The organism is Pseudomonas sp. P7779, from assembly GCF_013386315.1.
In the GTDB taxonomy this organism is placed as follows: Bacteria; Pseudomonadota; Gammaproteobacteria; order Pseudomonadales; family Pseudomonadaceae; genus Aquipseudomonas.
In genome coordinates this window covers 1-43,723 of record NZ_JACARZ010000059.1, presented here as the reverse complement: position 1 = coordinate 43,723, position 43,723 = coordinate 1, and the positions used below count along the sequence as shown (strand labels likewise).

At 62.1% G+C, this 43,723-nt stretch carries 46 protein-coding genes; 28 read left to right on the top strand and 18 right to left on the bottom strand.

Going from position 1 to position 43,723, the window contains the following annotated elements; all coding sequences use genetic code 11:
• Nucleotides 1-185: 185 nt before the first annotated feature.
• Nucleotides 186-1,277, top strand: coding sequence for a thiamine pyrophosphate-dependent enzyme (locus HX869_RS17765; protein ID WP_178903424.1), 1,092 nt, complete (start codon nt 186-188; stop codon nt 1,275-1,277).
• Here the strand turns inward: HX869_RS17765 and HX869_RS17760 are convergent.
• On the bottom strand, nt 1,268-2,134 hold the full coding sequence (locus HX869_RS17760; RefSeq protein WP_032899479.1) for a helix-turn-helix transcriptional regulator: 867 nt from the start codon (nt 2,132-2,134) through the stop codon (nt 1,268-1,270). The genes HX869_RS17765 and HX869_RS17760 overlap by 10 nt on opposite strands.
• A gap of 439 nt (nt 2,135-2,573) precedes the next feature.
• Here HX869_RS17760 and HX869_RS17755 point away from each other — a divergent pair, with 439 nt between their 5' ends.
• From HX869_RS17755 to HX869_RS17735, 5 genes are all read left to right on the top strand, one after another.
• The gene (locus tag HX869_RS17755; RefSeq protein WP_178903423.1) at nt 2,574-3,740 is read left to right on the top strand and encodes a Gfo/Idh/MocA family protein; all 1,167 of its coding nucleotides are present in this window, start codon (nt 2,574-2,576) and stop codon (nt 3,738-3,740) included.
• 64 nt (nt 3,741-3,804) lie between these two features.
• Complete coding sequence (locus HX869_RS17750) at nt 3,805-4,836, top strand: glycoside hydrolase family 3 N-terminal domain-containing protein (protein ID WP_178903422.1); 1,032 nt, start codon at nt 3,805-3,807, stop codon at nt 4,834-4,836.
• The gene (locus tag HX869_RS17745; protein WP_178903421.1) at nt 4,823-5,863 is read left to right on the top strand and encodes a glycoside hydrolase family 3 N-terminal domain-containing protein; all 1,041 of its coding nucleotides are present in this window, start codon (nt 4,823-4,825) and stop codon (nt 5,861-5,863) included. The genes HX869_RS17750 and HX869_RS17745 overlap by 14 nt, the downstream gene beginning before the upstream one ends.
• The gene (locus HX869_RS17740; protein ID WP_178903420.1) at nt 5,847-6,728 is read left to right on the top strand and encodes a sugar phosphate isomerase/epimerase; all 882 of its coding nucleotides are present in this window, start codon (nt 5,847-5,849) and stop codon (nt 6,726-6,728) included. The genes HX869_RS17745 and HX869_RS17740 overlap by 17 nt, the downstream gene beginning before the upstream one ends.
• A gap of 49 nt (nt 6,729-6,777) precedes the next feature.
• Nucleotides 6,778-8,364 carry a GMC family oxidoreductase gene (locus HX869_RS17735; protein WP_008436028.1) on the top strand — a complete coding sequence of 529 codons (1,587 nt, stop codon included), beginning with the start codon at nt 6,778-6,780 and terminating at the stop codon, nt 8,362-8,364.
• Nucleotides 8,365-8,676: 312 nt separating this feature from the next.
• Here the strand turns inward: HX869_RS17735 and HX869_RS17730 are convergent, their stop codons facing one another.
• The 4 genes from HX869_RS17730 to xylA form a co-directional block, all read right to left on the bottom strand.
• Nucleotides 8,677-9,813: a sugar ABC transporter permease gene (locus tag HX869_RS17730; protein WP_003219656.1), complete on the bottom strand. Its 1,137-nt coding sequence runs from the start codon at nt 9,811-9,813 to the stop codon at nt 8,677-8,679.
• Nucleotides 9,814-11,373 (bottom strand): D-xylose ABC transporter ATP-binding protein, encoded by a 1,560-nt coding sequence (gene xylG / locus HX869_RS17725; RefSeq protein ID WP_178903419.1) that lies wholly within the window; start codon nt 11,371-11,373, stop codon nt 9,814-9,816. It lies immediately after the preceding gene.
• A gap of 68 nt (nt 11,374-11,441) precedes the next feature.
• Nucleotides 11,442-12,443 carry a D-xylose ABC transporter substrate-binding protein gene (xylF, locus tag HX869_RS17720; protein ID WP_003219660.1) on the bottom strand — a complete coding sequence of 334 codons (1,002 nt, stop codon included), beginning with the start codon at nt 12,441-12,443 and terminating at the stop codon, nt 11,442-11,444.
• 57 nt (nt 12,444-12,500) lie between these two features.
• Nucleotides 12,501-13,817: a xylose isomerase gene (gene xylA / locus HX869_RS17715; RefSeq protein WP_178903418.1), complete on the bottom strand. Its 1,317-nt coding sequence runs from the start codon at nt 13,815-13,817 to the stop codon at nt 12,501-12,503.
• A 153-nt stretch (nt 13,818-13,970) separates the two neighbouring features.
• Here xylA and HX869_RS17710 point away from each other — a divergent pair, with 153 nt between their 5' ends.
• The 3 genes from HX869_RS17710 to HX869_RS17700 all read left to right on the top strand — a co-directional run bounded on the left by HX869_RS17710 (nt 13,971) and on the right by HX869_RS17700 (nt 17,802).
• Entirely contained in the window at nt 13,971-15,182 is a 1,212-nt protein-coding gene (locus HX869_RS17710; RefSeq protein ID WP_003219663.1) for a DNA-binding transcriptional regulator, read from the top strand.
• A gap of 54 nt (nt 15,183-15,236) precedes the next feature.
• Nucleotides 15,237-17,387, top strand: coding sequence for a phosphocholine-specific phospholipase C (locus HX869_RS17705; RefSeq protein WP_178903417.1), 2,151 nt, complete (start codon nt 15,237-15,239; stop codon nt 17,385-17,387).
• 139 nt (nt 17,388-17,526) lie between these two features.
• A complete protein-coding gene (locus tag HX869_RS17700) occupies nt 17,527-17,802 on the top strand; it encodes a hypothetical protein (RefSeq protein ID WP_003219667.1) in 276 nt (91 codons plus the stop codon).
• Here HX869_RS17700 and HX869_RS17695 read toward each other — a convergent pair.
• The gene (locus HX869_RS17695) at nt 17,793-19,508 is read right to left on the bottom strand and encodes an amidase (protein ID WP_008436013.1); all 1,716 of its coding nucleotides are present in this window, start codon (nt 19,506-19,508) and stop codon (nt 17,793-17,795) included. The genes HX869_RS17700 and HX869_RS17695 overlap by 10 nt on opposite strands.
• 152 nt (nt 19,509-19,660) lie before the next feature.
• Here HX869_RS17695 and HX869_RS17690 point away from each other — a divergent pair, with 152 nt between their 5' ends.
• Nucleotides 19,661-19,966 carry a putative quinol monooxygenase gene (locus HX869_RS17690; protein ID WP_003219672.1) on the top strand — a complete coding sequence of 102 codons (306 nt, stop codon included), beginning with the start codon at nt 19,661-19,663 and terminating at the stop codon, nt 19,964-19,966.
• A gap of 86 nt (nt 19,967-20,052) precedes the next feature.
• Nucleotides 20,053-20,307, top strand: a complete 255-nt coding sequence (locus HX869_RS17685; protein ID WP_003219674.1) for a hypothetical protein — start codon at nt 20,053-20,055, stop codon at nt 20,305-20,307.
• Nucleotides 20,308-20,321: 14 nt separating this feature from the next.
• Here HX869_RS17685 and HX869_RS17680 read toward each other — a convergent pair whose 3' ends face one another.
• A complete protein-coding gene (locus HX869_RS17680; protein ID WP_102369415.1) occupies nt 20,322-21,122 on the bottom strand; it encodes an SDR family oxidoreductase in 801 nt (266 codons plus the stop codon).
• Nucleotides 21,123-21,242: 120 nt separating this feature from the next.
• On the opposite strand from HX869_RS17680, the gene HX869_RS17675 reads away from it, so the two are divergent.
• Both HX869_RS17675 and HX869_RS17670 read left to right on the top strand, forming a co-directional pair.
• Nucleotides 21,243-21,767, top strand: a complete 525-nt coding sequence (locus HX869_RS17675) for a MarR family winged helix-turn-helix transcriptional regulator (protein ID WP_003219677.1) — start codon at nt 21,243-21,245, stop codon at nt 21,765-21,767.
• A 74-nt stretch (nt 21,768-21,841) separates the two neighbouring features.
• Nucleotides 21,842-23,170 carry an LLM class flavin-dependent oxidoreductase gene (locus tag HX869_RS17670; protein WP_003219678.1) on the top strand — a complete coding sequence of 443 codons (1,329 nt, stop codon included), beginning with the start codon at nt 21,842-21,844 and terminating at the stop codon, nt 23,168-23,170.
• Nucleotides 23,171-23,432: 262 nt separating this feature from the next.
• Here HX869_RS17670 and HX869_RS31705 read toward each other — a convergent pair whose 3' ends face one another.
• Genes HX869_RS31705 through HX869_RS17655 form a run of 3 tightly spaced genes read right to left on the bottom strand, consistent with a single transcriptional unit; the run spans nt 23,433 to nt 24,816 of the window.
• Nucleotides 23,433-23,954 carry a hypothetical protein gene (locus tag HX869_RS31705; RefSeq protein WP_043225000.1) on the bottom strand — a complete coding sequence of 174 codons (522 nt, stop codon included), beginning with the start codon at nt 23,952-23,954 and terminating at the stop codon, nt 23,433-23,435.
• A 60-nt stretch (nt 23,955-24,014) separates the two neighbouring features.
• Nucleotides 24,015-24,653: a helix-turn-helix domain-containing protein gene (locus HX869_RS17660; RefSeq protein WP_008436005.1), complete on the bottom strand. Its 639-nt coding sequence runs from the start codon at nt 24,651-24,653 to the stop codon at nt 24,015-24,017.
• Between the two features lie 4 nt (nt 24,654-24,657).
• On the bottom strand, nt 24,658-24,816 hold the full coding sequence (locus HX869_RS17655) for a hypothetical protein (protein WP_003219684.1): 159 nt from the start codon (nt 24,814-24,816) through the stop codon (nt 24,658-24,660).
• Nucleotides 24,817-25,032: 216 nt separating this feature from the next.
• Here HX869_RS17655 and HX869_RS17650 point away from each other — a divergent pair, with 216 nt between their 5' ends.
• On the top strand, nt 25,033-27,180 hold the full coding sequence (locus HX869_RS17650) for a TonB-dependent receptor domain-containing protein (protein WP_178903416.1): 2,148 nt from the start codon (nt 25,033-25,035) through the stop codon (nt 27,178-27,180).
• Between the two features lie 51 nt (nt 27,181-27,231).
• Here HX869_RS17650 and HX869_RS17645 read toward each other — a convergent pair whose 3' ends face one another.
• Nucleotides 27,232-27,543, bottom strand: a complete 312-nt coding sequence (locus HX869_RS17645) for a hypothetical protein (protein WP_178903415.1) — start codon at nt 27,541-27,543, stop codon at nt 27,232-27,234.
• Between the two features lie 174 nt (nt 27,544-27,717).
• Here HX869_RS17645 and HX869_RS17640 point away from each other — a divergent pair, with 174 nt between their 5' ends.
• The 3 genes from HX869_RS17640 (at nt 27,718) to HX869_RS17630 (ending at nt 31,783) form a co-directional block, all read left to right on the top strand.
• Nucleotides 27,718-28,263 (top strand): sigma-70 family RNA polymerase sigma factor, encoded by a 546-nt coding sequence (locus tag HX869_RS17640; protein WP_003219688.1) that lies wholly within the window; start codon nt 27,718-27,720, stop codon nt 28,261-28,263.
• A complete protein-coding gene (locus tag HX869_RS17635; protein WP_178903414.1) occupies nt 28,260-29,204 on the top strand; it encodes a FecR family protein in 945 nt (314 codons plus the stop codon). The genes HX869_RS17640 and HX869_RS17635 overlap by 4 nt, the downstream gene beginning before the upstream one ends.
• 89 nt (nt 29,205-29,293) lie before the next feature.
• The gene (locus HX869_RS17630) at nt 29,294-31,783 is read left to right on the top strand and encodes a TonB-dependent siderophore receptor (RefSeq protein ID WP_178903413.1); all 2,490 of its coding nucleotides are present in this window, start codon (nt 29,294-29,296) and stop codon (nt 31,781-31,783) included.
• A 55-nt stretch (nt 31,784-31,838) separates the two neighbouring features.
• Here HX869_RS17630 and HX869_RS17625 read toward each other — a convergent pair whose 3' ends face one another.
• The 3 genes from HX869_RS17625 to HX869_RS17615 all read right to left on the bottom strand — a co-directional run bounded on the left by HX869_RS17625 (nt 31,839) and on the right by HX869_RS17615 (nt 34,548).
• A complete protein-coding gene (locus HX869_RS17625) occupies nt 31,839-32,438 on the bottom strand; it encodes a TIGR00730 family Rossman fold protein (RefSeq protein ID WP_178903412.1) in 600 nt (199 codons plus the stop codon).
• Between the two features lie 77 nt (nt 32,439-32,515).
• A complete protein-coding gene (locus HX869_RS17620) occupies nt 32,516-33,928 on the bottom strand; it encodes a PLP-dependent aminotransferase family protein (RefSeq protein ID WP_178903411.1) in 1,413 nt (470 codons plus the stop codon).
• Between the two features lie 17 nt (nt 33,929-33,945).
• Entirely contained in the window at nt 33,946-34,548 is a 603-nt protein-coding gene (locus HX869_RS17615; RefSeq protein WP_102369408.1) for an FMN-dependent NADH-azoreductase, read from the bottom strand.
• A 195-nt stretch (nt 34,549-34,743) separates the two neighbouring features.
• On the opposite strand from HX869_RS17615, the gene HX869_RS17610 reads away from it, so the two are divergent.
• The 3 genes from HX869_RS17610 (at nt 34,744) to HX869_RS17600 (ending at nt 36,334) form a co-directional block, all read left to right on the top strand.
• On the top strand, nt 34,744-35,190 hold the full coding sequence (locus tag HX869_RS17610) for a carboxymuconolactone decarboxylase family protein (RefSeq protein WP_029615984.1): 447 nt from the start codon (nt 34,744-34,746) through the stop codon (nt 35,188-35,190).
• A 67-nt stretch (nt 35,191-35,257) separates the two neighbouring features.
• The gene (locus HX869_RS17605; protein ID WP_087693029.1) at nt 35,258-35,578 is read left to right on the top strand and encodes a multidrug efflux SMR transporter; all 321 of its coding nucleotides are present in this window, start codon (nt 35,258-35,260) and stop codon (nt 35,576-35,578) included.
• 117 nt (nt 35,579-35,695) lie between these two features.
• On the top strand, nt 35,696-36,334 hold the full coding sequence (locus HX869_RS17600) for a hypothetical protein (RefSeq protein ID WP_178903410.1): 639 nt from the start codon (nt 35,696-35,698) through the stop codon (nt 36,332-36,334).
• 62 nt (nt 36,335-36,396) lie between these two features.
• On the opposite strand, the gene HX869_RS17595 is transcribed toward HX869_RS17600, so the two are convergent.
• Nucleotides 36,397-36,942, bottom strand: a complete 546-nt coding sequence (locus tag HX869_RS17595) for a hypothetical protein (protein WP_003219695.1) — start codon at nt 36,940-36,942, stop codon at nt 36,397-36,399.
• A 213-nt stretch (nt 36,943-37,155) separates the two neighbouring features.
• On the opposite strand from HX869_RS17595, the gene HX869_RS17590 reads away from it, so the two are divergent.
• Nucleotides 37,156-37,485, top strand: coding sequence for a hypothetical protein (locus tag HX869_RS17590; protein WP_023658946.1), 330 nt, complete (start codon nt 37,156-37,158; stop codon nt 37,483-37,485).
• Nucleotides 37,486-37,488: 3 nt separating this feature from the next.
• Here the strand turns inward: HX869_RS17590 and HX869_RS17585 are convergent, their stop codons facing one another.
• Complete coding sequence (locus HX869_RS17585) at nt 37,489-38,040, bottom strand: DUF4262 domain-containing protein (RefSeq protein WP_003219697.1); 552 nt, start codon at nt 38,038-38,040, stop codon at nt 37,489-37,491.
• A gap of 172 nt (nt 38,041-38,212) precedes the next feature.
• On the opposite strand from HX869_RS17585, the gene HX869_RS17580 reads away from it, so the two are divergent.
• The 4 genes from HX869_RS17580 to HX869_RS17565 all read left to right on the top strand — a co-directional run bounded on the left by HX869_RS17580 (nt 38,213) and on the right by HX869_RS17565 (nt 40,647).
• Nucleotides 38,213-38,908, top strand: a complete 696-nt coding sequence (locus tag HX869_RS17580; protein ID WP_178903409.1) for a fumarylacetoacetate hydrolase family protein — start codon at nt 38,213-38,215, stop codon at nt 38,906-38,908.
• Nucleotides 38,909-38,944: 36 nt separating this feature from the next.
• Nucleotides 38,945-39,844: an AraC family transcriptional regulator gene (locus HX869_RS17575; RefSeq protein ID WP_087693025.1), complete on the top strand. Its 900-nt coding sequence runs from the start codon at nt 38,945-38,947 to the stop codon at nt 39,842-39,844.
• 91 nt (nt 39,845-39,935) lie between these two features.
• Nucleotides 39,936-40,382: a GNAT family N-acetyltransferase gene (locus tag HX869_RS17570; RefSeq protein WP_003219700.1), complete on the top strand. Its 447-nt coding sequence runs from the start codon at nt 39,936-39,938 to the stop codon at nt 40,380-40,382.
• 4 nt (nt 40,383-40,386) lie between these two features.
• Nucleotides 40,387-40,647, top strand: coding sequence for a hypothetical protein (locus HX869_RS17565; protein WP_003219703.1), 261 nt, complete (start codon nt 40,387-40,389; stop codon nt 40,645-40,647).
• Nucleotides 40,648-40,934: 287 nt separating this feature from the next.
• Here HX869_RS17565 and HX869_RS17560 read toward each other — a convergent pair whose 3' ends face one another.
• Nucleotides 40,935-41,879 (bottom strand): diguanylate cyclase, encoded by a 945-nt coding sequence (locus tag HX869_RS17560; protein ID WP_178903408.1) that lies wholly within the window; start codon nt 41,877-41,879, stop codon nt 40,935-40,937.
• Between the two features lie 244 nt (nt 41,880-42,123).
• Between HX869_RS17560 and HX869_RS17555 the strand changes: the two genes are divergently transcribed.
• Nucleotides 42,124-42,372, top strand: coding sequence for a DUF1652 domain-containing protein (locus HX869_RS17555; RefSeq protein WP_008435982.1), 249 nt, complete (start codon nt 42,124-42,126; stop codon nt 42,370-42,372).
• 4 nt (nt 42,373-42,376) lie between these two features.
• Here HX869_RS17555 and HX869_RS17550 read toward each other — a convergent pair whose 3' ends face one another.
• Entirely contained in the window at nt 42,377-42,520 is a 144-nt protein-coding gene (locus HX869_RS17550; RefSeq protein ID WP_166742173.1) for a hypothetical protein, read from the bottom strand.
• A gap of 270 nt (nt 42,521-42,790) precedes the next feature.
• Between HX869_RS17550 and HX869_RS17545 the strand changes: the two genes are divergently transcribed.
• Both HX869_RS17545 and HX869_RS17540 read left to right on the top strand, forming a co-directional pair.
• Nucleotides 42,791-43,111 carry a YXWGXW repeat-containing protein gene (locus HX869_RS17545; protein WP_003219711.1) on the top strand — a complete coding sequence of 107 codons (321 nt, stop codon included), beginning with the start codon at nt 42,791-42,793 and terminating at the stop codon, nt 43,109-43,111.
• 47 nt (nt 43,112-43,158) lie between these two features.
• Nucleotides 43,159-43,723: RNA polymerase sigma factor (locus HX869_RS17540; RefSeq protein ID WP_178903407.1), on the top strand; the 565-nt coding region annotated here is incomplete at its 3' end.

The window sequence follows — 43,723 nt, the reverse complement described above, 5'->3', positions numbered from 1 at the left end:
TTTAGCTTTTGATTTGGCTTCTAACACTCAAGCCGGCCTGCAGGCCGCTGTGCTGTAGTGAGCCCCAATATCTGCGTCAATCTGCGTCTCTTTTACCCAAGGTGCGAAATTGAGCCCACCCCGCACCAGGCGAATACTCCAAGCCTGATCCCGGCCCAGACGCCGCGCATTCGCTGGAGTATCGAGTGAAATTCACAGGTGGCCAAATCATCGCCAAGGCACTCAAGGCCAACAGTGTCGACTACGTAGCCGGGCCCCCGGGCGACGGCGCCCGGGCCCTGGTGGAAGCGCTGCTGACCCCGGGCACCGACATCCCCTTTATCCACGTCATCCAGGCCCACAGCGCCGTGCACCTCGCCGACGGCTACTACCGTGCGTGCGGTCGCCCCATGGCCGTCGTACTCACGGGCCCCCTGGGCATCGCCTCAGCCCTGGGAGCCCTCGCCACCGCGCACCAGGACGCCTGCGCGCTGCTGGTCATCAGTAACGCCCAGCCCGAAACGATAGCCGCCAACGTCATGAAAGATCACGCGACGGTTTCGACACTACAACAGCTACCCCAAGCCCTGCGCCAAGCCTTCGACACCATGCTGAGCGCCCATCCCGGCCCCGTCAGCCTGTCCATTGACGACGCCCTCCAAGGCGCCTCCACCAACGCCAGCCTGCCACCCGCCACCCTGCGTGCAGAACCCCAACCCACCCCGCGTAAAATCAGCGTACTGCGCGAAGGCCGCGCCTCATCCTCCGTGCTGGAAAACGACGCCATCCTCGTCTTCGGTAGCGGCCCCACCCAGCCCATGGCCCGCAAGATGTTCCCGGTGCATTACCCTGGCAGGCACTTGTGCGCCGGCAACCCCGCCACCCTCGGCTGGGCCATCCCGGCAGCGATCGGCGCCAAGCTCGCCATGCCCGCCCGCCAGGTGGTCTGTGCCGTGGGCAGCCGGGATTTCCTGCAGTCGATGCAAGAGATGGCTGTGTGCGTGATGCACAGCATTCCGGTGGTATTCCTGGTCTTCAACAGCAACGGTGACGAAGCCCTGGACGACGTACAGACGTCGCCCATCGAGCAACACCGGGCCGGTGAATTCAACCTGCCGGATGGCAAACCCTATGCCCCGGACTTCGCCGGCATCGCCCGAAACTTCGGCCTTGAAGCCTGGCGCGTGGAACACGCGTCACAACTCAACGCGACCCTCGTCAAAGCCCTCAACAGCAAGGGCCCGTCGCTGGTTGAAATGATGACGGCACGCCAGCCCCTGCAGGTCCCTCAGTCCTGACCGCCCCAGACGATGGTGGCGTTGTCGCCGGTCATGTATTCACGTACGTCCAGCGGGATCGACTGGTCGCTGGGCAACAGCACCGTAGCATTGCGCAAGTGATGCTTGCGGATCTTGCCCTTGTCCACCAGTCCCAGCGCCATGCGCGTGGAGAAGGGTTGGCGGAACGAGGACGACGCCACACCCGTCACCAACCCATAGAGAAAACGGATCGGCCGACGATGCTGCGGCGTCAGGATCGAGAACGTCATTTCGTTACGTTGCTTGCCTTCGAAATCCACCATGAACAGGCGATCGCCCAGCAGCAGGCAGAACCCGTGGTAGGTGAATGAATAACCGATCTTGCCGCTGCCATCGCGCAGCGGAAAGCGCTCGACGGTGACGTACTGCACCATCGAGTCGGCGCGGTACAGGCAGGTGACCGAACGCAGGATCCGGCCCTTGTAGATCGATGAATTGTGGTAGCGGTAATACACCCCCAGATAGTCTTCGAGCACGTCAGCCGACTGCTTGGCCAGCGGCAGGAAATGATTGAACTGCTCCGAAGCCCGCAAGCCGGTCGGCAGTTCGTTTTCATAGCCTTCATAGAACTTCTTGAACTCGGCGGGCGGGCGGAAGAGGTCTTCGGCTTCCATCATGAAATAGCGGCCGATCTTTTGCAGAATCTTCTGCGACGGCACGTGCTGGCCCACCAGGTACTTGTTGAACTGCTGGCGGTTCACATCAACTTTGCGGCACATGTCGGCCACCGACCGGCAGGACTCCACCAGCGTGCTCAGGTTCTTTTGCACATTGGCCTGCAAGTCGCTGCGCGCCTGCTGTCGCTCGGGGTGGGAGGTGGCGGCGGCTAATGACAGGGGCGATGAGTCCGGGCGGCTGGGCATTATTATCTCGATGTACTTGGCTGGGTTAAGGCGCCAGTTATTAAAGTTATAGCGCGGTTATCGAATAACCTTGGGCATAACCGTAATAACCGTTTAAGCGTTTGAAACTTCCGATCATTACCAAAGCATCTTTCATGCCGTTTGTTTAAGTTCAAACATGAAGTTTGAGCATAACTGAATGCGTCAGATTGTAAGCGCTTTTACTGAAGGTTCGGCGCCAGTGCGTTGTGGTTTTCACGGGTCAATCGTGACGGTGGCGGTCCGCCCAGTAACACATTCGATAGCGACGGGTAACACCCCGTGCTGCGCAGGAGTGCTTCAGTCCGCGTCAGGTATCGCCAAGGGTGCGAAATGGTGGAAACACCGGTCACCCCTGATACTCGGGCCAATGCTTTTTGCGGAGGATTGGGCGATGGCAAGGTTGACCGGCGACATTCCCGGAAAGAGGCGACTCAAGGTCGGCATGGTCGGCGGCGGGCAGGGCGCTTACTTCGCCAGTTACCACCGCGCAGCGATGCGCCTGTGTAATCGCTTCGATATCGTCGCCGGCGCATTCTCTGCCGGCGCGGATAAATGCCGCGAGGCGGGCGCAGCGCTCACTATTGAACCCGAACGTATCTACTTGTCGTTCGAGGACATGGCGGCCGCCGAGTCTCGCCGCCCCGACCCGATCGAGGCGGTGGTTATCGTGACGCCCAACCACTTGCACTTCGAACCGTGCCGGTTGTTCCTGGAGGCGGGCATCCCGGTGATCTGCGACAAGCCCCTGGTCAACCACCCTGACGAAGCCCATGAGTTGGCGAGCCTTGCCGAGCGCCACGGGACATTTTTTGCGCTGACCTACACCTACCAGGGCTACCCGATGGTCAGGGACGCCCGCAGTCGCATCCAGGCCGGCGAGCTGGGTGAGCTGCGCTTCCTGTACGTCGAATACCTGCTGGAGTGGCTGGCCCCCGGCGTGTCCGGCTTGAGCAATAGCCTGGCGTGGCGCGGTGACCCGCAAAAGGCCGGCCCCACCGGCGCGCTGGGAGACGTCGGCACCCATGCCTTCAACCTGTTGGAGTTTCTGTCCGGGCAGCGCTGCACCCAGCTCAACGCCAAGTTGACCAGCGTGGTGCCGGGTTGGGGCCTGGACGATACCTGCGTGGTGCAACTGGAATTCGACGGCGGCGTGGATGGATTGTTGTGGGCCAGTTTCGCCGCGCCCGGGCATCGCAACGGCTTGCGCTTCAAGGTCGTCGGCAGCCTGGCTTCGCTCGAATGGTGCCAGGAGTCACCGGAAACCCTGTTGTTCACGCCCACTGACGGTGCAGACCGCATCTATCGGCGAGGCCAGTCCGACAACAGGCCGCAGACGCTGACGTTCACCAGCTTGCCGGCGGGCAATACCGAAGGTTATCTGGAAGCGCTGGCCGTGCTGTACGCCGACTTCGCCGAGGCCCTGGACGCCGGGGCGCAATGGCGCACAGCGACCAGCGTCCCGTTGCCGGATATTCACGCAGGCGTGCGCGGGGTGTTGTTGTCCCAGGCCAGCCTCGAATCCCACCAGCAGCGGGCCTGGGTGCCTTTCCCGCGGTAATTGATTTCATGCGTGGCACCGCTGCGCATCCAACGACTCACCCAAACGCTGTTGAGGAAAAACAATGTCAAGCGAACTGCATCGCGCCGCGTATTCGGTACTGCTTCCCGCATTCGGGGATTTGCACCTGGACGACAATGTGCGCCGTTACCTGAGCCGTGGTGGTGTGTCCCTGTTGCTTGGGGAAACCCGGGATGAATACGTGGGCCGAGGCATGAGCCCGGCGCGCAAGGCGGCCGAGTCCAAAGCCGATTTCATCAGTATCGTCAAGGAAGCCACGGCGCTGGCGGGCTCTGCGGTGCTGATCGCGGTAGACCAGGAACTCGGCGGAATCGAACGCCTGCACCAACTGGTCCCGGCGGTCGCCACCCGGGCGCAGCTCCAGGACCTCGGCGCCGAGGACCTCGAGCAACGTTGCTTCGAGATGGCCGCCGCGGCCCGAGGGCTGGGTGTGAATCTGTTCCTGGCGCCCATCGTGGACGTGGTCACCGGCGTCAATCCATGGCTGCACAACCGGCATCTGGGCGCGGATCCAGTGGAAGTCAGCCGAGTGTCCTGCGCGTTTATCCGCGGGGTGCAGCGCGCGGGTGTGATCGCCACTGCCAAGCACTTTCCCGGGCACTACGTCACCGAGCACGATCCGGCCATTGCCGAAGCCACCGTGCCGGGGCCGCTGGAATTGCTGCATGACAATCTTGAAGTATTCAAGCAGGTCATCGCCACCGGCGTAAAAGCCGTCATGCCTGGCCCGGCGGTATTTCCTGCGATTGATGCGCAGCAGTCGGCGTCCACCTCGTCGAAGGTCATCGGCGTACTGCGTGACACCCTCGGCTTCGAAGGCCTGATCATTTCCGATGACCTGGACGCGGTGTCGATCCTGCGCGGCAACACCATCCCCGACACCGCCGTAGCCTCCCTGGTGGCCGGTGCGCACCTGTTGCTGGTGTCCAGCGAGTCAGGCCTGGACAGCATCGCCGAGGCGATTGTCGCCGCCGTCCACGAAGGCACCCTGGACCGCCAGGTTCTGTTGGACGCCGCTGCCAAGGTTCGTCGACTGGCAATCGCCACCCAGGAAACCAGCCATGAGCGCGAATGACCGCAAGGCCTACGGCGTACTGTTCCCGGTATTGCTGGACGTGCAGATGACGGATGACGTGCGTCGGTTCCTCGGCAATGGCGGGCGCAGCCTGTTGTTTGGCGAGACGGGAGAGGAATACGTCAGCGGAAAAATGAGCGCCAGGCGCCTGCAAACCGAAACCCTGGACATCTGGCAGCGTTTTACCGGCACGGCCACCGAACTGGGTGGGCCGCTGCTGCTGGCAGCCGATGCCGACATCTCCGCCGTGCACCGCTTGCAAGGGGTGACCCCGGCGCTGCCGGAGCCTGATGTGGCCCGGGCGATGGATTGTGCAGCGCTGGAACAGGCGTGCTTCAAGGTCGCCACCGCCGCGCGGGCGACCGGGGTCAACCTGCTGCTGTCGCCGACGGCGGATGTGGTCGGCGGCCGTAATGTGTGGCTGGCGGGGCGCACGCTGTCGGGCGATGTCCACCAGACGGCGGCGATGGTCGGGGCGTATGTGCGCGGCGTGCGGCGGGCCGGGATGGCCAGCACCCTGAAGCACTTCCCCGGGCACCCGGTGCTGTTTCAGCAGCCGTCGACTGAAACGGCGGTGGTCAGCGAGTCCATGCAGCAACTGCGGGCCTTCTGGCCCGGGTTTCAGGCCGGGATCGACGCTGGCGCCGATGCGGTGATGATGGGCCCGGCGATATTCGCCGCATGCACACCGCCCACGGCAGCCTCGGTGTCGCCTGAATTGATCGGCGTGTTGCGCCAGGAGTTGGGCTTCAAGGGGCTGGTGATGACCATCGACCTCGATCACCGCTCAACCATCGGCCAGATGTCCCTCGGCGAGGTCGCAGTGGCCGCGCTGAATGCCGGGGCCGACTTATTACTGATTTCCGCAAAGGCTATGCCCCACGTGCCGCAGATCGTTCGGGCGATTGTCGCCGCCGTCGCCGAGGGCCTCTTGCCCCAAGCGCGGCTGGACGCCGCGGCGTTGGCCGTTGGTGCCTTGGCTGATCGCTGTTCAACCGTAGGAGCGCCATATGGCAACCCAAAATAACGTCCTCGCCCTGCATTCCACCGTTGCGAAACACTCGACCCTGGCGATGGATATCGACATAGCCCGGACGCTGGGTTTTGACGCGCTGGAGATCAACAGCGGCAAGCTGGAGGCGTATCTGCAGGCCGGCTATACCGAGTCAGAGCTTCAAGCACTGCTCAACGACGTGCCTGTCACCGGCATCGGCTACCTGCGGGATATCGAACGCCAGGGCGCCGAGCGCGAGGACCTTTTCAAGGAAGCCCGGCGGCTCTTTGAGCTGGCCAATCTGGTGGGCGCCAAAGGCGTGCAGGTCCTCACCGGTCCGATCAATGTACAGGCGGTGATTGATTTTCAGGCGACCGGCAAGAGCCTGCATTACTCAGGCTTGCTGGGCCTGGATCAGGCCGAACAGTACGCCCGCACGGCAAGCAACCTGGCGGAGTTGGCCGATGTGGCCCGGCAATACGGTCTGCTGCTCTACCTCGAAGCCTTGTCCTGGACGCCACTCAACACCCTGGATCACCAACTGCAGCTGATTGAACGCACCGGGCGCAGCAACGTGAAGATGGTGATCGACTATTGGCATTGCTTTACCAGCGGCGTGACCCCTGCGGACGTCGCCCGGCTCGACAAGGACGTGATCTACGGCGTGCATGTCTGCGACTCACTGGCCTTCGAAGGCGGTATCCCGAATGAGGAAGTGCTGCGCGATGTGCCCACCGGCAGCGGCGTGCTCGACCTGGTCGAGTGGACCGCCGCGGTAAAGGCCACCGGTTACGCCGGGTGGTGGAGTTGTGAGTTGTTCTGCAAAAAACAGCAGCAGCAAAACAGCTACGCCGTCGCCCAACAATTGAAGACGCTGTTAACCGGCCTGGTCGGTTGATAACGCGCGTTTCGACACTGGCTGAATACTAAAAAGATCTGAGGTTGTCATGGTGGATTTCATCGTAATCGGGGGCGGCTCCACGGGCTGCACAGTCGCATCGCGCCTGAGTGAGGATGCGGGAGCGTCGGTGGTGCTGTTCGAGGAAGGCCCGCGGGATCGCAGCCCTTACATCCATATTCCCGGCGCCTACTACAAGACCGCCCAGGGCCCGCTGCTCAAGCGTTATGCGTGGGAGCCGACCGAGGACCAGCACCGCAGCGAAACGCCGACCATGGTCCAGGCCAGCGTGCTCGGGGGCGGCAGCTCGGTGAATGCGATGATTTATATCCGTGGCGTGCCTGCCGACTACGACGGTTGGGCCGAACAGGGCGCCGCCGGGTGGTCGTATAAAGACGTGTTGCCGTACTTCAAAAAGGCCGAGGACAACGAGCGGTTCTGCAATGAGGTGCACGGTGTCGGCGGGCCGCTGGGGGTTTCGGACCCGATCAATATCCACCCCTTGACCAAAGTCTGGCTGCGGGCCTGCCAGCAGTTTGGATTGCCCTATAACGAAGACTTCAACTCAGGCCAGCCCGAGGGCTGCGGGCTGTACCAGATCACCGCCAAAAACGGCTTTCGCAGCAGTGCCGCCGTGGCCTACCTGGCGCCGGCCAAGTCGCGCAAGAACCTGACGGTGAAGACCGGCTGCCGGGTGCTGCGTATCCTGATGCAGGGCAACAAGGCCGTCGGCATCGAATACCTGGAGAAGGGCGTGCGCCAGGTGATGCACGCCGACAAGGAAATAATCCTGTCCTGCGGCGCCATCAACTCACCCCGGTTGCTGATGTTGTCGGGGATCGGGCCCGCTGAACAGCTGGAAAAACACGGGATCAAAGTGGTTCAGGATTTGCCCGGTGTGGGGCAGAACCTGCAGGACCATATCGAAATTTCACTGGTGTATGAGCTGACCGGCCCCCACAGCTATGACAAGTACAAAAAACCCTGGTGGAAGCTTATGGCGGGGTTGCAGTACGCGTTGTTCCGGCAAGGCCCGGCGGCGTCCAACCTGATTGAAGGCGGGGCGTTCTGGTGGGGCGACAAGACAGCGGTGCACCCGGATATCCAGTATTTCATGGTGGTGGGCGCGGGCATCGAGGAGGGTGTGGATTCGGTGCCCGGCGGCAATGGCTGCACGTTGAACCTGGGGCAGATACGGCCAAGGTCCAGGGGCTATGTGGAGCTTTACTCCGCCGACCCGATGTCCCCGCCGCGCATCGTGCCCAACTACTTTTCCGATCCGTACGACATTGAAAGCCTGGTGGACGGTTGCCTGGTGGGCGAACAGATCATGGCCCAGGCGGCCTTCAAACCCTACGTGGCTCGTCGGCATGTACCGGAACCCACCGTGCGCTCGCGCGAAGCGATGAAGCGGTTTTGCCATCAGGAAGCCCACGCCGCACTGCATCCATCCGGCACCTGTCGCATGGGTGTGGATGAGCGGGCAGTGGTGGGGCCGGACCTCAAGGTGCATGGCATCGAAGGGCTGCGGGTGGCCGATGCGTCGATCATGCCGACCCTGATTTCAGGCAACCCCAACTCGGTGTGCATCATGATCGGCGAAAAAGCTGCCGACATGATCCGGACCGCCCGATAGAGTTGCCCGGGCGGTAACACCAGCCTCTTTTTGGGGCAGGCTCAGGCGCCGATCAACCACAGCGCGAAACAGCTGCCGAGGGCCAGCAGCCCAAGGGCGATGCCAAGCTTTGCCTGCAGTTCAAGGGGCATTGCCCTAGGGTCCGGATGTTTGTCCATGGAATCAACGGACTGTACGCGGCCGTTGATCATCTGAGCGGTTGCAAAGAACAAACTGTGCATGGCATGTGCCTCGTGGGTCGTTTCTGCTCAAGTCGAGGCCGATATCGGCCGCCTGCTGGTCAAGAGCAAGCTCCATGCCATTGCCCCAACCTCAGCGACGCCCCGTCCGTGTACTCACATCCACCCACACCGCCAGCACCAGGATGCTGCCCTTGACGATCATCTGCCAGTAGCTGTCCACGTCGAGCATCGACATGCCGTTGTCCAGGCTGCTGATCACCAGTGCGCCGAGCAGGGCGCCGTACACCGTGCCCGAACCGCCGCGCATCGATGTACCGCCGATAAAGCACGCCGCGATAGCATCCAGTTCGCCCATGTTGCCCGCCGAGGGTGAACCGGCCGCCAGGCGCGCGGTGTTGACCAGCCCGGCGAGGGCGCACATCACGCCCATGATCCCGAAGATCCACAGTTTGACCGCCTGCACGTTGATCCCCGACAGGCGTGTGGCTTCCATGTTGCTGCCCACCGAGTAGATGCGCCGGCCAAAGACGGTCTGGCTGGTGACGTAGCTGAACACCCCCAGCAGCACCAGAAGCAGCAGCACCGGCACGGGAATGCCGTCGTAGCTGTTGAGGGTGTAGACGAAGCCGGCCAGCACGAAACCGATCAACACCACGCGCACGCTGTCGCGCAGCATCGACGGCAGCGCCAAGCCGTGCAGGGCGCGGTTGTGGCGTTGGCGCCAGGTCAGGAATATCGCCAGCCCGAACAGCAGCACGCCGAGAATCACCCCGACCACCGTCGGCAGGTAACCCTGGCCGATGTACACCAGTTGTGGCGAAACCGGTGCAATCGTGGTGCCGCCGGTAATGCCCAGCAGCACCCCGCGAAACGCGAGCATGCCGCCCAGGCCGACGATGAAGGAGGGGATGCGCAGGTACGCGGTCATGTAGCCGTTGCCCAGGCCAATCAGCAAGCCACAGAGGGCGACGATGGCCAGGTTCAGCGGCAGGGGAATGTGATAAACCACATCCAGGATCGCCGCGACGCCGCCGAGCAAACCGAGCATCGAGCCCACCGACAGGTCGATCTCGCCGCTGATGATCACCAGCACCATGCCGCAGGCCAGGATGCCGGTAATGGACATCTGCCGCAGCAGGTTCGACAGGTTGCGCGGGGTCAGGAAACCGCCTTCGGTCTGCCAGCTGAAAAACACCCAGATCAGCACCACGGCGATCAACAGGGCGAGCATTTTGTAGCGGGTGAAGAGCTGTTTGACCTGGTTCATTTACGCGGACTTCCGATCATTATTATTGTCATGCCCGTTCGGTTGGCTGAGGGCGGCGGCGAGCACCTGTTCCTGGGTCAGGCCCTGGTTGATGAAGTCGCCGCGCAACTGGCCCTCGCCGATCACCAGCACCCGGTCGGAGACCCCCAGCACCTCGGCCAGCTCCGAAGACACCATGATGATCGACACGCCTTCGGCCGCCAGCGCGCCCATCAATTTGTAGATTTCATATTTGGCGCCCACGTCCACGCCACGGGTCGGTTCGTCGAGGATCAGCACCCGGGGTTTGGTCAGGAGCATTTTGGCCAATACGGCCTTCTGCTGGTTGCCGCCGGACAGGCTGGTGATCGGCAGGAACGGGTTCGCCGTCTTCAGGTGTATGCGCTTGATTTCCTGTTCGACGCTGCCCAGTTCCGCCTCGGCATCGATGCGCGTCAGGTGCGAGAAACGGTCCAGCACCGCCAGGGTGATGTTTTGCCCAACGCCCAGGTCCGGGACTATGCCCTGGCGCTTGCGGTCTTCCGGGACCATGCACAGCCCGGCGCGAATCGACTTCAGCGGCGTGCGTGTATCAATCGGTTTGCCATCCAGCCATACCTCGCCTTGGTAGCGCCCGGGGTAGCTGCCGAACAGCGCCGACACCAGTTCCGTGCGGCCGGCGCCCACCAGCCCGGCGATGCCGAGGATTTCGCCACGGCGCAGGCTGAACGAGACATTGTCCACCCGCTTGCGGCTCGGGTTGTCGACGTCGTAGCAGGTGATGTTGCGCGCCTCGAACAGCACCTCGCCGACCGCATGGGGTTCGGTGGGGTAGAGGTTGCTCATCTCACGGCCGACCATCTGCGTGATGATGCGCGACACGTCCATCTCGGCCATGGCCGTGGTCGCGATGTGTTTGCCGTCGCGGATCACCGCGATGGTGTCGCAGATGGCCGAGACCTCATCGAGCTTGTGGGAGATGTACACGCAGGCGACGCCCTTGGCCTTGAGCCCACGGATGATGTCCAGCAGCACCTCGATTTCCGAGCGGGTCAGCGCCGAGGAGGGTTCGTCGAGGATCAGCAGGCGCGCCTGCTTGTTCAGGGCCTTGGCGATTTCCACCAGTTGCTGGTAGCCGCCGCCGTATTGCGAAACGGGCAGGGCGACGTTCATGTCCGGCACTTTCAGCTCGCACATCAGGGCTTCGGCACGGTGCATCATGGCGGGGTAGTTCATGCGCCCGCCGGGCAGTGTCAGTTCGTGGCCCATGAAGATGTTTTCGGCCACCGAGAGGTCGGGTACCAGGGTCAGTTCCTGATGGATGATCACGATGCCGCAGGCTTCGGTTTCGGCGATGGAGTGGGCGCGCAACGGCTGGCCGTCCCAAAGGATTTCGCCGTCCCAGGTGCCATGGGGATACACCGCCGACAGCACTTTCATCAGGGTCGATTTGCCGGCGCCGTTCTCGCCGCACAACCCTACGCATTCCCCGGGTTTTACCTTGATGTCGATGCCATTCAGGGCTTTGACGCCACCGAAGGTCTTGACGATGTTGTTCATTTCCAGCAGGTAGTCGGACATGGCGGGCACTCATTCCACAGCGAAAAGGCAGGAGCGGCCTCAAGCCGCCCCTGCAGTGAGCCGTACGCTTACTGCCCGGCGATTTGCGCTTTGGTGTAGAACCCGTCTTCTTCCAGCACGTTGACGTTGTCTTTAGTCAACGCGGTCGGCTTGAGCAGGATGCTCGACACCTGTTTGCTGCCGTTGTCGTACTGCGAGTTGTAGGCCGGTTTCTCGTCACGCACCAGTTGCACCGAGAGCTTGGCCGCCTCGGACGCCAGCAGCTTCAGCGGCTTATAGACGGTCATGGTCTGAGTGCCGGCGATCACGCGCTTGATCGCGGCCAGGTCGGCATCCTGGCCCGAGACCGGCACCTTGCCCGCGAGTTTTTGTGCCGCCAGGGCCTGGATCGCGCCGCCGGCGGTGGCGTCGTTGGAGGCGACGATGCCGTCGATCTTGTTGCTGTTGGCGGTCAGGGCGTTTTCGACAATGCTCAGGGCTTCGGTGGGGTTCCACTCCTTGACCCATTGCTGGCCGACAATCTTGATGTCGCCCTTGTCGATCGAAGGCTGCAGCACCTTCATCTGGCCCTGGCGCAGGATCTTCGCGTTGTTGTCGGTAGGTGCGCCGCCGAGCAGGAAGTAATTGCCTTTAGGCTGCGCGTTCAACACGCCCTGGGCCTGCATCTCGCCGACCTTTTCGTTATCGAAGGAGATGTAGGCGTCGATATCGGCATTCAAAATCAGCCGGTCGTAGGACAGCACTTTCACCCCGGCTTTCTTGGCCTCGGCCACCACGTTGTTCAGCACCGTGGCATTGAACGGCACGATCACAATCACGTCGACGCCCCGGGAGATCAGGTTTTCGATCTGCGAGATCTGCCGTTGCTCGTTGGCGTCCGCCGACTGCACGTAGACCTTGGCCCCCAGTTGCTCGGCGGCGGCGGTGAAATAATCGCGGTCGCGGGCCCAGCGTTCAAGGCGCAGGTCGTCGATGGAAAAACCGATTTTCGGGTGGGCCGCGTCGGCCATGACCGAATTGGAAAGCAGTGCCAGAACGCTGGTGAGCAAGACGGTTTTCAGGTGTTTCATGATGGTGAGTCCCTTTTATTGTTGTTTAGACGCACTGCTGGACCTGGAGCGTAGCGGTCATGGGTAGATAAAGCGATTCACTACGCCTTCGAGCATCTCCTGGCGGCCACTCACGGCTTGTGGGTTCAGCTGGTGGCTGAAGGCATGCTCGGCCAGCGACGCCAGGCTGAAGTCGCCGCCAAGCACGGCGCGTCCGAAGGATTGGTCCCAGCCGGCATACCGCTGGGCCTTGAACTGTTCGAGGGCGTCGTTCTGCACCATGGCGGCGGCGCGTTCCAGTGACAGCGCCAGCACGTCCATTGCGGCCACGTGGCCATGGAACAGGTCCACTTCGTCGAGGCTTTGGCGGCGTACCTTGGAGTCGAAGTTGTAGCCACCTCCCTTGAAGCCACCGGCCTTGAGTACCTCGTAGGTGACCAGGGTCAGCTCCTCGACGCTGTTGGGGAACTGGTCGGTGTCCCAGCCGTTCTGCGGGTCGCCACGGTTGGCGTCGATGCTGCCGAAAATGCTCAGGGATGCGGCGGTGGCGATCTCATGGTGAAAACTGTGGCCGGCGAGGGTGGCGTGGTTGGCCTCGATGTTGACCTTGATCTCTTTCTCCAGGCCGAACTGATGCAGGAAGCCAAACACGGTGGCGCTGTCGTAGTCGTATTGGTGCTTGGTGGGCTCCTGTGGCTTGGGCTCGATAAACAGCTCGCCGGTGAAGCCGATCTTGTATTTGTGCTCGACCACCATGCGCATGAACCGCCCGAGTTGCTCGCGCTCGCGCTTGAGGTCGGTATTGAGCAGGGTCTCGTAGCCTTCGCGGCCGCCCCACAACACATAGCTGGAGCCCTTGAGACGGTGGGTGGCATTCATCGCGCTGAATACCTGGGCCGCCGCATAGGCAAACACTTCCGGGTTCGGGTTACTGGCGGCGCCGGCGGCAAAGCGCGGGTTGCTGAAGCAGTTGGCAGTGCCCCACAGCAGCCGGATACCGGTCTGTTCCTGATGGCCTTCGAGCTGGTCGACCATTCGCGCAAAGTTGTCGCGGTACTCCGCCAGGCTTGCGCCTTCTGGGGCCACGTCGGTGTCGTGGAAGCTGTAGTAGTCGATGCCCAGCTTGGAGAAAAACTCGAACGCCGCTTCGGCCTTGCCGCGTGCCACTTGCAGGGCTTCCCCCGGTTGCTGCCAGGGCCGCTGGAAGGTGCCGGAGCCAAACATGTCACTGCCGGGCCAGACAAAGTTGTGCCAGTAACACGCGGCCATCCGCAGGTGCTCGCGCATCGGTTTGCCGAGGATCAGCTTGTTTGCATCGTAGTGCCGGAAGGCCAGGGGAGAGTCGCTATCGGGGCCTTCATAGAGGATTTTTTCGACCGCGGGAAAGTAGGGCATCGCCAGATCCTTGTTGTTATGAGTGCACGTTAACCTTGCCTCGATACTAGCAACGGCCCCCGGCCAACCGATTATGAAAATCACCAGAGCGGGGTTCGATTTTGAGTGGTTTTACGCGCATAGTGGCTCGACATATCGCATGGAGCCGCCCCTGTGAAAACTGTCCCGCCTGTGCACCGGATTGCCCTGCTGTTCAATGGCAACAAGATCTACGATCGCGGCATCATCACCGGGATCGGCAACTACCTGAGCAGTACGCGGGTGTCGTGGGATCTGTTCCTGGAAGAGGACTTCGTCTGCCGGCTCAAGGGTATCGAGCGCTGGCATGGCGACGGGATCATTGCCGACTTTGACGACCCGGCGATGGGCCCGGCGTTGGCGGGTGTGCATGTGCCGGTGGTGGCGGTGGGCGGGTCTTATGAGGATGAGCGGGCCTACCCACGGCATACTCCGTATGTGGCCACTGACAATTTTGCTTTGATCAAGCTGGCCTATGAACACCTGATCGAAGCCGGGCTGACGCGCTTTGCCTGTTTCAGCCTGCCTGAAGCCGATATCAACCGTTGGGCCCAGGAGCGCGAAAAAGCCTTCCGCCGCCTGCTGGAGCGCGATGGCTTGCCGGTGGAGGTGTATCGCGGGCTCGGCACCAGCGCGCCGCTGTGGGACTCGGCGGTGGAGCAACAAATTGCCTGGTTGCACAGCCTGCCCAAACCCATCGGCATCATCGCGGTCAGCGACGCCCGAGCCCGCCAGTTGCTGCAGGCCTGCCTCACCGCCGGCATCCCGGTGCCGGAGCAAGTGGCACTGATCGGCATCGACAACGACCCCTTGACCCGCACCCTGACCCGCGTGCCGCTGAGCTCGGTGATCCAGGGCACTGAAAAAATGGGCCGCACCGCCGCGCGCCTGCTGCACCAGATGCTGCACGGCATGCCTTCGGCAGGCAGCCAGATCCTGGTGCCGCCGGAAGCGGTCAACGTGCAGACCTCAAGCCTGCACCAACCCCTCGGCCATCCCTACGTGATGCAGGCGCTGCATTTCATTCGCCAGTACGCCTGCCAGGGCATCAAGACCGCCCAGGTCGCCAACTACGTCGGCGTGTCGCGGTCGTCCCTGGAAGCGCATTTTCGCAGTGAACTGAACCGCAGCGTCCACGATGAAATCCTGCGCTTCAAACTCGCGGCTGCGGTTTCCAGCCTGGAAAATACCAGGGCCGCGATTGCGGATATTGCCTATGACTGCGGGTTCAAATCCGCCCAGTACCTGCACACGGTGTTCAAGCGCGAGTTCGGGTGTACGCCGAGGGAGTACCAGGTAGGGCAGGTCGAGCGCGATTCGAGCGATGTCATTTCTTTGTCGCCTTGAGTCCCTATTTTGTCCTGAGCTTCGCTCCAGAACTTCAAGGGATTGAATCGTCTTATGCCGACTCTTACACGCAGAACGTTGTTGCAAGCAGCTGCCATCGGATCCGCCTACACCCTGTTGCCCGACTCCATTCGCCAGGCCCTGGCGATCCCTGCCAACAACCGCACCGGCACCCTGATGGACGTCGAACATGTGGTGATCCTGATGCAGGAAAACCGCTCCTTCGATCACTACTTCGGCACCTTGCCGGGTGTGCGCGGGTTCAGTGACCGCTTCACCATTCCACTGCCGGGCGGGCACCGGGTGTGGGAGCAGCAGGGCGTTGGGCGGCGGATCCTGCCCTATCACCTGGACAGCTCCCGTGGCAACGCGCAGCGGGTCAGCGGCACGCCGCATTCCTGGGTCGATGAGCACGCCGCCTGGAGCAGCGGCCGGATGAACGCCTGGCCAACGTTCAAGACACCCACCTCGATGGGTTACTACCGTGAGCAGGAAGTGCCGTTCCAGTTCGCCCTGGCCAACACCTTTACCCTGTGCGACGCCTACCACTGTTCGGTACACGCAGGTACCAATCCCAATCGGCTGTTCCACTGGACCGGCACCAACGGCCCGACCGGTGCGAATGTGGCGGCGGTGGTCAACGAATGGGACGGCCCCGGCGCGGTGGGCGTGGGCTACACCTGGAAAACCTATCCCGAGCGCCTGGAAGAAGCGGGTGTGAGCTGGAAGGTTTACCAGTACCTGCCGGATAACTTTGGCGACAACCCCTTGGCCGGGTTTCGCCAGTTTCGTGCGGCCAGCGTCGCGGCCGGCAACCCCGCCGTGCCACCGAAAGACTTCAAGGATTTTGTGCCCTACAGCGATCAATTGAACGCCCGCGTGCCGTTGTACAAAGGCAATGGCAACACCCTGCCGGCGGTCAGCGGCAGCGACCTGGAATCGATCATCCAGAGCTTTCGCAAGGACGTGAACGACGGGCGCCTGCCACAGGTGAGCTGGCTGGTGGCGCCGGCCGATTACTCCGAACACCCCGGGCCTTCCAGCCCGGTGCAAGGCGGCTGGTTCACCCAGGAAATCCTCAAGGCACTGACCGCCAACCCGGACGTGTGGAGCAAGACGGTGCTGCTGGTCAACTACGATGAAAACGACGGTTTCTTCGACCACGTGCCGTCGCCGTCAGCCCCGTCCAAACGCCTGGATGGCAGCTTTGCCGGCAAGTCCACGGTGAAGTTCGACAGCGAGATTTTTACCCACCCGGCACCGCCCGGCTCTAGCCAGCAACCCGCGCCGGACGGCGGGGTGTACGGGCCCGGGCCGCGAGTGCCAATGCTGGTGCTGTCGCCGTGGAGCCGTGGTGGCTGGGTCAATTCCCAGGCGTTTGATCACACCTCCGTGCTGCAATTTCTGGAGAAGCGTTTCCACGTGCGCGAACCCAATATCAGCGCCTGGCGCCGGGCGGTGTGCGGCGACCTCACCTCGGCCTTCAACTTCGTCAACCCCAACACCGAGACCCTGCCGCCGCTGCACACCATCAGCCGCCAAGCCGCCGACTCCCTGCGTCAACGCCAGGAGCAACTGCCCCAGGTCGCCCTGCCGACGGTGGGCCAGCAACAGGCGCCGTTCCAGGCGCGAATGGCGCGGCCATCCCGGGCGCTGCCGTACCAGTTGAACGTTGAAGGCTCGGTTGACCGTCGCGCCAGTTCGGTGAGCCTGGACTTCTTCAATAATGGCGAACAGGGCGTGGTCTTCCACGTCTACGACCGCCTGCACCTGGACGAGGTACCGCGCCGCTACACGGTGGAAGCCGGCAAACACCTCAGTGACACCTGGCAAGTCGCGGGCGCCTACAAGCTCTGGCTGTTGGGGCCGAATGGGTTCCACCGTTCGTTCAAGGGGCACCTGCAGCGTCGCGAGCCGGAGTTATCCCTGGCGTATCACGGCGACACCTTACTGCTGACCCTGGTCAACCCCGGCAAGCGTGCGGCCTCAATCACCATCGAGCGTTGCCCTTACACCAGGCAGGGGCCGTGGCTGCTCGAGATTGCGGGCGGCGGTCGCGTGCAGCGCACGTTCTCCTGCCAGCCCAATGGAGGCTGGTATGACTTCAAGCTACGCGACGAGCATGGTTGGGTGCGGCGGGTGGCGGGGCGAATCGAGACGGGGGCGCATAGCATCAGTGATCCGTTGATGGGCAAGCGTGTGTGAAAGGCTGTTGATCTGCGGGGTGATTTCGTGGGCTTTTTCCCTGTTTTGTGTAGGAGCAGGGCTTTCTCCCCTTGCAGCGCTTGAAACGCCACCCGTCTGGGCCATAGCCTCACGCTTTTCCTGACACTGAGGCCCGGCATTGGGTAAGCGAAAAACGGTTTGGCCCACGGAGCGGGAAGTTCGACTGCGCTTTATCCTGCTGGCAATCATTGAAACGGCCTGTATTCGAGGCGTTCCCCTCGAACGCCTGCTGCTTTCATACATACTGTTGCGCAACAAGCCGACCCAGGAGCAACTTTGGGAGGCCATCAGCGATTGCCTGCTCCTCGATGAGATGCGTGGCTTTCGATTTGAACCCGGGTCGGAAGCCGATCGGTTGATGCGCAAGATCAGCAGCGAAATCAATCAGTCCTGACGAGCCACCAGCGCCGGCGTGCGCGGCGGCACCAGGCGCTTGCTGCCCGTCGACTCATAGGCCGATGCCAATCGCAGCAGCGCCGAATCGTCATACGCCCGGCCGGCAAATGTCAGCCCCACCGGCATGCCGATGTCGGCCATGACGCCCATGGGCACCGTCACTGTCGGCACGCCCAAATGGCGGATGGCGAGGTTGCCGTTGGCGACCCACACTCCGTTGCTCCAGGCGATATCCGCCGACGCGGGATTCACATCCGCATCCGCCGGACCTACGTCGGCGACTGTCGGAAAAATCACCGCATCCAGCCCCAGGTTATCCATCCAGTCTTCAAGGTCGATGCGTCGTGTCTGTTCCAGGCCGCGCAGGCCGTCGGGCACGGTGCTGATCCTGTCCCACGGCGTGATGCCGCGCTCGGCCATGCGCACGTATTCGTCCATGCCGGCGGCCAGGTCGTCTTCGCGGTTGGGCAGGGTGCCGGGGTCGTGGGGGAAGATCTTCGGGCCGTCGACATCCGCCAGGCGGTTCAGCGCAGGGTCGCCGTTGGCCCGCAGGAAATCATCGAACGCCCAGGCCGACAGTTCCCACAATTCATCGTGGAGGAATTCCTTGGACACCAGGCCTCGGGTAAACACTTTCGGTGCGCCCGGGCGATCGCCTTCGCAATTGGAGACCAGCGGGAAATCCACCTCGACCACTTCTGCGCCGGCGGCTTCAAGTGCCTTGCGCGCAGCTTCCCAGAGCTCGATCACCGAGGCCCGGGTTTTGATTGGCTGGCCAGTAGGGCCGCCGATTCCCGGGGCGTCGCTGGTGCCTGCCTCGGGGTCGGCATTGATGTACATGCGCGGCACGCCGAAGCGTTTGCCGGCGAGTGCATCGCCGGTCGCGGCCAGGTCTGCGTAGGACTGCGGGCGTACCGAGGCGACGCCGGGGATTGGCACCCAGGGTTGCATCCGCCACAGGTCGCCGCGTGTGTCGGGGTCTTCTGCGACCACGACGTCGAGCACTTCAAGCAGGTCGGCCATGGTCCGGGCGTAAGGCACGACCACGTCCATGGTCGGGGTCAGCGGCCAGTTGCCGCGCACCGAGATCACGCCACGGGACGGGGTGTAGGCACACAGGCCATTGTTGGACGCCGGGCCGCGCCCGCTGGACCAGGTTTCTTCCGCCAGGCCAAACGCCGCGAAGCTCGCCGCAGTCGCCGTGCCGGCGCCGTTGGAGGAGCCCGAGGCGAACGGTGCGGTGAGGTAGTCGGCGTTGTACGGGCTCTCGGCCCGGCCATATACGCCGCGCTGCATGCCGCCGTTGGCCATCGGCGGCATGTTGGTCTTGCCCAGGCAAATGGCGCCTGTTGCCCGCAGTCGCTCGATGGTGAACGCATCGCGGTAGGCAACCAGGTTCGCGAAAGCCGGGCTGCCGGAAGCGGCGGTGAGGCCCTTGACCAGGTAGCTGTCCTTGGCTGTGTAGGGAATGCCGTCGAGCGGGCCCAGGGTTGTGCCGCTGGCCCGGCGTGCGTCGGATGCGCGGGCTTCCTCCAGCGCTTGCGGGTTGCGCACCACCACCGCGTTGAGCGCGGTGGCAGTCGTGGGGGCGTCGTAGGCGTCGATCCTGGCGAGGTAAGCCTCGACCAGTTCAACCGCCGTGGTCTGGCCGGATTCGAGCGCAGTGCGCAGCTGGGCAATGGAAACTTCGGTTACTTCGATCACGTGGTTATCGCCGGGTGCAGAAAAGGGGGAGGGCTTGAGTGCTGACTCAATCCAATCAGTGAAAGTAGCTTACTGATAGATTTTTCATAGCGCCAGAGAATGGCATCCCTTACTGTGGCGCCTCAATTTCCTTATCGATAACGGTGCTGTTTATGTCCGATGAAGTGCGGCTTGTCGTCATCATCAATACCCAGCCTGGCCGGGGTGCGGACCAGTTGGCGGCCTTTGCCGGGCTCGCTCCGCTGGTCCGGGCCGAAGCCGGTTGCATCCAGTACGACCTGCATCCGGTCGAGGGCAACAGCGACAGTTTTGTGTTGATCGAGACGTGGGCTTCAAAGGCGGCGCTCAAGGATCACCACGCAGCGCCGCACATGCTGGAAGCCGCGAAGCACAACCCGACATTCCGTGCGGGCCCCTCCAACGTATTGGTGCTGGAACCTGCCGTCCAGGCACGTTGACTTCAACCCGGCAGCTCAAGGGTTTATCATTGCCCCTTCATTTTTTGCTGCCCGGAAAGATTTCGATGTTGTTTACAAGGACTGTCATGGCGAGCGCACTGCTCGCCGTTCTGGCCACCCAGGCCCATGCGTCCAGCCTGGACCTGACCTACGAGGCACCTGTCCTCAGCGCTGTACCGCTCACGCCGCAGGCTGAGCCCAAACCGCGCTTTCCGGTCAAAAGCCTTGCGCCGGTGACCGTGGAAAACAGCTGCACCGGCCGCGAGTGTACCTACGAAGGCGACATCAGCCTGCCCCGTGAGGAGCAGACTGTGCGGCGCATTTCCATCGGTATTCAATAAAGCCGGCTGGCGCCTCAGACGATCCCATACCGGGGCGCCGGCTTGCCTGTTTGCGTGGCCGCAAACAACGCACCACGCGCCGCATCATAGGTCTCCCACAACGAACCATCGGCCACCGACGGCCAGGTGATCGTCTCACCCTGATCCAGCCCGGCCAGTGCCGCGTCCACCAGGTTTTCGGTGGTCATGACCGACTCCTGTTCCAGGGCGGAAAGCGGAATGCCCGACGCGTCCCAGATCTCGGTAGCGGTGGCTGCCGGCAACACGATCTGCACCTTCACCCCGGTTTCCGCCAGTTCCGATTGCAAGCCACGGCTGAATGCCAGGACATAGCTCTTGGTGCCGCTGTACACCGAGCTGACCGGCAGCGAGTGCACGCCCAACACCGATGCCACGTTGATGATCAAACCTTCATTGCGCACCAGCATGCCCGGCAGCGCCGCGTGGGTCAGGCGGGTGAGGGCGGTGATGTTCAGGGCGATCTGGGTCGTGGAATCCTCGACCGAGGATTGAGCCAGCGGATGCAGGCGGGCCAGGCCGGCGTTATTCACCAGCACCTGGATCGCCGGGTTGCCGGCGAGCAGGCTTTCAACACGGGCCAGGTCCGCGGGGTTTACCAGGTCGGCGCCGATGGTCTGGACCTGGCGCCCGTAGGCTTGAGTGATCTTCGCCGCCAGGGCTTCGAGGCGGTCTTCACGACGGGCGACCAGGATCAAGTCGTAGCCACGGGCTGCTAATCGGTCGGCATACACGGCGCCAATACCTGAAGAAGCACCCGTGATCAGGGCAATTTTTGTGGAAGCAGGGATCGACATGAACGGCTCCAATAGATGAGTACTCAACCAATATTGTTGAGGGCTCAAGTTATAGGCTTGGCGTTTGTCCTTGTCAATGGTTTAGTACTCAATCATTCTACCGGCATGGAGGATCTGAAAATGCCAACACATAAGACTGACAAGCCTGATGCCCGTGCCGACCTTTTGAGCCTGCTGGGGGACGTGGCGTGCACCAACAACGCACTGCGCCGTGCCGCCCGGCGGCTGGGCCAACTGTATGACGAAGCGCTGGCGCCGATTGGCCTGAAGGCTACGCAGGTCGGCTTGCTGGGTGAAATCGCCCGGTGGGCGGCGGTGGATGAGCAGGCAGGGCCGACGTTGCAGGAGCTGGCCGGACGCCTGGCGATCCTGATGTCGGCGCTGACCCATGCGATGAAGCCGCTGGTGCGCGACGGGATTGTCGAGCTGCGCCCGGATGCCCTGGACAAGCGCACCAAACGCTGCGTGCTCACGCCCAAGGGCGAAGCGCTGTTCAGTGAGGCGCTGGTGTATTGGGCGGCGGCCAATAACCGGGTAGAGGAGGTGCTGGGGCATGATTCGGCCGCGCAGCTGCGGGGCATGGCAGACCATGTCGCCTCCGAAGAATTTCTGGCGGACTACAACAGCCGCTCCGCGCAGGCATAAGCCAGATCCTTTGGTTATTAGACAGACGCCGTTCGCCCATCCGATGCTGGGCCCCTCTCGATCAGGGGCTTTCCATGACCACTCAACGCCAACTGAAGCTGGGCGCGTTCATGCGTCCGGTCAGCATCCACACCGGCGCCTGGCGCTATCCCGGCGCTTACCGTGACGCCAACTTCAACTTCACGCACCTCAAGCAGTTTGCCCAAACCCTGGAGAAAGCGCGTTTCGATGCGTTCTTCATGGCCGACCACCTGGCCCTGCTCAACATGCCTATCGACGCGTTGAAGCGCAGCCACACCGCCACCTCCTTCGAACCGTTCACCTTATTGTCGGCCCTGAGCCAGGCCACCGAGCACATCGGCCTGGTAGCCACGGCCTCGACCACCTACGACGAACCGTTCCACATTGCCCGGCGCTTCGCGTCCCTGGATCACCTGAGCAACGGCCGCGCCGGCTGGAATATCGTCACCACTGCCAACCCGGATGCGGCGCAGAATTTCGGCCTGGAGCAGGCCTATGCCCACGACGAGCGCTACGCCCGTGCGCGGGAGTTCTACGATGTGGTCACCGGGCTCTGGGACAGTTGGGCCGATGATGCCTTCATCCGCGATGCCGACAGCGGTGTGTACTTCGACCCCGACAAACTGCACACCCTCAATCACCAGGGCCGCTACCTCAATGTGCGCGGCCCGCTGCACATTGCCCGCCCGGTGCAGGGCTGGCCGGTGATCGTGCAGGCCGGCGCCTCGGAGCCCGGCCGGCAATTGGCGGCAGAAACCGCCGAGGTGATCTTCGTGGCGCCCGGCACGCTCGAGGAAGGGCGTAAATTCTATGCCGATATCAAGCGCCGGATGCTGGCGGTGGGGCGGCATCCCGACCATCTGAAGATCTTGCCCGGGGCGTTTGTGGTGGTCGGCGATACGCTGGAAGATGCGCGGCGGATTCGTGCGCATCTCGACAGCCTGGTGCATTACGAAAGTGCGATTGCCTCGCTGTCGATCGCGCTGGGTACCGACGCGACGAAGTTTGATCCCGACCAATACCTCCCGGCGATTCCCCAAACCAACGCCAGCCAGAGCTCCCGCGAACGGGTACTGGCGCTGGCTGATCGCGAACAGTTGACGGTGCGCCAATTGGCCCAGCGTCTTGGCGGTTATGCAGGTCTCTCGTTTGTCGGCACCGCCCACAGTATTGCCGATGAGATGCAGCAGTGGCTGGAAGAAGAGGGCAGCGATGGCTTCAACATCATGTTCCCGTGGCTGCCGGGCGGGCTCGATGACTTTGTGGCCAGGGTGGTGCCCGAGTTGCAGGGGCGCGGGATCTTCCGGCGCGAGTACGAAGGCTCTACCCTGCGGGAAAACCTCGGACTGCCGCGTCCGGCGAACCGCTTCTTCGCCGAATGAGCGGGTATTTCTACCGTGGTTAGATCGTTTATTTCCTTCTGATTGGGGGCCATTCCCCAATCGCATATCCATCGCGCCGGTTTGGCCCTGATAGCGGAGCCGGCCGGCGTGATCACGCCAAAGCATCTGTCATCGCGGAATTATCCGCTGCCGCGCCCCGGGAAATCCCCATGCAGCGTCTATTCCTGCTGCTGGGCCAGCGTCTTGCGCCGTTGTGCGGCCTCTCTAGAATCGGCCCCAGAACTTACTCATTTCCTGTCGATTACGGAGTTTCGAAGATGATGAACGCCATGCAGATGCCAATGAACAACGCGATGCCGATGATGCCGATGATGGGCATGCCGATGATGATGGCAACCATGACCTGCAAGATGACCGAAGAGGCCATGATGTGCACCATGAAGCCGGCCGCGGGCATGGACATGGCGATGTTCAAGAACAACGCCGAAATGATGGCGATGATGATGAACTGCGGCATGCCGATGATGATGCAGTGCGCCAACATGTCGATGATGTGCATGTCTGAAGACGGCATGGCGATGATGAACAGCATGTCGACCATGAACATGCCGATGATGATGCCGATGGGCATGCCTATGCCGATGATGAAGTGCGTCATGGAATGCAAGATGGAAGCCGACTGCATGACCTGCAAGATGATGCCGATGCCTGGCATGAGCATGGACATGATGAACAACTGCTGCATGCTGATGATGAAGATGATGAACGACTGCGCCATGCCGATGATGATGAGCTGCAACGGCATGCCGATGATGTGCTGCACCTGCTGATTGGTTTGGCGTGAAATCAAAAAGCCCCGGCGTGTGCCGGGGCTTTTTGCGTTTCAGTCCAGGCGTTCCGGGTAGGTGATCACCAGGAACGCCACCGCCTCACTGTCTGCGGGGTTGCGGTAGCGGTGGGGCTGGTCGGCGTAGAACAGGATCGAATCACCGGTGGACAGCAGGTAGCGTTCCTCGTTGACGCTGACTTCCAGCACGCCCTGGGCCACCACCAGGTTTTCCTGGATCCCGGGCCCGTGACCTTCTGAAATTTCCTCGCCGAGGGCCTTCAGGCGTATCTCGTAGAACTCCGACTGGCGCGCCATATCGTAGGGAAACAGCGCCCGGCTGATGAAGCTGCCATCGGCACTCACCAGGCGTTTGCTCTGTTGCGCCGGCAGCAGTTCAACCCCTTCGAACGCACGGTTTTCCAGGAAGGCCGCCACCGACACTTTCAAGCCTTTGGCGATCTTGCACAGCACCTTGATCGACGGCACGCTGCGCCCGGACTCGATCTGCGCGAGCATCGCCCGGCTTACGCCGCAGTTGCGCGCCAGGGCATCCAGCGACAGGTAGCGTTTACTGCGCAGGCGCTGCAGGTTCTGCGCGACGCACTGGCCGATGGCGTCATCGTCGCCGCTGTTGCAGTCCTTGGGTTTGGTGGGGAGGTCGGGCACTTCGGGTATCGCATGCAGGAAATTCATCGCCTCACGCCCGGCGGGTATCGCTGGACGTGGTGACGTGTGCGGTAAACAGCGCGACCCCGGCCCGTGCCGCGTACATCGCCCACATCAGTTCAGCCGCTGCGCGAGCCTGGCGGCGTTTGCGGTGGAGGGTGAAATCGATGACGGTGGCGGATGTTTGCATGACGTAAATCTCTGGGGACTCAATGGCTCTACAGTAATCGGTGCCGCTTATTTCCATAAATACTGAGTTTGCATTTGGTAATTCTATTTTGGACTTAACGCCGATGGGTGCCTATGCGTTCATCAATGGTGACCCGCCGCGCTTCACAGGCTTCCCACCACAGACCGTGTGCCGGACCAAGCCCGTCGCAAAAACGATTTCCAAGGATTTACCCCCATGCCCCCCGCGTTTCCGTTCACCTCCCGAAAAGCCTGGCCCTTGCTGGGCTTTGGCGCCGCCCTGAGCTTCAGCCCGGCCACCCAGGCCGAAGACACGCTGCAACTGGCCCCCGTCGAAGTCAGCAGCGCCGAACTCAGCGCCGACGAACTGGCCCAGGCCCAGCTCAAGAGCGTACCCGGCGCCACCAACTACATCGACATGGGCAGCGTCGATCAGGGACGGGTGAGCACCAACGAGGACGTGTTCAAGTACCAGGCCGGTGTTTATGCCAAGGCGGCGAACAACGAAGGGGTCAAGCTTTCGATCCGTGGCTCGGGTATCAACCGGGGCCCGGGCGCCCACGCTTCCGGCCTGTATGAAACCTTCGACGGCCTGCCACTGACCGGCCCGGGTGGCACGCCCTACGAACTCAAGGACCCGTTGTGGCTCAGCCGCGTTGAAGTGCTGCGTGGCGCCAACGGTTTTGACCAGGGCGCATTGGCCCTGGGTGGGGCAGTCAATTACGTGACCCACACCGGCTACGACGCGCCCAGGCTGCAAGTACGCTACGAAGCCGGCAGCCATGGCTACAGCCAGCGAGAGATCAGCTCGGGCCAGGTGCTGGGGGATGCCGACTACTACATCAGCCTCACCGACTCGCAATACGACGGTTTCCAGGACCACAGCGCCGGCAGCGGCAAGGGCATCGCGGCCAACTTCGGCTACCGCTTCAACCCCGACCTGGAAACCCGCTTCTACTTTCGCTACCGCGAAACCGACAACGATTCCCCCGGCAAACTGACCCGCGACCAGATCAGCCACGACCCGCGCGCCGCCGCCAGCCTCAACGTGGCGCGAGACTCGAAACGCACGCAACCGGGCTCGACCTGGATCGCCAACAAAACCACCCTGCACCTGGACGACAACGCCCGGGTCGAGGTCGGGCTGGCGTATCACGATTATCCGATGGACTTGCGCGAGGGCACCAACCGTCTCAAGGTTGCCTACACCGACGTCAGCGGTACCCTGAATTACATCCGCCAGGACACTTTGTTCGGGCGTGACAGCAAGACCACCCTCGGCCTGCGCACCACCCAGGCGATGCCGAACAACGGCGGCTCGGAGTTCGTGCGGATCCCCACCGGCAATACGGCGGGCTACGCGCCTGGCACCAAGACCCGCGACTACAGCTATCTGGGTTCGGACACCGTGCTGCATATCGGCAATGACCTGGAACTGCTGCCGGACCTGTGGCTGACCACCGGGCTGGCGGCGATCTACACCCGTCGTGAAACCGAAGTCAGCTACCCGCAGACCCACACACCCGTCAGCCAGCAAGATTGGGATTACGCGCCAAGGGTTGGCCTGCGCTACGACTTCAGCCCCCAATTGCAGGTGTACGGCAACCTGAGTCGCTCGGTGGAACCGCCCCATGCGTGGTCGATGATCTGGGGTTCCAACAAGTACTTCCCCGTGGGCAGCGGCCCGGCCAGCGGTTTGCAACGTGAAGGGGTGAAGCTGAAAAACCAGACCGCCACCACCCTGGAAGTCGGCGGTCGCGGTGAAGCGTGGTTCGGCCAGTGGGACCTGGCGCTGTACCGCTCCGAGGTGCGCCACGAACTGCTCAGCGTCGAAACCCAGGCCGCGACGTCCACCACGTCCGCAATAATCGCCGAATCCAACGCCAGCCCAACCGTGCACCAAGGCCTGGAGCTGAGCCTGATCAGCCCGCTGTGGGACGGGGGCCGCACGGGCCAGCTCGCCCTGCGCCAGGCCTACACCTACAGCGACTTCCACTACCGCAACGACGACCGCTTCGGCGACAACACCTTGCCCGGCATCCCCAGGCACTACTACCAGGCGCAATTGCGCTACAGCCACCCTAGCGGTTTCTACACCAGCCTCAATGGCGAACATTCATCGCGGGTCGCGGTGGACTACGCCAACTCCTACTACGCGGCGGCCTACACACTGCTCGGCGCGACGCTCGGGTACGACGCGCCGAAGCACGACTGGCAAGCCTGGGTCGACCTGCGCAACCTGACCAACCGGCGTTACGCGAACACGGTCACGCCGGGTTATGACGACAAGGGGCTGGATGTGGCGCGGTCGACGCCGGGGGATGGCATGGGGGTTTACACCGGGGTTTCCTGGAGCTGGCGTTAATCCGTAAAGTGTTTGATGTTCGCAGTGGGTGATTGCGGGCAAAGGGCACGTTCAGCGAACGAAGGCTGCATGCACCAGGCGCTGCAGCTGCGTTCGCTCCCACAGGCTCATCAGATCGAGCGGATTGGTGCCGTAACGTTGCCAGGTGTCCAGTGAACCTTGCCTGTTATCCGGTGCAATACAGCGCAGGCAGCACTCCAGAGCCGTCCCGCAGGTTGACAGCGTGACCTGCCAGCCGTCGATGTCGACAACCATTTGCTCGTCGCTGGAGCTGACGGGTTTCAGCGATCGAACCTCTAATGCCACGTCCTTGAGCAGTTGATAGGCCTCGCGGGTGGAGACCGTGTTGGCGAAGGTTGTCATGCGTGATGTCCTTGTATGAGTCGCAGAAGTGTCGCGTGCGCACTGGTCGCTTTCAAGGTGGGCACAGCAAGTCGCAGATTCGTTGCAACCCATCACTCCATCCTTGCTCCCCCTTCGTTTTACTGTCATCGTTCGCGCAATTGGTAATCTTTCTTGTTTGAGAAATTTTTGCGCATGCATGACTTTCCTGTAGCTGATGGTGATATAGCCCGTCGCCAGCAGACCATCACCACCCTCTACAGCGACCATCATTCCTGGTTGCACGGTTGGCTGCGCAAGAAACTCGGCTGCTCGCAACATGCCGCCGACCTGGCCCACGACGCGTTTATCCGCATCCTGCTGCTGGCCGACCCCCATACCATCAAGGAACCCCGCGCCTTCCTGGCCACCACGGCGGGGCGCTTGATGATCGATGGCGCGCGTCGGCGGCGCATCGAAAAGGCCTACATGGAAGCCCTGGCGATCCAGAGCGAAGATGCCGGCATGCCGGACCCGGCGGCGATTCATGTGGCACTGCAGGCCCTGGAACGCATTGCCGAAATGCTCATCGGCCTGCCCGCCAAGGCCCGCGAGGCATTCCTGCTCAGTCGCCTCGACGGGCTGACCTACAGCGAAATCGCCGAACAACTGCAGGTGTCTTCCAGCACCGTGAAGAACTACATCTCCAGTGCGTTGGTGCATTGCTATCACACCCTGCACGGGGCGGACCCGCTGTCGTGAGTTCCGAGCAGATCATCAGTGAAGCCGCCCACTGGCTGACGTTGTTGCACGACGACCACGTGACCGAGGCCGACCGCGCGGCCTTCGAGAAATGGTGCCAGGCCGATCCACGGCATGCCGTCGCCATCGAGCGCATGCGCAGCCTGTGGGGCAGCCTCGACGAGTTGCCCGCCGCCCCGGCGCGCATGGCCCTGAACCGTGCATTTGCCCCACAGAAAACAAGGTTTGCCGCCCGTAGCACCCAGGCCGTCGCGCTGTTGGGTGTGTTGCTGTGCGGCTGGGCCGGGATTGAGCGCCTGCCGGTGTGGATGGCCGACCAACGCACCAGCGTGGGCGAACGGCGCCAGGTGGCACTGACCGACGGCAGCCAGGTGCAGCTCAACAGCAACTCGGCACTGGACGTGAAGTTTGACGGCCACCAACGGGTGATCGAACTGTTGCAGGGCGAGATGTGGGTCGAGGTGGCCAAGGACGCGCAACGGCCGTTCGTGGTGCACACCGACCAGGGCACGGCCACGGCGTTGGGCACGCGGTTCCTGGTGCGCAAGGCCGAGGATGGCGCGACCGTGGTCACCGTGATCGAGTCCACCGTGGCCGTCAAAGGCACCGTTGCGGGCGACGTGAAAGTGCCGGCGGGGCAGAAGTCCACGCTCCAGGACGGCCGTGCCGGCACCCCACAACCCATCGGCAACGCCGACCCGGATGCCTGGACCCGTGGTTTGCTCAAGGTCGACGACCAGCCCCTGAGCGAGGTCCTGCAAACCCTCGCCGGTTACCGCCATGGGCTGGTGCGCTTTGATCCGCAGGCGCTGCAAGGGATGCGCGTGTCCGGGGTATTCAAGCTCGATGACACCGGCGCGGCACTGGCGTCGCTGGCGGATAACCTGCCGATCAAGGTGGAGTACTTCACGGATTTGGTGGTGGTGATCAAGCCGCTGTAAAAAGTCTGAATAAAAACTGCTCTCATTCATACCCGATTTTCCGACATGGCCGTCATGACTAATAGAACCCCCATTTCCCAGGACTTCTCATGTCGCGCCTTGCTCGTCCTTTACAGCCATTGACCCTTTCAGTGGCGATGGCGTTTGCCGCCGTACCCCTGCTGACCGTTCAAGCGTCCTACGCGGCTGAAAGCGCTGCGTTCTCCATTCCCGCCGGTGACCTGAGCCAGGCCCTCAACAGCCTCGCCGAACAGGCGGGCCTGGTATTGGCCTTTGATTCGAGCCTGACCCGTGGCAAACACAGCAATGGCCTGAACGGGCAATACAATACCGACGCCGCCCTGGCCCAAGTGTTGGCCGGCAGCGGCCTGCAAGCCCTGAAGATCGCCGACGACCGCTACCGTCTCGAAGCCATCCCGCACACCGATGGCGCCATGGAGTTGCAGGCCACCACCATCAGCGGCGCGTACCCGTCGGAAAGCCCCACCGGCCCGGTGTCTGGCTACGTGGCCACCCGCAGCCTGTCGGGCACCAAGACCGACACCGCACTGATCGAAACCCCGCAGTCGATCTCCGTGGTCACCAAAGACCAGATGCGCGCGCAGAACGCCGAGAGCCTCAACCAGATCCTGCGCTACAGCGCTGCCGTGATCCCGGAAACCCGTGGCTCCACCGCCTCGCGTCTCGACCAGTTGACCATCCGTGGCTTCACCCCGGCGACCTACCTCGACGGCCTGCGCATGCCGTCGAGCCGGGATGCCTTGCCGCAAAAAGACGCCTTCGACCTGGAGCGCGTCGAAGTGCTGCGCGGGCCGGCGTCGGTGCTGTACGGGCAGGGCACCCCCAGCGGGGTGATCAACATGGTCAGCAAACGCCCGCTGGACACGCCGTTCCATGAAGTCGGCGTCGAGTACGGGACCTTCAACAAGAAGCGCACGACCTTTGACTTGAGTGGCCCGCTGGACGACCAAGGCGTTTATTCCTACCGCGTTGCCGGCCTGTTCGACGATGCCGACGGGCAGATCGACCACACCGAAACCCGGCGTCAATCCCTGTCCACCGCCTTCACCTGGCGCCCGGACGAGAATACTTCGCTGACCTTGCTCGGGCATTTCCAGAAAGACCCCAAGGGCGCGTCCTACGGCTCGATGCCAGCCTGGGGCTCGGTGCTGCACAGCCCGACGGGGCGCAAGATCGACGTGGATTTCTACGACGGCGAGAAAAGCTTCGAGAAGAGTGACCGCGAGTATTACTCCATCGGCTACGCCTTCGAGCATCACTTCAACGATGTCTGGACCGTGCGCCAGAATGCGCGCTACCTGCGCAGCGAAGGGCAATACCGCAGCCTCTACAGCAACTACCTGGAGAGCGATTACCGCACCATCCGCCGCTCGACCATCGCCAGCGACGTGAATATCGACGCCTATGCCCTCGACAACCAGTTGCAGGCCAAATTCGACACCGGGCCGTTGCAGCACACCGTGCTGATGGGCGCCGACTACCAGAACACCAGCACCGACACCAAGTCGGGCAGCGGCGTGTACACGGCAGGGCCTACGCTGGATATTTTCGACCCGGTCTACGGCGCGGCCGTGCCGGTGCCGGCCTACACCAGCGACGCCACCTCGCGCAGCGAGCAAACGGGGGTGTACCTGCAAGAGCAGATGAAGTGGGACAAATGGGTGCTGTTGATGGGCGGGCGTTATGACTGGGCCAGCACCGACAACAGTACCCTGGCGATGACCACCCAGAAAAAGACCAAGTCGTCCCAGGACAGCAAGGCCTTCACCGGCCGCCTGGGCCTGGTCTACCTGTTCGATAACGGCCTGGCGCCGTATGTCAGCTACTCGGAATCCTTCCAGCCGCAATCCGGCACGGGCTACGGCGGTTCGACGTTCCAGCCGACCGAGGGCAAGCAGACGGAAATCGGCATCAAGTACCAGCCGCCGGGCAGCAACAGCTTCATCACGGCTGCCATTTTCGACCTGCGCCAGACCAACGTACCGACGCTGGACCCGGACGCTTCCCACCTGTGCAACGGCTCGCGTTGCCAGATTCAGGACGGTGAAGTGCAATCCCGCGGGTTTGAACTGGAAGGCAAGGCCAGCCTGAACGACAACCTGGATATCACTGCGGCCTATGCCTACCTGGATAACCGCATCAGCAAATCCAACAACACCGTGCGTTATGCGCCCATCAGCGACATCGGTGTCGGTCCGGCCATTGCGGCCGAAGGCACCACCACCTACGCCGTTCCGCGTCATACCGCGTCGGCCTGGGCGGATTATACCCTGCACGACGGCACTCTGAAGGGCTTCGGCGTAGGCGCCGGTGCGCGCTATGTCGGTTCTTCCTGGGGCGATACCGCCAACACCCTGAAGGTGCCGGGCTACACCTTGTTCGATGCAGCGGTGCACTACGACATTCCGCACATCAATCGTCAGGGTGACAACCTGCGCCTGGCAGTGAACGCCACCAACCTGGCGAATAAAGAGTACGTCGCGTCCTGCTATTCCTACTCGTGGTGCTGGTATGGCTCGCAGCGTACCGTGCAGGCCAGTGCGACCTATCAGTGGTAAATAAAAAGGCCTTGGCGAAAGGATTCGGGAGCAGCATCGCCAAGGCCGAAAAACGTTAGTTCGCCACCGGCTCAATCAGCTTGGAAACCACCGGCGCCTGCCACTGCTCCAGGGCATCAATCAGGGCGCCGGGGTCTGCGTTGAACATCAGCATCCGGCTGTGTTCGACCTTCATGAAGCCCTCCTGCACAGCGTGATCGAGCAGGGCGCGCACCGGGTTGAAGAACCCCGCCGTATTCAGGCACGCCACGCCCTTGTAGTGTTCGCCGACCTGGGTCAGCGTGGCCGCCTCGAACAACTCCTCCAGGGTTCCCAGCCCGCCGGGCAAGGCAATGAAACCGTCGGCGCAGTCGCTCATGCGTGTCTTGCGGCTGCGCATGTCTTGGGTCACTTCATGGTGGGTAAGCCCGGCGTGGGAATGGCCGCGTTCATGCAGTAACTCGGTGATCACGCCGATGACTTCGCCACCTTCAGCCAGCGCAGCGTCCGCCACCACGCCCATCAAGCCCTTGTGGGTGCCGCCGTAGACCAGGCGTATGCCGCGCCGGGCGATTTCCCGGCCGAGGGCTTGGGCGCCATCCGCATAGCGCGGGTTGAAGCCGAAATTGGTACCGCAGAAAACTGCGAGGCTGCGCAGGGGAGTGGGCATGGGCATTCCAGGCGGGTGAGGACAGGCTGTCCAGCATGGCGCCACTCGCCGGTGGGCAAAAGAGCCAAGAACCGGCTGGCGGATCAGGCCATGAGTGCGTCCAGGATGCGTTTTCCAAGGGCTTCGGCGATGGCCTCGGACTCGATATTGGCAAAGCCCAGCAGCAGGCCGGGGCCGGTCTGGCCTTGAATGTTCCAGTCGCTCAAGGCTTCGGCATAAATGCCGGCCTGCGTCAGTCGTTCCACGCACAGGCGGTCTGACTGTTGTGCATTGAGGCGCAGGATCAAGTGCATCCCGCCCGGCTGGGCGTCAATCGAAATATGCTCGCCCAAGGCCTTGCGCAAGCCCCTGGCGGTGGCCTCCCGACGCTCACCGTAGAGCTTGCGCATGCGCTGGATATGCCGCGCAAAATGCCCCTCGGTCATAAACGTTGCGACGATCGCCTGGGTCAACTCCGGGCAGCCCCCGAGGAAGGTCTGGCTGACATGTTCGAAGCGTTCCACTTGAGCTGCCGGCACCACCAGATAGGCCAGGCGGATGCCGGGGAACAACACCTTGCTGAAGGTTCCGGCGTACAGCACCCGGCCGTCTCGGTCCAGGCTCTTGAGGGCCGGCAGCGGGCGGCTCACGTAGCGGTATTCGCCGTCGTAGTCGTCCTCGATGATCCAGGCCTGCTGGCGACTCGCCCAATCCAGCAGCTCCAGGCGCCTGGGCAAGGCCAGCGAGACACACAGCGGGCTTTGATGGGCCGGCGTGACCACTACGGCGCGGGCGCCTTTGCCCTGTTGCACGGCCTGGGATACCTGCATGCCATCCGGGTCCACTGGCACCGGTATGGCCTTGATATTCAGGTAATCCAGCAACGGTCGGGTGAACAAGTAGCCTGGGTCTTCCACCAGCACCCGATCGCCCGGTTCCAGCAGTGCATGGGCGATCAGCCCCAGCGTATTGCGATAGCCCGAGGTGACGAAGACCTGCGCCGGCGAACAGTGGATGCCCCGGGCGACCTGCAAGTAGCTGGCAATCGCCGTGCGCAGCGAGTGCAGGCCGAACACGCACGGGTTGGCCATGTCGGCGACCTGGGTGGCCCGCACGCAGCGGGCGGCGATTTTCGACCAGATCTTGCGAGGGAACGCGTCCAGTGCGGGCAGCCCCATTTGAAACGGCAACACGGCGGCCTTGTGCCGCACGGCATTCTGGTCGCTGGCCGTCATGGGGCGCTCCGGCAGGCTGGCCTTGATCCCTTCAGCCACCACCGTGCCGGCCTGGCCTCGGGCCTGGATATAGCCCTCGGCTGCCAGCAGCGAATACGCCGTGTCGATGGTGCCCCTGGCCAACCCCAGCTCCTTGGCCAGGGCCCGGGCTGCGGGTATGCGTTCGCCCGGCTTGAGCAAACCGTCGGCAATCGCGCTGCGGAACCGCCAGTAAAGTTGCCGGTAAATCGGCTCCGCGGCGCCGGCGTCCAGCGGTGAAAAGGCCTTGATCGAAGTGCTCATCCGGCGGCGGGTCCTGTTCAGGTGGCGAAATAATCGTGCAGCGCCTGGTCGGTCTGGCGGCGCGTCTGGGCCAGAGTTTCCGGGCGGGAAGCGGTGCCTTCGACGGTGAAGAAGGTCACGTCATGCAGGCCGATCATGCCCAGTATGGTTTTCAGGTACGGCGTCAGGAAGTCCGGCTGGTGCGCGCGCTCCCCGGAAAACCGCCCGCCTGAGGCGATGGCGACGAACACTGGCCGGTCCTGTAACAGGCCGATCTTGCCCTGGGCCGAGATATCGAAGGTGCGGCGCACCCGTGCGATGTGATCGAGCCATAGCTTGAGGGCCGCGGGCACCGAGTAGTTATGCATAGGGGTGGCGATCACCACAATGTCGGCCAGCTCCAGTTCCTGAACAAGCCGCTCGGACTGGGCCATCGACCCCTCGGACGAGACGTCCACGAGGGACTGCTGGGACGTTGCATAAGGCTCGTCCACCGGTGCCAGGGCATTTGCGGCAATGCCGCGCTGGATCACCTCGGCGTCTGGATGCCGCTGGCGCAGGCATTCAATGATCTTGAGGGAGAGGGCGTTGCTTTCTGACGCTGGCCCGCGAGGGCTGGCACTGACATGGAGGATATTCATGGTGCGCTGCTTCCTGGATGGATGGCCTTCAGTCTACGAACCTCATGACCCAGGCCAAAGAGCCAAGAATCAAGATTCAGAGTAGGCCATGTCCGCGCATTCATGGTCTGGTGTTCAAGCCAGATCATGGATCTTTTGGGGTAGGCCATGGCGCCGCAAGATGGCGGCTTCATCCAACCGCTACAGGATTTCACCATGACAACGCGTCTCGACTACTCCAAAGCTTCCCCTGAAGGTTACAAGGCGTTCGGCGGGGTTTACGTCTACCTGCAAAACAGCGGCCTGTCCAAGGAGCTGATCGACCTGGTCTACCTGCGGGTTTCGCAAGTCAACGGCTGCGCCTTTTGCATCGACATGCACTCGCGGGACCTGCTCAAGCAAGGCCTGGCCGTGGACAAGCTGGTGCTGGTGCCAGTGTGGCACGACGCTGGCGCAGTCTTCACCCAGCGTGAGCGCGTGGCGCTGGCCTTTGCCGAAGCCGTGACCGCCAGTGATGTTTCGGACGCCGACTATGCGGCAGCGGCCGCCGAGTTCAGCGACAAGGAACTGGCTGACCTGACCTACGGCATCGCCTTGATGAATGCCTTCAACCGACTGGGCATCACCTTCCGTACCACGCCAGCGGCGGCTGCCAAGGCATAGCCAACGCTGATTCGGTGTGGCGGGGCTGCTCGCCACACACTCACTGTATTTCCTGAGGGCTCATCCCATGGCATGGCTACTGCTCGGCTTGGCCGGCATCCTTGAAATCGCCTTCGCGTTCGCGATGAAGGCCTCGGACGGTTTCACCCGATTCACCCCCGGATTGCTCACCGTAGTGACCGGCGTTTCCAGCGTGATCCTGCTGTCGATGGCACTGCGCACCCTGCCGGTGGGCAGCGCCTACGCAGTGTGGACTGGAATCGGCGCAGCGGGCACCGCGATCCTCGGCATGGCTTTGCTGGGCGATTCCACCGCACCGTTACGAGTGCTGTGCATCGTACTGATCCTGGCCGGCGTGATCGGCCTGAAACTGGTCTCCGCCAACTAGTGCTGCCTGCGAGCGGGTATTTCTCGGAGATGGCCTTTTAACATTCCCACCCACTCTTTATCATCCGCCCCCAGCAACTCCGGCCATGGAGACGCTCCATTCACTAAGGAAGTCGTAATGCACATTGGAAAAATGCTGGGGTTGGCCCTGATCACGTTGTCGATGGGCGGCTGCGCCAGCTTCACGAAAGACGAAGTAGCACCCGTCACGCTGCCGTCGAAGGCCAGCTACGCCAACAAACCGAACGTCTACGTAGACTTCAAGTTCTACCAGGGCGAGCCGACAAATGCCGCCGCGGCCGAAGTCCCACAAGCGCGTGAGATGCTCAAGCCACAGCTGCAGAAAGTCCTGACTGACTCCGGCCTGTTTGGTCGCGTGACCCTGGATGAATTCCAGAAGCAGCCAGGCGATTACAGCCTGCGCCTGAAGGTCTACAATCATCCACCGGGTGGCGGCCAACTGGTACTGGCCTTTATCAGCGGGTTTACCTTCACCATCATTCCGGCGCTGGGGACTGATCAGTACACCATGAAGCTGGAATCGGTGGACGCACAAGGCCAGGCACTGAGCACCGGCACCAACCACGACTCGATCAATACCTGGATGGGCATCTGGTTCATCCCGTTGATGGCCAACACGCCGAAATACGCGGTGACCGATACCTTCACCCGCCAGGTCAATGCCCTGCTCAAGCAAATGGTCGACGGTAATAACCTGAAGTATTCGGCGCTGGATGCCGGCGTGCCACGGGCGTGACACGTAACTGAACGTTTGAAACAGCTGCGAGGGCAGGGTGGCCGACCCTCGCAGCCCAGGCCTTACTTAAGCGCCTTGATGAACAACGGGTCGCTGTACAGCGACTTGAGCAAATCCCGCACCATCGGGTTGTAGGCGTTGGCGGCATTCGGGATCGCAATGAACCCGAAGAACGAACTGGGCCAGGTGTGATTCACTTCCTTGGTCGCGTCGTACACCACGTCATTGCCCTTGAGCAGGGTAAACCGCGCGGCCAGCGTGCCGTTGCCGGAGCCCATGCCTGCCGACAGCGAATTCTTCACCACCAGCACTTGCAGATGACGTTCTGCTTGCGGGTTCAGCAGGCCTGCCAGTTGCAGTTCCTGGGTGATCGCAGCCTGGATATGCGCCGGGATGCTGCCACTGGGCGAGCGGATCGGGTTGGCACGTACAGACAACGAGCCTTCGCCCGACGCGGCCGTCACCTGGGCATTGCTGACGGGTTGCAGCGGCGCTGCTTGCTTGAGGACCTGGACGTTATCGAAGTTCGGCTCGTATTGCGTCATGGTGACGCCGCAGCCTTGCAACAGCAGTGCGAGCAATGGGGTCAACAGTAGAAGCTTTTTCACGGCGTTTCCTTGCGTGAGTGTGGGAGAGCGCCGCGATTATCGTCAGGCAATGGGCCATCGGCAACCAATAGTGGCAAAATGCCTGAGTGGCAGCGCTGTTACTTGGTTCGGTTTCAGGTCGGAAAATTCATCGAGAAGGCAATTTGCTGGCCCCTTTGTAACAAAATTCTCGCCAAAATCACTTTTATTTTCAGGTGGTTAGGCGGGATGCAAATGCGCAATGTTGGAATCATGCTGATCGCCTGTTCCCTGGCGGGTGGGGCGGTTTCGGTTGAGGCACGGGAGCTGCGGGACAACGACAAGTACATGTGCAGTTGGGGGGCTGGCACCGCCGCCCGGGCCCAGGAATTGAAGCTGTCGGGCGTCTCGCTGTACGCCGCGCGGCAGAAGCTGAAGACCTACCAGTTCAAGAAACCCTGGATGCACATGATGGCCATGGGCATCACCGAGCAGACCTACGACAGCCGTTCGCGGGTCAAGCCCGAGGTGATTCGCCAGAGTTTTTATCAGGACTGTTTGCGCTACAAGCTGGCGCGTAAATAACCCTTATTTATCCAGCAGCAATTGGAGCCTTGAGAACGACTGGTCGTAGTTGGGCTCCCACGGAAAGCGCCCTTGTTTGTCCGGCCAGACCATTTGCAACGCAGGGAAATCAGCTTTGATCGAGGCGTAGAACCAGCCGGCATAACCGAGGTACTCGCGGTAGTGCCTGCGGTCTACAGGAATGAAGGCGATGCGCATGCCTTCGGCAATATCGTCATAGGGCTTGTAGGTTTCATAGGCGGCTTTTGCACCGGCAAAGCGGATCGCGGCGATGTTCAGCAACTGCTGGGCAATCTGCGGGGGCAGCCCGAATACGATGATTTCCGGTTGGCCGAAGTTGGCGTAGAACCCCAGGGAGTAGGCGAACGAAGGCTCACCGTCTTCAGCCCGCACATGCACATGGTGCCAGCCGATCTTCTTGATATCCGCCAACACCTTCTCGTCATATTCCGAATCTGCCTTGGGCAACTGGAATCCCGGAAGCGGGGCCTTGGCTGAAGTGTTCATCGAGAACAATGAGGCGGCGAAGAGGGCGACGGCGCGAATGATGTTCATCAGAGTCCTTTCTGCGGGATCAGGGGTTGAAAGCGCGATGAGGCTAGCAGTGTTGGGTTCGCTCGGCAAAGTGACCGATGCACCGCCCAGTACAAAATCTGCGTAAGCCTGTCCAACTTCGCCCCGGAGCCCGTCCGCATACTGGCCCCAGGTAATCGAAGAGGCACATGCCATGACCCGCTACGTCATCACCCCCAACGAAACCCCGTCCCTTGCCATCCACGGCGACGACGCCCGCTTCCCGCTGCGCCGGGTGTTCTGTGTCGGGCGCAACTACAGCGAACATGCCCGCGAAATGGGCCACGACCCCGACCGCGAGCCGCCGTTCTTTTTCATGAAGCCGGCGGATGCCGTGGTGCCTGCCGAGGGCGTGATCGCCTATCCGCCATTGACCGCCGACCTGCACCATGAAGTCGAGTTGGTGGTGGCCATCGGCAAGGGCGGCGTGGACATCTCCCCGGAAGATGCGTTTGCGCATATCTGGGGTTACGGCCTGGGCATCGACCTGACTCGCCGCGACCTCCAGGCCCAGGCGAAAAAGCTGTCGCGGCCGTGGGAATGGGCCAAGGCCTTCGATGAATCGGCACCCTGCACCCCGTTGCAGCCGGTGAGCGCCGTCGGCCATCCGGCCAGCGGGCGTATCTGGCTCAAGGTCAACGGCGAGCAACGCCAAGTGGGCGACCTGGCGGACCAGATCTGGTCGGTCAGCGAGGTGATCAGCCATGCGTCCAAATCCGTGGCGCTGAAAGCCGGCGACCTGATCTTCACCGGCACCCCGGCGGGCGTCGGCGCCTTGCAACCGGGCGATGTGGTGACCGCCGGGATCGACGGCCTGGCGGAACTGAGCTTCACCCTCGGCCAGGGTTGACGCTACAGTGGTGCCCAGGCCCTCCGAGAAGTACGTATGCCCGGCACCCGCATCACCACCTATGGCATGGAACAACGCAGCGACCGCTCCGACTTCTACATCCGCGACAAGCGGGGCAGGGCGGCGCTGACCAGTCCCCATCGCCACGAATACTTCCAGATCCAGATCAACCTGGGCGGCGACACCGTGCAGCACATCGGCGGTGCGGTGCGCCCGTTCCCGAAAAAGGCCCTGGCCTTTATCCTGCCCCATCGCCTGCACGTGATTCCCCATCCCGACGACGGCGACTTCATGCTGATCAATTTCAGCCAGGGTTTTTTCCTGCCGCAACTGACCTGCGATCCGCTGGACCTGGAAGACATCCCCATCGGCCAGGCGCCGGAGCTGTCGCCGTTCCGCTTCCAGGAGCAGTTGGACTTCATCCTCGACGACGCGGCCTTCGAAGAAGTCAAAACCTGGCTGGAACACATGCGTAGCCTGGACGCCCACCGCAGCTTCGGCGCCCGGGAGCGGCTCAAGGGTTACCTGTTCCAGTTGATCGGGCTGGTGTGCCAACAGTACGCCGAACCGCTCCAGGCGTTCGCGGCCAACAACGCCACCCGGCGTGGGCGCAAGGATGCCCTGGCCCGGGTGCAAGGCTACATCCGCGAGCATTTGCACGAGCCGTCGCTGAACCTGACGGATGCCGCGGCGGCGGCGTTCCTGTCGCCCAACTACCTGACCCACCTGTTGCGCAAGGAAACCGGCAAACCCTTCTCCCAGTTGGTGCTCGACCGGCGCATGCAACTGGCGCGCACGCTGCTGCTCAACAGCCCGCAGATGATCGGCGCGATTGCGCACCGTTGCGGGTTTACCGACGAGGCGTATTTTTCCCGGTGTTTCCGCAAGGCCCACGGGCTGGCGCCGGGGCAGTTCAGGCGGCGTGAGCAGGATTAACGCGCAATCCGGCTGACTGTTTTACAAATCCACCACAACCGATGTGTTTCAATTTACATACAATTGAGCGTCTCATCGGGAGGCGGTGCACATGGGTTCGGTTATACGGTTGGCAACTCCGGGCGATATCAATGCCATTTTCGACATTCGCACCGCCGTGGTGCAGAACCACTTAAGCCGCGAGCAGATGGCTGAGCTGGGCATTACCCCGCAAGTCGTCGCCGACAGCATGCGCGAGGCGCCTTGCGTATGGCTTGCCGAACTGGACGGCAGGCCTGTCGCGTTTGCAATGGTTGATCTTGCCGAAGGCGAGGTGTTCGCCCTGTTTGTATTGCCGTCTCACGAGAACCTTGGGTTGGGCCGCCAATTGATGGCAGTGGCCGAGGCCGCACTGTTCGAGCACCACGACACGCTCTTCCTGATCACGGATGGGCGGGATCAGATCCGTGCCAACGGTTTTTACCAGCGGCTTGGCTGGGCAGTGGTCGACACGGCCGAGGGCGACGATGTTCGCTATCAGAAACACAAGGTGCAATGAGTGTATGAGTGAGCTGGAACCCCCTCAATCCAACGCCTTGCGCTATTTTGGCGTCGGGGTTCTATGTGTCGCGGTGTTGTTGGGGACCTATTTCGTTCGGCTCAATGCCCAGGTAGACCGGCAGCGGGAAGAGGCGGCGGAGCGACTGGCGTTATGCCGTCAGGCAGCCAGTGTTTCGCGCGCCACGCCCCAGGACGAACTTGTATTGGTGGATCCGTGCAAACACCTGTATCAGCACTATTTGAAGAAGCCCACGCACTTTTAATCAATAACCTTATGTTTATCGCGGAATTAAACAGCGAAGTTTGTTTAACGATGCGCTGTTATTGCACCAAAAAGTGGCGTTTCCAATAATCGGATCCATTAAAAAAGTGTGGTTATTGAATGACTTAGCGCTGTTTTAATCCGACGAAAGGTTGAAAATTATCTTGTTACAAGTTTTCCCGCTGGGTAATATAGACGGGCGTTCACCTCCCACGGTTTATGCATTTTTAAATCCCAAGTTTCCATCAGCTACTTGGGATTTTTTTTGCCCGCGATTCGGCTTTTGTGTCAATCCGCCACGTTGGCAAACTCTGCACGCATCCGGCCATTGCGCTTGGCCTGGTACAGCAACTTGTCGACGGCTTCGACAAAGGCCAGCGCCGCGCCGCCCGGCGTTACCGTGCAAGTGCCTACGCCCAGGCTCAGTGTCAGCAGGTCCGACACCGCCGAGTGCTCATGCGCGATCTGCTGCTGGCGGATCAAGTGCAGGCAGCGTTCGGCCACGCGCCGTGCCGACTCGGCATCGGTTTCCGGCAACAACCACACAAATTCCTCGCCGCCGATGCGCGCAATGAAGTCCCGTGGCCGGTTGGCCGCCTGCGACAGCGTGCGTGCCACCTGGCGCAGGCATTCGTCGCCCTTGATATGCCCGTAGAGGTCGTTGTACTGCTTGAAATAGTCGATATCCAACAGGATCAGCGACAGCGGCAATTGGCTGCGCTGGGCGCTGGTCCACTCCCGCGCCAGCACGGTATCGAACATGCGCCGGTTGGCGATGCCGGTGAGGCCGTCCTGGAACGAATACTCCTCCAGCTGTTTTTGCAGGCGAATCAGGTGTTCTTCGGTCTTCTTGCGCTCGCTGATGTCGAACATGAAGCCGATCAGCGCCTGCACCTCGCCGTCCTTGCGCTCCACGTGCACCACGTCGCGAATCCACACGTACTCACCGCTGGCGGTCAGCGCCCGGTAATCGGCTTCGTGGTCGACCCCGGCCCGGGACTGGGAGACGCAGAAGTTGACCACATACTCGCGGTCGTCCGGGTGCATGCGTTCCACCCAGTCATCGACGGTGGCCCAGCTCTGCGGCGTCCAGCCCAGCAGCGCCTCGATCTGCGGGCCGATGTAGCTGAAAGTCATGGTTGCCCAGTCGATACGCCAGGGAATGGCCTTGGTCGATTCCAGCAACGTCTTGTACACAGCACTGTCGGGTTCGATCAAAGGTTCGATGCTCATGCGGAGTGCTCTCGGTGTCGGAAAAAAACCAGAGCATCTGGCCATCATCGCCAGGAAGCAAGCCCTTCGCGCGGCATCGGATAAGAGGGTGTCGGTGTGGTTTTTTTGGCGTCAGCCGGCCAGCGGTTTTGGCCGAAATGCGCACCAAGTATCACTTTTGCATTAATTCCCGGGCAGTTTGAAAAAGCTCATCTACCCTAGACGGATCACGTCCTCCGAGCCCCGTACAGGGAAGGGTGCCCGCATGATTTCGATCGCCGAGTTTCGCCACATCATGGAGTCGGGCTTCCTGCCCCTCGCCTGTGACTGCTCATTGAACAGCGACGGTTCGCTGCGCATCAACATCTTCGACCCGGCCTCCGGGCGCGTCGACCTGCTGCTGCCCCGTGTGTCGCCCCAGGGTCTGGACAGCATCCGTTCCATCTCAAACCTGATTGGCGAACTGCGCACCGAGATCAAGGCCGGGCGCAGGGGTTTTGCAGCGGTCAGTTAGCGGATCAGGAGATCGCTTGTGCCGTCGGGGTAGTCACTACCCCGTAACCGCGCCAGCAGCAATGCTCGCGGTGCCCCGGCAGGAACACGCAGCCGCCAAGGTTCATGAGCAGGACGGCGGCAACCAGCAGTGAAATTCGACGAGACATGGTGATTTCCTCAAGGTGATGGGCGTCGCCAACCAACAGAACGCGCCTGTCGATTACCAACGGTTAACCCTTGAACGCGGCCATATGGATAAATCCGTCGCGGCCTTTCAACAATTTCATCAACTCCCCGCAAACCCTGGGCAATACTGGCCCTGCCTGCCGTCCTGAGCGGTCGCGATAAAAAGTTCTTTTTGTTGCGACGGATTTTCGGACACCTGCCGTTCAACCCTACAACTGCGATCACTGGCGATCGCCGATGAAGGAGTTGTCATGAGACTTGCACGACCGCTGGCCAAATTACGTTATGCCCTGTTGATCCCGCTGGCACTGGCCGCCCTGGTCAGCACGCCGACGTTTGCCCAGACCGAAGTGATCATCCGCGAAGCGCCACCGCCGATGCGCGTCGAGGCCGTTCCCGTCGAACGCCCTGGCTATGTGTGGGATCGCGGGCACTGGCGCTACGAAGGGCGCGGTTATGCCTGGGTACCGGGCCACTGGCAGCCGGTGATGCGCAACGCCCGTTGGGAACCTGGCCACTGGGAATCGCGCGGCCCCAACTGGTACTGGAGGGAAGGGCACTGGATCCGCTGAGCATTCCGTCAACCTGACCCTTAGCCACCGGACCGAGACTTGCCCTATTGAAAGACACTGATCCGGACGTTGAGCTGTTGGCCCGCATCGGTAACAACGAACCGGCGGCCATCAACGAAATGGTGACGCGCAAACTGCCGCGTTTGCTCGCGCTCGCCAGTCGGATCCTCGGGGATGCCGACGAGGCCAGGGACGTGGCCCAGGAAAGTTTCCTGCGTATCTGGCGCCAGGCTGCAAGCTGGCGCAGTGGCGAAGCGCGTTTCGACACCTGGCTGCACCGCGTGGCACTCAACCTGTGCCACGACCATTTGCGTCGGCGCAAGGAGCGCCCGCTGCACGATGAGGAGGCGATGAGCGAGGTGGTCGACACAGCGCCTGCGCCCGATGAACAGCTGGAAGCGGCCGCCCGCAGTGAGCACATGGCGGCGGCGTTAGCGTCGCTGCCTGATCGCCAGCGTGAGGCGATTGTGTTGCAGTATTACCAAGAGCTGTCGAATACCGACGCCGCGGCGCTGATGAACATCAGCGTCGAGGCACTGGAGAGCTTGCTGTCACGGGCCCGGCGCAACCTGCGCAGTTACCTTGACGACACACCCGGGCCCGTGACAGCAA

What these genes read in the sequence shown, in the direction of transcription:
- HX869_RS17600 (WP_178903410.1), top strand. Translation starts at nt 35,696, where the DNA reads ATGCACATTGGAAAAATGCTGGGGTTGGCCCTGATCACGTTGTCGATG.
- HX869_RS17670 (WP_003219678.1), top strand. Translation starts at nt 21,842, where the DNA reads ATGACCACTCAACGCCAACTGAAGCTGGGCGCGTTCATGCGTCCGGTC.
- HX869_RS17705 (WP_178903417.1), top strand. Translation starts at nt 15,237, where the DNA reads ATGCCGACTCTTACACGCAGAACGTTGTTGCAAGCAGCTGCCATCGGA.
- HX869_RS17555 (WP_008435982.1), top strand. Translation starts at nt 42,124, where the DNA reads ATGATTTCGATCGCCGAGTTTCGCCACATCATGGAGTCGGGCTTCCTG.
- HX869_RS17630 (WP_178903413.1), top strand. Translation starts at nt 29,294, where the DNA reads ATGTCGCGCCTTGCTCGTCCTTTACAGCCATTGACCCTTTCAGTGGCG.
- HX869_RS17755 (WP_178903423.1), top strand. Translation starts at nt 2,574, where the DNA reads ATGGCAAGGTTGACCGGCGACATTCCCGGAAAGAGGCGACTCAAGGTC.
- xylF (WP_003219660.1), bottom strand. Translation starts at nt 12,443, where the DNA reads ATGAAACACCTGAAAACCGTCTTGCTCACCAGCGTTCTGGCACTGCTT.
- HX869_RS17575 (WP_087693025.1), top strand. Translation starts at nt 38,945, where the DNA reads ATGCCCGGCACCCGCATCACCACCTATGGCATGGAACAACGCAGCGAC.
- HX869_RS17655 (WP_003219684.1), bottom strand. Translation starts at nt 24,816, where the DNA reads ATGCAAACATCCGCCACCGTCATCGATTTCACCCTCCACCGCAAACGC.
- HX869_RS17685 (WP_003219674.1), top strand. Translation starts at nt 20,053, where the DNA reads ATGGCGAGCGCACTGCTCGCCGTTCTGGCCACCCAGGCCCATGCGTCC.
- HX869_RS17730 (WP_003219656.1), bottom strand. Translation starts at nt 9,813, where the DNA reads ATGAACCAGGTCAAACAGCTCTTCACCCGCTACAAAATGCTCGCCCTG.
- HX869_RS17545 (WP_003219711.1), top strand. Translation starts at nt 42,791, where the DNA reads ATGAGACTTGCACGACCGCTGGCCAAATTACGTTATGCCCTGTTGATC.
- xylG (WP_178903419.1), bottom strand. Translation starts at nt 11,373, where the DNA reads ATGTCCGACTACCTGCTGGAAATGAACAACATCGTCAAGACCTTCGGT.
- HX869_RS17580 (WP_178903409.1), top strand. Translation starts at nt 38,213, where the DNA reads ATGACCCGCTACGTCATCACCCCCAACGAAACCCCGTCCCTTGCCATC.
- HX869_RS17590 (WP_023658946.1), top strand. Translation starts at nt 37,156, where the DNA reads ATGCGCAATGTTGGAATCATGCTGATCGCCTGTTCCCTGGCGGGTGGG.
- HX869_RS17610 (WP_029615984.1), top strand. Translation starts at nt 34,744, where the DNA reads ATGACAACGCGTCTCGACTACTCCAAAGCTTCCCCTGAAGGTTACAAG.
- HX869_RS17550 (WP_166742173.1), bottom strand. Translation starts at nt 42,520, where the DNA reads ATGTCTCGTCGAATTTCACTGCTGGTTGCCGCCGTCCTGCTCATGAAC.
- xylA (WP_178903418.1), bottom strand. Translation starts at nt 13,817, where the DNA reads ATGCCCTACTTTCCCGCGGTCGAAAAAATCCTCTATGAAGGCCCCGAT.
- HX869_RS17605 (WP_087693029.1), top strand. Translation starts at nt 35,258, where the DNA reads ATGGCATGGCTACTGCTCGGCTTGGCCGGCATCCTTGAAATCGCCTTC.
- HX869_RS17620 (WP_178903411.1), bottom strand. Translation starts at nt 33,928, where the DNA reads ATGAGCACTTCGATCAAGGCCTTTTCACCGCTGGACGCCGGCGCCGCG.
- HX869_RS17625 (WP_178903412.1), bottom strand. Translation starts at nt 32,438, where the DNA reads ATGCCCATGCCCACTCCCCTGCGCAGCCTCGCAGTTTTCTGCGGTACC.
- HX869_RS17585 (WP_003219697.1), bottom strand. Translation starts at nt 38,040, where the DNA reads ATGAACATCATTCGCGCCGTCGCCCTCTTCGCCGCCTCATTGTTCTCG.
- HX869_RS17560 (WP_178903408.1), bottom strand. Translation starts at nt 41,879, where the DNA reads ATGAGCATCGAACCTTTGATCGAACCCGACAGTGCTGTGTACAAGACG.
- HX869_RS17660 (WP_008436005.1), bottom strand. Translation starts at nt 24,653, where the DNA reads ATGAATTTCCTGCATGCGATACCCGAAGTGCCCGACCTCCCCACCAAA.
- HX869_RS17645 (WP_178903415.1), bottom strand. Translation starts at nt 27,543, where the DNA reads ATGACAACCTTCGCCAACACGGTCTCCACCCGCGAGGCCTATCAACTG.
- HX869_RS17565 (WP_003219703.1), top strand. Translation starts at nt 40,387, where the DNA reads ATGAGTGAGCTGGAACCCCCTCAATCCAACGCCTTGCGCTATTTTGGC.
- HX869_RS17735 (WP_008436028.1), top strand. Translation starts at nt 6,778, where the DNA reads ATGGTGGATTTCATCGTAATCGGGGGCGGCTCCACGGGCTGCACAGTC.
- HX869_RS17680 (WP_102369415.1), bottom strand. Translation starts at nt 21,122, where the DNA reads ATGTCGATCCCTGCTTCCACAAAAATTGCCCTGATCACGGGTGCTTCT.
- HX869_RS17745 (WP_178903421.1), top strand. Translation starts at nt 4,823, where the DNA reads ATGAGCGCGAATGACCGCAAGGCCTACGGCGTACTGTTCCCGGTATTG.
- HX869_RS17640 (WP_003219688.1), top strand. Translation starts at nt 27,718, where the DNA reads ATGCATGACTTTCCTGTAGCTGATGGTGATATAGCCCGTCGCCAGCAG.
- HX869_RS17750 (WP_178903422.1), top strand. Translation starts at nt 3,805, where the DNA reads ATGTCAAGCGAACTGCATCGCGCCGCGTATTCGGTACTGCTTCCCGCA.
- HX869_RS17650 (WP_178903416.1), top strand. Translation starts at nt 25,033, where the DNA reads ATGCCCCCCGCGTTTCCGTTCACCTCCCGAAAAGCCTGGCCCTTGCTG.
- HX869_RS17675 (WP_003219677.1), top strand. Translation starts at nt 21,243, where the DNA reads ATGCCAACACATAAGACTGACAAGCCTGATGCCCGTGCCGACCTTTTG.
- HX869_RS17570 (WP_003219700.1), top strand. Translation starts at nt 39,936, where the DNA reads ATGGGTTCGGTTATACGGTTGGCAACTCCGGGCGATATCAATGCCATT.
- HX869_RS17615 (WP_102369408.1), bottom strand. Translation starts at nt 34,548, where the DNA reads ATGAATATCCTCCATGTCAGTGCCAGCCCTCGCGGGCCAGCGTCAGAA.
- HX869_RS17690 (WP_003219672.1), top strand. Translation starts at nt 19,661, where the DNA reads ATGTCCGATGAAGTGCGGCTTGTCGTCATCATCAATACCCAGCCTGGC.
- HX869_RS17740 (WP_178903420.1), top strand. Translation starts at nt 5,847, where the DNA reads ATGGCAACCCAAAATAACGTCCTCGCCCTGCATTCCACCGTTGCGAAA.